Annotated in this window: 57 protein-coding genes, 1 tRNA gene and 1 riboswitch (1 of these 59 cut by a window edge); of the genes, 41 read left to right on the forward strand and 17 right to left on the reverse strand. The window is 59.4% G+C overall.

Going from position 1 to position 56,479, the window contains the following annotated elements:
• The first annotated feature begins 88 nt into the window (after positions 1–88).
• From BG455_RS04555 to rplA, 8 genes are all read left to right on the forward strand, one after another.
• Positions 89–1,939 carry an ABC transporter ATP-binding protein gene (locus BG455_RS04555; protein ID WP_071469116.1) on the forward strand — a complete coding sequence of 617 codons (1,851 nt, stop codon included), beginning with the start codon at positions 89–91 and terminating at the stop codon, positions 1,937–1,939.
• A 219-nt stretch (positions 1,940–2,158) separates the two neighbouring features.
• Complete coding sequence (locus BG455_RS04560; RefSeq protein WP_071469117.1) at positions 2,159–2,842, forward strand: CatB-related O-acetyltransferase; 684 nt, start codon at positions 2,159–2,161, stop codon at positions 2,840–2,842.
• A 39-nt stretch (positions 2,843–2,881) separates the two neighbouring features.
• Positions 2,882–2,957, forward strand: a tRNA-Trp gene (locus BG455_RS04565).
• Complete coding sequence (locus tag BG455_RS04570; RefSeq protein ID WP_143079877.1) at positions 2,930–3,829, forward strand: hypothetical protein; 900 nt, start codon at positions 2,930–2,932, stop codon at positions 3,827–3,829. The genes BG455_RS04565 and BG455_RS04570 overlap by 28 nt, the downstream gene beginning before the upstream one ends.
• Positions 3,830–3,918: 89 nt before the next feature.
• The gene (gene secE / locus BG455_RS04575; protein WP_071468799.1) at positions 3,919–4,116 is read left to right on the forward strand and encodes a preprotein translocase subunit SecE; all 198 of its coding nucleotides are present in this window, start codon (positions 3,919–3,921) and stop codon (positions 4,114–4,116) included.
• A 181-nt stretch (positions 4,117–4,297) separates the two neighbouring features.
• Positions 4,298–4,831 carry a transcription termination/antitermination protein NusG gene (nusG, locus tag BG455_RS04580; protein WP_071468800.1) on the forward strand — a complete coding sequence of 178 codons (534 nt, stop codon included), beginning with the start codon at positions 4,298–4,300 and terminating at the stop codon, positions 4,829–4,831.
• Positions 4,832–4,945: 114 nt separating this feature from the next.
• Positions 4,946–5,398, forward strand: coding sequence for a 50S ribosomal protein L11 (gene rplK, locus BG455_RS04585; RefSeq protein ID WP_071468801.1), 453 nt, complete (start codon positions 4,946–4,948; stop codon positions 5,396–5,398).
• 4 nt (positions 5,399–5,402) lie between these two features.
• Positions 5,403–6,101 (forward strand): 50S ribosomal protein L1, encoded by a 699-nt coding sequence (gene rplA, locus BG455_RS04590; RefSeq protein WP_071468802.1) that lies wholly within the window; start codon positions 5,403–5,405, stop codon positions 6,099–6,101.
• 124 nt (positions 6,102–6,225) lie between these two features.
• Here the strand turns inward: rplA and BG455_RS04595 are convergent, their stop codons facing one another.
• From BG455_RS04595 to nudC, 4 genes are all read right to left on the reverse strand, one after another.
• Entirely contained in the window at positions 6,226–6,669 is a 444-nt protein-coding gene (locus tag BG455_RS04595; protein WP_071468803.1) for a molybdenum cofactor biosynthesis protein MoaE, read from the reverse strand.
• Positions 6,670–6,671: 2 nt separating this feature from the next.
• Complete coding sequence (gene moaD / locus BG455_RS04600; RefSeq protein WP_071468804.1) at positions 6,672–6,923, reverse strand: molybdopterin converting factor subunit 1; 252 nt, start codon at positions 6,921–6,923, stop codon at positions 6,672–6,674.
• Positions 6,920–7,588: a CDP-diacylglycerol--glycerol-3-phosphate 3-phosphatidyltransferase gene (pgsA, locus tag BG455_RS04605; protein WP_071468805.1), complete on the reverse strand. Its 669-nt coding sequence runs from the start codon at positions 7,586–7,588 to the stop codon at positions 6,920–6,922. Before pgsA ends, moaD begins: the two co-directional genes overlap by 4 nt.
• Before the next feature lie 104 nt (positions 7,589–7,692).
• The gene (gene nudC / locus BG455_RS04610; RefSeq protein ID WP_071468806.1) at positions 7,693–8,634 is read right to left on the reverse strand and encodes an NAD(+) diphosphatase; all 942 of its coding nucleotides are present in this window, start codon (positions 8,632–8,634) and stop codon (positions 7,693–7,695) included.
• A 229-nt stretch (positions 8,635–8,863) separates the two neighbouring features.
• On the opposite strand from nudC, the gene BG455_RS04615 reads away from it, so the two are divergent.
• The 5 genes from BG455_RS04615 to lysM all read left to right on the forward strand — a co-directional run bounded on the left by BG455_RS04615 (position 8,864) and on the right by lysM (position 16,135).
• Positions 8,864–10,843, forward strand: coding sequence for a bifunctional 2',3'-cyclic-nucleotide 2'-phosphodiesterase/3'-nucleotidase (locus BG455_RS04615; RefSeq protein ID WP_071468807.1), 1,980 nt, complete (start codon positions 8,864–8,866; stop codon positions 10,841–10,843).
• 68 nt (positions 10,844–10,911) lie between these two features.
• Positions 10,912–11,005: riboswitch (glycine riboswitch) on the forward strand.
• A 134-nt stretch (positions 11,006–11,139) separates the two neighbouring features.
• Positions 11,140–12,279 carry a glycine cleavage system aminomethyltransferase GcvT gene (gene gcvT / locus BG455_RS04620; RefSeq protein ID WP_071468808.1) on the forward strand — a complete coding sequence of 380 codons (1,140 nt, stop codon included), beginning with the start codon at positions 11,140–11,142 and terminating at the stop codon, positions 12,277–12,279.
• A gap of 12 nt (positions 12,280–12,291) precedes the next feature.
• Complete coding sequence (gene gcvH, locus BG455_RS04625; RefSeq protein WP_071468809.1) at positions 12,292–12,651, forward strand: glycine cleavage system protein GcvH; 360 nt, start codon at positions 12,292–12,294, stop codon at positions 12,649–12,651.
• Positions 12,652–12,751: 100 nt separating this feature from the next.
• Positions 12,752–15,592 carry an aminomethyl-transferring glycine dehydrogenase gene (gene gcvP, locus BG455_RS04630; RefSeq protein ID WP_071469118.1) on the forward strand — a complete coding sequence of 947 codons (2,841 nt, stop codon included), beginning with the start codon at positions 12,752–12,754 and terminating at the stop codon, positions 15,590–15,592.
• 111 nt (positions 15,593–15,703) lie between these two features.
• On the forward strand, positions 15,704–16,135 hold the full coding sequence (gene lysM, locus BG455_RS04635; protein ID WP_071468810.1) for a peptidoglycan-binding protein LysM: 432 nt from the start codon (positions 15,704–15,706) through the stop codon (positions 16,133–16,135).
• 36 nt (positions 16,136–16,171) lie between these two features.
• Here the strand turns inward: lysM and trpE are convergent, their stop codons facing one another.
• Both trpE and BG455_RS04645 read right to left on the reverse strand, forming a co-directional pair.
• A complete protein-coding gene (gene trpE / locus BG455_RS04640; protein WP_071468811.1) occupies positions 16,172–17,698 on the reverse strand; it encodes an anthranilate synthase component I in 1,527 nt (508 codons plus the stop codon).
• A 6-nt stretch (positions 17,699–17,704) separates the two neighbouring features.
• The gene (locus BG455_RS04645) at positions 17,705–19,564 is read right to left on the reverse strand and encodes a peptidylprolyl isomerase (protein WP_084386134.1); all 1,860 of its coding nucleotides are present in this window, start codon (positions 19,562–19,564) and stop codon (positions 17,705–17,707) included.
• A gap of 237 nt (positions 19,565–19,801) precedes the next feature.
• Here BG455_RS04645 and BG455_RS04650 point away from each other — a divergent pair, with 237 nt between their 5' ends.
• The gene (locus BG455_RS04650; RefSeq protein ID WP_071468813.1) at positions 19,802–20,578 is read left to right on the forward strand and encodes a 23S rRNA (adenine(2030)-N(6))-methyltransferase RlmJ; all 777 of its coding nucleotides are present in this window, start codon (positions 19,802–19,804) and stop codon (positions 20,576–20,578) included.
• A gap of 29 nt (positions 20,579–20,607) precedes the next feature.
• On the opposite strand, the gene BG455_RS04655 is transcribed toward BG455_RS04650, so the two are convergent.
• The 8 genes from BG455_RS04655 to BG455_RS04690 form a co-directional block, all read right to left on the reverse strand.
• Positions 20,608–21,198 carry a protein-methionine-sulfoxide reductase heme-binding subunit MsrQ gene (locus tag BG455_RS04655; protein ID WP_170124680.1) on the reverse strand — a complete coding sequence of 197 codons (591 nt, stop codon included), beginning with the start codon at positions 21,196–21,198 and terminating at the stop codon, positions 20,608–20,610.
• A gap of 14 nt (positions 21,199–21,212) precedes the next feature.
• Positions 21,213–22,136, reverse strand: a complete 924-nt coding sequence (msrP, locus tag BG455_RS04660; RefSeq protein WP_071468815.1) for a protein-methionine-sulfoxide reductase catalytic subunit MsrP — start codon at positions 22,134–22,136, stop codon at positions 21,213–21,215.
• A gap of 194 nt (positions 22,137–22,330) precedes the next feature.
• On the reverse strand, positions 22,331–23,335 hold the full coding sequence (locus BG455_RS04665) for an ABC transporter ATP-binding protein (protein ID WP_071468816.1): 1,005 nt from the start codon (positions 23,333–23,335) through the stop codon (positions 22,331–22,333).
• Positions 23,328–24,320 carry an ABC transporter ATP-binding protein gene (locus BG455_RS04670; protein ID WP_071468817.1) on the reverse strand — a complete coding sequence of 331 codons (993 nt, stop codon included), beginning with the start codon at positions 24,318–24,320 and terminating at the stop codon, positions 23,328–23,330. Before BG455_RS04670 ends, BG455_RS04665 begins: the two co-directional genes overlap by 8 nt.
• Positions 24,320–25,261, reverse strand: a complete 942-nt coding sequence (locus BG455_RS04675) for an ABC transporter permease (RefSeq protein WP_071468818.1) — start codon at positions 25,259–25,261, stop codon at positions 24,320–24,322. The genes BG455_RS04670 and BG455_RS04675 overlap by 1 nt, the downstream gene beginning before the upstream one ends.
• A gap of 13 nt (positions 25,262–25,274) precedes the next feature.
• Positions 25,275–26,261, reverse strand: a complete 987-nt coding sequence (locus tag BG455_RS04680) for an ABC transporter permease (protein ID WP_071468819.1) — start codon at positions 26,259–26,261, stop codon at positions 25,275–25,277.
• 97 nt (positions 26,262–26,358) lie between these two features.
• The gene (locus BG455_RS04685) at positions 26,359–27,951 is read right to left on the reverse strand and encodes an ABC transporter substrate-binding protein (RefSeq protein WP_084386157.1); all 1,593 of its coding nucleotides are present in this window, start codon (positions 27,949–27,951) and stop codon (positions 26,359–26,361) included.
• Between the two features lie 121 nt (positions 27,952–28,072).
• Positions 28,073–28,570: a MarR family winged helix-turn-helix transcriptional regulator gene (locus BG455_RS04690; RefSeq protein WP_071468820.1), complete on the reverse strand. Its 498-nt coding sequence runs from the start codon at positions 28,568–28,570 to the stop codon at positions 28,073–28,075.
• A gap of 283 nt (positions 28,571–28,853) precedes the next feature.
• On the opposite strand from BG455_RS04690, the gene ectA reads away from it, so the two are divergent.
• From ectA to BG455_RS04730, 8 genes are all read left to right on the forward strand, one after another.
• Positions 28,854–29,396 carry a diaminobutyrate acetyltransferase gene (gene ectA / locus BG455_RS04695; protein WP_071468821.1) on the forward strand — a complete coding sequence of 181 codons (543 nt, stop codon included), beginning with the start codon at positions 28,854–28,856 and terminating at the stop codon, positions 29,394–29,396.
• A gap of 52 nt (positions 29,397–29,448) precedes the next feature.
• A complete protein-coding gene (ectB, locus tag BG455_RS04700; protein ID WP_071468822.1) occupies positions 29,449–30,729 on the forward strand; it encodes a diaminobutyrate--2-oxoglutarate transaminase in 1,281 nt (426 codons plus the stop codon).
• A gap of 5 nt (positions 30,730–30,734) precedes the next feature.
• Positions 30,735–31,121, forward strand: a complete 387-nt coding sequence (locus BG455_RS04705; RefSeq protein WP_071468823.1) for an ectoine synthase — start codon at positions 30,735–30,737, stop codon at positions 31,119–31,121.
• A 44-nt stretch (positions 31,122–31,165) separates the two neighbouring features.
• Positions 31,166–32,596 carry an aspartate kinase gene (locus BG455_RS04710; protein ID WP_071469120.1) on the forward strand — a complete coding sequence of 477 codons (1,431 nt, stop codon included), beginning with the start codon at positions 31,166–31,168 and terminating at the stop codon, positions 32,594–32,596.
• Positions 32,597–32,907: 311 nt separating this feature from the next.
• Complete coding sequence (gene rpsA, locus BG455_RS04715) at positions 32,908–34,587, forward strand: 30S ribosomal protein S1 (RefSeq protein ID WP_071468824.1); 1,680 nt, start codon at positions 32,908–32,910, stop codon at positions 34,585–34,587.
• Positions 34,588–34,791: 204 nt separating this feature from the next.
• The gene (ihfB, locus tag BG455_RS04720; protein ID WP_071468825.1) at positions 34,792–35,079 is read left to right on the forward strand and encodes an integration host factor subunit beta; all 288 of its coding nucleotides are present in this window, start codon (positions 34,792–34,794) and stop codon (positions 35,077–35,079) included.
• 6 nt (positions 35,080–35,085) lie between these two features.
• Positions 35,086–35,439, forward strand: coding sequence for a lipopolysaccharide assembly protein LapA domain-containing protein (locus BG455_RS04725; protein ID WP_245735474.1), 354 nt, complete (start codon positions 35,086–35,088; stop codon positions 35,437–35,439).
• A gap of 9 nt (positions 35,440–35,448) precedes the next feature.
• Positions 35,449–36,096: a phosphoribosylanthranilate isomerase gene (locus BG455_RS04730; protein WP_071468826.1), complete on the forward strand. Its 648-nt coding sequence runs from the start codon at positions 35,449–35,451 to the stop codon at positions 36,094–36,096.
• 16 nt (positions 36,097–36,112) lie between these two features.
• On the opposite strand, the gene BG455_RS04735 is transcribed toward BG455_RS04730, so the two are convergent.
• The gene (locus BG455_RS04735) at positions 36,113–36,625 is read right to left on the reverse strand and encodes an RrF2 family transcriptional regulator (protein WP_084386158.1); all 513 of its coding nucleotides are present in this window, start codon (positions 36,623–36,625) and stop codon (positions 36,113–36,115) included.
• Positions 36,626–36,859: 234 nt separating this feature from the next.
• On the opposite strand from BG455_RS04735, the gene BG455_RS04740 reads away from it, so the two are divergent.
• The 16 genes from BG455_RS04740 to BG455_RS04815 all read left to right on the forward strand — a co-directional run bounded on the left by BG455_RS04740 (position 36,860) and on the right by BG455_RS04815 (position 50,301).
• Positions 36,860–38,182: an NAD(P)/FAD-dependent oxidoreductase gene (locus BG455_RS04740; protein ID WP_071468828.1), complete on the forward strand. Its 1,323-nt coding sequence runs from the start codon at positions 36,860–36,862 to the stop codon at positions 38,180–38,182.
• A 109-nt stretch (positions 38,183–38,291) separates the two neighbouring features.
• Entirely contained in the window at positions 38,292–38,648 is a 357-nt protein-coding gene (locus tag BG455_RS04745; protein ID WP_071468829.1) for a DUF5368 domain-containing protein, read from the forward strand.
• A gap of 264 nt (positions 38,649–38,912) precedes the next feature.
• Positions 38,913–40,430, forward strand: a complete 1,518-nt coding sequence (gene cysS / locus BG455_RS04750) for a cysteine--tRNA ligase (RefSeq protein WP_071468830.1) — start codon at positions 38,913–38,915, stop codon at positions 40,428–40,430.
• Positions 40,427–42,055 carry a citramalate synthase gene (gene cimA / locus BG455_RS04755; protein ID WP_071468831.1) on the forward strand — a complete coding sequence of 543 codons (1,629 nt, stop codon included), beginning with the start codon at positions 40,427–40,429 and terminating at the stop codon, positions 42,053–42,055. The genes cysS and cimA overlap by 4 nt, the downstream gene beginning before the upstream one ends.
• Positions 42,043–42,768 (forward strand): class I SAM-dependent methyltransferase, encoded by a 726-nt coding sequence (locus BG455_RS04760; protein WP_071468832.1) that lies wholly within the window; start codon positions 42,043–42,045, stop codon positions 42,766–42,768. The genes cimA and BG455_RS04760 overlap by 13 nt, the downstream gene beginning before the upstream one ends.
• Positions 42,765–43,535 carry a squalene/phytoene synthase family protein gene (locus BG455_RS04765; RefSeq protein WP_071468833.1) on the forward strand — a complete coding sequence of 257 codons (771 nt, stop codon included), beginning with the start codon at positions 42,765–42,767 and terminating at the stop codon, positions 43,533–43,535. Before BG455_RS04760 ends, BG455_RS04765 begins: the two co-directional genes overlap by 4 nt.
• 180 nt (positions 43,536–43,715) lie before the next feature.
• Positions 43,716–44,039, forward strand: a complete 324-nt coding sequence (gene yajC / locus BG455_RS04770) for a preprotein translocase subunit YajC (RefSeq protein WP_071468834.1) — start codon at positions 43,716–43,718, stop codon at positions 44,037–44,039.
• A 51-nt stretch (positions 44,040–44,090) separates the two neighbouring features.
• Positions 44,091–45,758: a protein translocase subunit SecD gene (gene secD / locus BG455_RS04775; protein ID WP_071468835.1), complete on the forward strand. Its 1,668-nt coding sequence runs from the start codon at positions 44,091–44,093 to the stop codon at positions 45,756–45,758.
• 10 nt (positions 45,759–45,768) lie between these two features.
• Positions 45,769–46,740: a protein translocase subunit SecF gene (secF, locus tag BG455_RS04780; protein ID WP_071468836.1), complete on the forward strand. Its 972-nt coding sequence runs from the start codon at positions 45,769–45,771 to the stop codon at positions 46,738–46,740.
• Position 46,741: 1 nt separating this feature from the next.
• Positions 46,742–47,098: an Mth938-like domain-containing protein gene (locus BG455_RS04785; RefSeq protein ID WP_071468837.1), complete on the forward strand. Its 357-nt coding sequence runs from the start codon at positions 46,742–46,744 to the stop codon at positions 47,096–47,098.
• 63 nt (positions 47,099–47,161) lie between these two features.
• Positions 47,162–47,785 (forward strand): heme ABC exporter ATP-binding protein CcmA, encoded by a 624-nt coding sequence (ccmA, locus tag BG455_RS04790; protein WP_071468838.1) that lies wholly within the window; start codon positions 47,162–47,164, stop codon positions 47,783–47,785.
• Positions 47,782–48,438, forward strand: coding sequence for a heme exporter protein CcmB (gene ccmB, locus BG455_RS04795; protein ID WP_071468839.1), 657 nt, complete (start codon positions 47,782–47,784; stop codon positions 48,436–48,438). The genes ccmA and ccmB overlap by 4 nt, the downstream gene beginning before the upstream one ends.
• 52 nt (positions 48,439–48,490) lie before the next feature.
• Positions 48,491–49,222, forward strand: coding sequence for a heme ABC transporter permease (locus tag BG455_RS04800; protein WP_071468840.1), 732 nt, complete (start codon positions 48,491–48,493; stop codon positions 49,220–49,222).
• Positions 49,219–49,377: a heme exporter protein CcmD gene (gene ccmD / locus BG455_RS04805; RefSeq protein WP_071468841.1), complete on the forward strand. Its 159-nt coding sequence runs from the start codon at positions 49,219–49,221 to the stop codon at positions 49,375–49,377. The genes BG455_RS04800 and ccmD overlap by 4 nt, the downstream gene beginning before the upstream one ends.
• Complete coding sequence (locus BG455_RS04810; protein ID WP_071468842.1) at positions 49,370–49,906, forward strand: DsbE family thiol:disulfide interchange protein; 537 nt, start codon at positions 49,370–49,372, stop codon at positions 49,904–49,906. Before ccmD ends, BG455_RS04810 begins: the two co-directional genes overlap by 8 nt.
• Positions 49,903–50,301 (forward strand): GNAT family N-acetyltransferase, encoded by a 399-nt coding sequence (locus BG455_RS04815; RefSeq protein WP_071468843.1) that lies wholly within the window; start codon positions 49,903–49,905, stop codon positions 50,299–50,301. Before BG455_RS04810 ends, BG455_RS04815 begins: the two co-directional genes overlap by 4 nt.
• Positions 50,302–50,313: 12 nt before the next feature.
• On the opposite strand, the gene BG455_RS04820 is transcribed toward BG455_RS04815, so the two are convergent.
• Together BG455_RS04820 and acnA are read right to left on the reverse strand one after the other, a co-directional pair.
• On the reverse strand, positions 50,314–50,709 hold the full coding sequence (locus BG455_RS04820) for a hypothetical protein (protein ID WP_071468844.1): 396 nt from the start codon (positions 50,707–50,709) through the stop codon (positions 50,314–50,316).
• Between the two features lie 130 nt (positions 50,710–50,839).
• On the reverse strand, positions 50,840–53,590 hold the full coding sequence (acnA, locus tag BG455_RS04825; protein ID WP_071468845.1) for an aconitate hydratase AcnA: 2,751 nt from the start codon (positions 53,588–53,590) through the stop codon (positions 50,840–50,842).
• A 246-nt stretch (positions 53,591–53,836) separates the two neighbouring features.
• Here acnA and BG455_RS04830 point away from each other — a divergent pair, with 246 nt between their 5' ends.
• The 3 genes from BG455_RS04830 to BG455_RS04840 all read left to right on the forward strand — a co-directional run.
• On the forward strand, positions 53,837–54,553 hold the full coding sequence (locus BG455_RS04830) for a DUF1223 domain-containing protein (protein ID WP_071468846.1): 717 nt from the start codon (positions 53,837–53,839) through the stop codon (positions 54,551–54,553).
• Between the two features lie 82 nt (positions 54,554–54,635).
• On the forward strand, positions 54,636–55,109 hold the full coding sequence (locus BG455_RS04835; RefSeq protein WP_071468847.1) for a (2Fe-2S)-binding protein: 474 nt from the start codon (positions 54,636–54,638) through the stop codon (positions 55,107–55,109).
• Positions 55,106–56,479, forward strand: the 5' portion of a protein-coding gene (locus tag BG455_RS04840; RefSeq protein ID WP_071468848.1) for a xanthine dehydrogenase family protein molybdopterin-binding subunit. The gene runs 855 nt beyond the window's last position; the window shows 1,374 of its 2,229 coding nt (coding positions 1–1,374); its start codon is at positions 55,106–55,108; its stop codon lies off the right edge, out of view. The genes BG455_RS04835 and BG455_RS04840 overlap by 4 nt, the downstream gene beginning before the upstream one ends.

Genomic DNA, 56,479 nt, shown 5'->3' on the forward strand with positions numbered 1-56,479 from the left:
AAAATCATCGAGTAATCAAGCCTTTACGCCTTGAACTTGCAGGGGGCGTGCAGGCGATGCACGCCCCTTTTGCATGGTTGAGGCCCTTATGAACAAGCTATTCTCGCGCTTTGAGTCGCAAATTGACGCCTATCCAAGCGCCGCGCCAACCCAGCCGCCCGCCACGCTTTGGGGCTTTTCCGCCCATTTCGCGCGCCCGCTGCTGCCATGGCTTCTGGCCATGTCCGGCCTGTCTGCGCTATTTGCCATTATCGAGATCATTCTGATCGGCTATCTGGGCACTTTGGTGAACCGGATGACGGAACTGGGGCCAGAGCGGTTTCTGGACGCCGAATTTTCCCGCCTGATGGGCATGGCCGGTTTGCAGCTGGTGGCCTTGCCGGTCATCTCGGTGATCGGGGCGCTGGTCATGTATCAGGCGATCATGGGCAATTTCCCCCAACGCATTCGCTGGCAGGCACATCGCTGGATTCTGGGCCAGTCGATGGGGTATTTTCAGGATGAATTCGCAGGCCGGATTGCCACGCGGCTGATGCAAACGGCCCTTTCGGTGCGCGAAGTCGTCATGAAGCTGATGGATGTCGCGGTCTATATCAGCGCCTATTTCATCGGCACATTATGGCTTGCAGCCACACAGGATGCGCGCCTTGCGCTGCCGTTCTTGGTGTGGTCGCTGGCTTATGGCGGGCTGTTATGGGTGATCGTGCCGCGGCTGGGGCGTGTGTCGCAAGCGCAGGCAGATGCGCGCGCGCAGATGACGGGGCGGATTGTGGACAGCTACACCAATATCGCAACTGTCAAACTGTTCAGCCATTCTGCCCGCGAAGAAGCCTATGCGCGCGAGGGGCTGGACGGGTTTTTGCAAACCGTCCACCGGCAGATGCGGCTGGTGGCTTTGCAAGATATCGGGGTGAACCTGATTAATGCGTTGCTGACGGCGGCGGTGACAGGGCTGGGCTTGTGGCTGTGGCTGCAAGGGCGGATCGATCTGGGCGCGCTGGCTGTGGCCATCCCGCTGGCGCTGCGCCTTGGCAATATGTCGCATTGGATCATGTGGGAATTTGCCGCGCTGTTTGAAAATATCGGCACAGTGCGCGATGGCGTCTCGACCCTGTCGCTGCCACGTCAGATCACGGATGCGCCGGATGCAAAGCCCCTAAAGGCGCGTCAGGGGGCGGTAGAGTTTGACGCCGTGACCTTCCGCTATGAAGGGGCTGCGGCCAAGAAACCTGCGGTGCTGGATGGGCTTGGCCTGCGTATCGCCCCGGGCGAGAAGGTGGGGCTTGTGGGGCGCTCGGGTGCAGGCAAGTCAACATTGGTGAACCTGCTGTTGCGGTTTTATGATGTCAATCAGGGGCAGATCCGGATTGACGGGCAGGATATCGCGCAAGTCACCCAAGAAAGCCTGCGCGCGGCCATTGGCGTTGTGACGCAGGATACAGCGCTTTTGCACCGCTCTGTGCGCGACAATATTGCCTATGGGCGGCCAGAGGCGGGCGAAGATGAAATCTGGGCCGCTGCCGATCTGGCCGAGGCGCGCGCCTTTATTGAAGATCTGGCAGATGCGCAGGGCCGGCGCGGGCTGGATGCGCATGTGGGCGAACGGGGGGTGAAACTCTCGGGCGGACAGCGCCAGCGCATTGCCATAGCGCGCGTGGCCCTGAAAGATGCGCCGATCCTGATACTGGATGAAGCCACATCGGCCCTTGATAGCGAAGTCGAGGCGGCGATTCAGGCGCAGTTGACCCGCCTGATGGACGGCAAAACCGTGATCGCGATTGCGCACCGGCTGTCTACGATTGCCGCAATGGACAGGCTTGTGGTGATGGATGAAGGCCGCATCATCGAGCAGGGACGGCATGAGGAATTGCTGGCCCAAGGAGGGCTGTATGCGCGCCTGTGGGCGCGGCAATCCGGGGGCTTCCTGATCGAGAACTGATCGCCAAAAGAGCATTGCGCGCGGCCATGGCGGGCGCGCGGCAGGGGGCTGCCTTGACGGTCATCGCGCCGCTTCGCTTTTCTGCGCCGCGCTGCGGGCTTTGGAATTGCACAGAATATGCAACTCTGCCAATAAAGAGCATTGTTTTGGATCAAATCTGCAGCGAATTGGGTTGCTTGGTCCGAATTTGCTTTGTTCTGTTCTTTTTCGGAGCTGTCGATGCCCCCGTCCTTTCCGGCCCCCAATATCTCATACCCGATTATTCTTGCCGATGGGCGCATACATCCTGACACAGTATTTCTGCGCAATGTGATCGACCACCCCCGCTGGCAGATCGGGGATTACACCTATGCCAGTTCCGAATCTGCCCCGCAGGACTGGGCCAGATATCTGGCACCCTATCTGTTCCCCTTCGCGCCAGAGCGGCTGATTATCGGGAAATTCTGCCAGATCGCAGATTCGGTGCGCTTTATCACCGCCTCGGCCAATCATCGCTATGACGGGTTTTCCAGCTACCCTTTCGCAATCTTCCACCGTGAATTCGAAGGCGATACATCCATGCCCGAAGCCGGGCGCGACACGGTTATCGGCAATGATGTCTGGATAGGGCAGGGCGCGCGGATACTTCCGGGCGCGCAAATCGGGGATGGGGTAATCATCGGGGCGGGTGCGGTTGTGGGCGGCAGTGTCGCGCCCTACCAGATCGTTGCAGGCAATCCCGCCCAAAAGATGCGGGCGCGGTTTGCCCCCGAGGTTGTCGCACATTTGCAGGCGATTCGCTGGTGGGACTGGCCGATCGCGCATATCATGCGCCATCAGGCCGCAATCTGCGGGGCGGATCTGGCGATGTTGGTGGCGGCAGCCGCAGATGTCGCGGGGAATGATGCGTGTTTTCCCTCTTGATCTTGGGCGGACGCTGGCATAACCCTGCGCCCACGGACTAGGGGTATAGCTCAGTTGGTAGAGCATCGGTCTCCAAAACCGAGGGTCGTGGGTTCGAGTCCCTCTGCCCCTGCCAGTCCGGCGGCGGTGGTGCTTCATATCGGGGCACATAAAACCGCAAGCACCCATTTTCAGAAAACACTGCTGGCGCATAGGGCTGATCTGTCAGTGGTGGGATGCTGTTATATCGGGCCGGATATTTTGCGCAGGCGCACCGCTTCTGCCGCCTTGGGCGATGTACGCAATCAGCCCCCCAGATTGGACCAGATCGTTGCAACGGCCCATGATGCAGGCCAGCATGTGCTGGTGTCGGATGAAAACATCCTCGGACGTCCGTGCCCGCCCTTTATTGCCGAAGGTGGGACGCTATACCCCCAAGCCGCCGCGCGCGTTTCAGCGTTTCTTGCGCGGTTGGGATGCGCGCAGGTCACGCTGGCCTTGTCTGTGCGCGACCCGCTGACATTTCTGATTTCGGCGCATGGCCATCAGGCCATGGCGGGGCGGCCCACCCCGTTTGACGGGTTTATCTCGGGCATCGAGCCGCTGGCGCTGCATTGGTCCGATATGGTTGCCCGCCTGCTGGACTGCGCCGAAGTTGCGCGGATCATCCTGTGGCGCTTTGAAGATTACCCGCGCCTTGCCCCGAAACTTGGCAGCGCGCTGTTGGGTCTGCCCGATGCGGGGCCGTTGCTGGCGCAATCCGCCGCACCACAACTGACTGGCGTATCAGCGCAGGCGTTGGTTCAAGCGCAGGCGCTGCTGGCCAAAGACCCCACGCGCGACCCCAAAAGAACTGTGCGCCAACAGATGCGGCTGTTTCCGAAATCCCTTCGTTATCCGCCGCTTCAGCCCTTCTCGCCCGCCTGTGTGGCGCAGTCGCGCGCACAGTATGACACAGACTGGGACCGGCTGCGAAAATGGGCCGATGTCACCTGTCTGACACTGTGACATCGGCACAGGCGCAACAAGTCCTTAAAAGTTGCTTGAAACCGGGGCAGCGGCTGCGTATGTCCGGGGCAAGCAAAAGGATATGTCGCATGGCCAAGACCAACCCCTTCCAGTTCATGCAGCAAGTGCGTGCCGAGACCGCCAAGGTCACTTGGCCCACACGGCGCGAAGTGCTGGTGACCACTATTATGGTGCTCATCATGGCCGCGCTGACGGCAATTTTCTTCTTCCTTGTGGACCTGCTGATCCGTACCGGGCTGTCGGGTCTTCTTGGAATATTCAATTAGGGCAAGGGCACATTGTGACGGGGCTTGAAAACCCCTGTCGCTGCCTGTAATGCACCCTAAAAGCGCACCGAGTCGGTGCGCTGTTTGTTTTGACCTTCTGACAGGCAAGATCGCCATTTCACGGCGAAGACCTGACAGGCCGGTGCATCGCGCATCGGAGAAGAGCAGAAAGATGGGAAACATGGCCAAGCGCTGGTATTCGGTAAGCGTTCTGTCGAATTTCGAAAAGAAAGTGGCCGAGGCCATTCGCACTGCGGTGTCAGAGGCAAATCTGGAAGAGCAGATCGAAGAAGTTCTGGTTCCGACAGAAGAAGTGATCGAGGTGCGCCGCGGCAAGAAAGTCACGTCAGAGCGTCGCTTTATGCCCGGCTATGTGCTGGTGCGCATGGAGATGAGCGCGAAGGCGTATCACCTGATCAACTCTATCAACCGCGTAACAGGCTTTCTGGGCACCCAAGGCAAGCCCATGCCCATGCGCGATGAGGAAGTGAACCTGATCCTGAACCGTGTTCAGGAAGGCGAGGAAGCCCCGCGCACCCTGATTCATTTTGAGGTGGGCGAGCAGGTTAAAGTTAATGACGGACCTTTCGAGGGATTCTCGGGTCTGGTCGAGGAAGTGGACGAGGCAGGAAGCCGCTTGAAGGTGATGGTCTCGATCTTTGGCCGGGCAACCCCGGTCGATCTGGAATTCACACAGGTGTCGAAAGACATCTGATGTGATGTGTGTGGGAGGCAGGCCAGGCGCGCTTGGACCTTGCCCGACCACTAAACCGCAGACAGCCCCCTGCACGCGTGCAATAGGGGGTGAGGTGAAAAAAGGAGAGGCCAGATGGCCAAGAAAGTAATCGGGCAGCTGAAGCTGCAAATTCCGGCGGGTAAAGCGACCCCGTCCCCACCTGTTGGCCCCGCATTGGGCCAGCGCGGCATCAATATCATGATGTTCACCAAAGAATTCAACGCCCGCACCGCCGAACTGGAGCCGGGCGCGCCAATTCCAACCGTGATTACCTACTATCAGGACAAATCCTTCACGATCGACCTGAAGACGCCGCCTGCGTCTTGGTATCTCAAGCGTGCAGCCGGCCTGAAGCCTGTGGGCAAACGCAACCGCGCGCGTGGCTCTGAGGCACCTGGCCGCACCACGGCAGGCACTGTCACCACCAAACAGGTGCGCGAAATCGCCGAGGCCAAGATGAAGGACCTCAATGCAAACACCGTCGAAGCCGCCATGCAGATCATTGCTGGTTCGGCCAAATCGATTGGTATCGAGGTGAAGGGGTAAGGTTATGGCGAAAGTTGGAAAACGGACAAAAGCCGCCCGCGAAGCCTTTGCTGGCAAACAGAACCTGAGTGTCGAAGAGGCGCTGGATCTGGTAAAAGCCAATGCAACGGCAAAATTCGACGAGACAGTCGAAATCTCGATGAATCTGGGTGTTGACCCGCGCCACGCAGACCAGATGGTTCGCGGTGTGGTGATCCTGCCAAACGGCACCGGCAAGACAGTGCGCGTTGCCGTCTTTGCACGCGGCCCCAAAGCAGATGAAGCGACAGCCGCAGGTGCTGATATTGTCGGCGCTGAAGACTTGATGGAAACCATCCAGTCCGGCAAGATCGAGTTCGACCGTTGCATCGCAACGCCGGACATGATGCCAATCGTCGGGCGTCTGGGCAAAATCCTTGGCCCGCGCAACCTGATGCCCAACCCCAAAGTTGGCACAGTGACGATGGATGTGGCCGAAGCGGTGAAAAGCGCAAAAGGCGGTCAGGTCCAGTTCAAGGCCGAGAAAGCCGGGATCGTGCATGCCGGTATTGGCAAAGCATCTTTCGATGCGGCCCAATTGGCAGAGAACCTGCGCGCCTTTGTTGATGCTGTCGCAAAAGCGAAGCCATCGGGCGCAAAAGGCGCTTATTTGAAGGGCGTCTCGATCAGCTCTTCCATGGGCCCTGGCGTCTCGGTTGATGTGACCAGCGCAACACAAGGCTAAGTGTAACCAAATTGAAAAAAGGGCGGCGAGAGCCGCCCTTTTTGCGTGATAGTGGTGGGAAGGGGCTTTGCCCCTCTTGGGCCTTTGGCCCAATTCACCCCAGAGTATTTATCGCAAGAAAATGCTACCAGCGTGTGAGAGCTTCTTCATCCGAAGCTTTGGCCGCGACCCATTCCGACCCGTTTGCCGTAATTTCTTTTTTCCAGAACGGCGCGCGGGATTTGAGGTAATCCATCAGGAAATCGGCGGCTGCAAAGGCATCGCTGCGATGGCGCGCGGCAGTGGCAACCATCATGATCTGCTCAGAGGGGCGCAAGGCGCCGAAGCGGTGGATGATCAGACAGCTTTCCAAGGCCCAGCGGCGCTGCGCCTCATCCGCGATCCGGGAGAGTGCGCGTTCGGTCATGCCGGGGTAATGCTCGATCTGCATGATGGACAAGCTGGCATCATCATTGTCGCGCACAATGCCGCAAAACGTGACAATTGCGCCCGAATTCTTGCTGGATTGCGCGAAGCTTGCGCATTCCTGACCGTAATCGAAAGGTTCGGCCTGAACACGGATCACCATCTTCAACCGCCTGTCATGGGGGGAAAGATCGCCACCTCGCGCGCGCCTGCCAAGGGGCTGTCGAAATCGGCGAGATCCTGATCAATCGCGACCCGCAGCGCGGAGAGGTCGGAGAATGCCAGCGCATAGCGGTCTTCGCGCGCGCTGAGTTCGGCCAGCAGATGGGCGACAGTGGCAGCGTTTGTTTCCACCGATTCGCGGGGCACACCGATACGTTCGCGCACCCAAGCGAAATAGAGGATCTCAAGGGTCATGTGATGTCATCCTTCAGATAGGGTTTTGCCTTGCGGAAATAATCCCAGCCCGTGATCAGGGTCAGGATACCCGCAATCCAGATCAGGGCAAGGCCAAGGTTCCAGACTGTGCTGCCACCGAATTGCGCAAGTTCCACGACATTGACATCTTGTGTGCCGATATCGCTAAGCGTGGCAATCAACTCTGCATGGCTGCGCAGGAAGCTTGCCTCCCGGACATATTCCAGCCCCATGGCAAGAAACAGGATGGCGATCGCCGTCATCTGTGCGGTTGTTTTCCATTTCGCCAGTCTGGTGACCTGCAACAGCCCGGCCTTGTCGCCCAGAAATTCCCGCAAGCCCGAGACGAAAACTTCACGAAACAGAATCGCAGTGGCTGGCAGAATTAGCCACGGGTCCATGCCGGAATAGCCCGTGATGACCAGAAGCGCGATCACTACCATGGCCTTGTCGGCAATGGGGTCCAGCATCGCGCCAAGGCGGCTTTCCTGTTTCCATGCGCGTGCCAGATACCCATCGAAGAAATCTGTGATGGCCGCGAGGGCAAACAGCACCAGCGCGAACCAGTCCGCCCAGGGGCGGTGAAAATACAAAAACATGACCGCCACGCCCGGCGCTGCAAGCAGGCGTATGACTGTCAGAATATTCGGGAGAGTCCATCGCACTGTGGGGGTTCCGTTTCGAGAGGTCTTGTCGCGCATGTCATGGTGTTAACCTGAAAAGACGGGGTTTGGAATGCAAGTTTTCTGTCTAGGCAGCGGCGCGCCGCCTAGACCCGCCCCGCCAGCCATTGCCCGATCATGTGATGCGCGATAGAGCCTTTGCGCGCGGGCAGCACGGAAGGGTGCGCGCCGGTCCATGCCAGCAGCACCTCTTCGCGCGACAGCCACTGCGCATCTTCCAGCTCGTCATCAAGTGTTATGTCTGTGTTTTGCGCCTGTGCAATACACCCGAACATCAGCGAGTTGGGAAAGGGCCAGGGTTGCGAGGCCATATAGCGGATATCGCGCACCTGAATGCCGGTTTCTTCGGAGACTTCGCGTGCGACGGCGGCTTCCAGTGTCTCGCCCGGTTCGATGAACCCTGCAAGTGCCGAATACATCCGCTCTGGCCAGCCATGAGAGCGGCCCAGAAGCAGGCTGTTGCCATGGGTGACCAGCATGATCACGACAGGGTCGGTGCGGGGGAAATGCTTGGCCGCGCAGGTGGTGCAGACGCGCTCCCATCCGGAAGCGGCGTTTTGGGTTGGTTGGCCGCAGGCGGAACAGAAGCGATGTGTCCGGTGCCAGTTGAACAAAGCGCGCGCTGTGGCGGCAAAGGCTGCCTCGATGCGGGGCAGTTGCATCATGGCCAGACGCAATTCGCCGAAATAGGCCCCTTTCGGGGCATCTGGATGGATCTGGATACTGGTATCGGTGAACATGGCCAAAGCGGCGCGATCCAGCACATCTGGTTCCCAGCCAGATATATCGGCCGCAAATACATCGCCGTTCCCATCTTGGCCAAGATACAGGTAAGGCTGGCGCGCATGCGCAAGGATCGGGTCTGTAACTGTAGCCCAGCTTAACCCGTCACCCCCCAGATGCGGCTTGCCGCGCCAGATGGGCAGGATGCGGGTTTGGGGGTCATTCAGGCTTGCAGACAGGGCGGAGGGGTCTGTCCGATAGGTTGCGTTGCGTGACTGCCACGCATCGCCAAAGGCAAAGCGCATGTTACCCCCTGTTGCTGCAATAAAGCTGCTTTTGCAGCTTTTTCCTTTGAGAGCAATCGCTTTGGGTCTGCAAGCTACACTCTTTGGTTGTGTGCATGTGTTGCCTGTCGTAGGCTTTCCCCATTGCGGCCCAAGCGAATTGACACATAATCACCATGTTTTGGACCAAAAACCACCCTGTCTGCGGTTAAGTTTAAGGGAGAGTTAATGTAACGGTATGCAGAGCGACATGACACAGCATTTAAGTTTTTTTGAACGTAGCCAAGAAATTTCCGCTGCTGTTGATTTGCGGATCATGGAAACGACGGATCTTCATGTCCATTTGCACCCGTATGATTACTATGCGGATTGTCCGAACCCTGACCTTGGATTGGCACGCCTGTCCGAATTGATAGACCACGCCCGCCAGCAAGTTCCGAATTGTCTGCTGTTTGACAATGGCGATTTTCTTCAGGGCACGCCGGTGGGTGATTTCTTTGCCTATGACAAGGGCCTGCGCGCGGGAGATGCGCATCCTGTCATCGCGGCAATGAACGCGCTGCGCTATGATGCGATTACACTGGGCAATCATGAATTCAACTATGGCCTTGAATTTTTGATGGGATCTATGGCGCAGGCCAATTTCCCGACTGTTTCTGCCAATATCCTGCGCAAAGCAGGCAGGTCACCGCGCAATGACCAACATCTTTTCCGGCCCTATCGCTTGCTTACGCGCGATGTGCTGGACCGTTCGGGGCAGTCTCGGGCGATTTGCGTTGGTGTGATCGGAGTCGCGCCTTCGCAGATCACCTTGTGGGAACGCCAGCATCTGGACGGGCGCATCCAGACGCGCGACATGGTTCAGGCGGTCAAGGCGTGGCTTCCCGAGATGCGCGAAGCGGGGGCGGATCTGATTGTGGTTCTGGCCCATTCGGGCATAGGTGACAGCCGCCACCGCGAATTCATGGAAAATGCCGTAATTCCGATTGCACGTCTGGACGGGGTTGACCTGATCCTGAGCGGGCATAGCCATCAGGTTTTCCCGTCACCCGTTTTTGCCAAAATTCCCGGCGTCGATATAGAGCGGGGCACGATCTGGGGCACCCCGACTGTCATGAGCGGTTTTTTCGGCTCGCATCTGGGGCTGGTTGACATGACCTTGTTGCAAGACGGGGGCAAGTGGCATGTGGTGGATACCCGCGTCACCACACGCGCCCTGCGCGATGCGTCGCTGTATTTTGCGCAACCTCTGATGCGCGAGAGTGAGGCCCCCATTCTGAGCCCCGCAGTGCGCAAAATTGTATCCTCTGCTCATGATGCGGTATTGGGCAAAATCCGACAGCCGATTGGCTTGTCTGACACTGCGATCAACAGTTTCTTTGCCTATCTGGGGCGCAATGCCGCGACAGAACTGGTGGCCGCTGCCCAAAAAGAATTTGTGGCAGAGCATCTGGAAGACACCGAATACAGCACATTGCCGCTGCTGTCTTCGGTCTCGCCCTCCAAGGTTGGCGGGCTGGGGGGGGCGCGAAATTTCACCAATATCGAGGCGGGCTTGCTGACCTTGCGTTCGCTGGCAGACTTGTATGTATTCCCCAACCGTGTTGCGGCATGTCGGCTGACAGGGGCTGATGTGGTGTTGTGGCTGGAACGTGCGGCATCGGCATTCCAGCAGCTTACACCCGACGCGCCAGAGCAGAGTTTGATGAACCCTGCATTTCCGGGCTATAATTTTGAAATTATCTATGGGCTGGACTATACGGTTGACCTGATGGCACCTGCGCGATTTGCCGCCAATGGTGACGAAATCGACCCGTCCTTTTCGCGCATTCGCAATGTCACATGGAATGGCAAGCCCTTGGACATGACCGCCGATTTCATCTTGTGCACCAACAGCTTTCGCGCACAGGGGGCAGGCGGGTTCGCAGGCTCTGGGCAGGACAGTATTGTGTTGGACCATCCCGCGATTATCCGCGATGTCCTAAGCAATTATGTCAGTGCCCATTCCCCGCTTAGCATCTCGGCGCAAGGTCCGTTTCGCTTTGCAACCGAAGCGGGCACATCGGCGGTTTTGCGAACAAGCATTGCCGCGCATGCCCATCTTGACCTGATCGCAGATTTCAACCCCGAGGTTATGGGCGTGGACCGCGATGGGTTCATGCGGGTGAAACTGTGTTTTGACGCGGCCTATGGCGTGCAAAACAGGCCGGTTTCGTCGCTGGATGATTAGGAATGTCGCTATTGCGCAAGCGCAGAAAAAACGCTTGCCAGAGCGTGGTGATTTCCGATAGCAGAGACAAACTCGAACACGGGAGACGCTGATGCGGTTGCATCAGGGCCGAAGGAGCAACCGCCCCGGTAAACTCTCAGGCAAAAGGACCGGTTGGGGTAACAGACTCTGGAGAGAGGCGCGCAAGCGTCCGCCGAAGGGATAGCGATCTCAGGCGTCAAGGACAGAGGGGGCATGGCAAGCGGCGAAAGCCGTATTCATGAACCCGGCCATATGGCCAGATTGACAGGGGCGCTATGTCAGAGCACTCGACCGAATTAAAGCAAACCCCGCTACATGCGCTGCATCTGGAACTTGGCGCGAAAATGGTGCCCTTTGCGGGCTATTCCATGCCCGTGCAATACCCGATGGGTGTTATGGCCGAGCATTTGCACACCCGCGCCCATGCTGGCCTGTTTGATGTCAGCCATATGGGCCAAGTGATCCTGACCCCCAAGCATGACATGGCCGCGCTGGAAGCAGGGCTAGAGGCTTTGATGCCGGTTGCGGTGTCTGGTCTGGCCGAGGGGCGCCAGCGATATGGGATGTTTACCAATGCACAGGGCGGCATTCTGGATGATCTGATGTTTGCCAATCGTGGCGATCATCTGTTCATGGTGGTGAATGCCGCGTGCAAAGCCGAAGATATTGCCCATATGAAAGCCCATCTTGCGGATGTGGCGCAGGTTCAGCCTGTGACCGACCGCGCCTTGCTGGCATTGCAGGGGCCGCAGGCCGAAACCGCGCTGGCCGCTTTGGTGCCGGATGTGCGCGCCATGCGCTTTATGGATGTGCTGTCGGTTGACACGCTGTTCGGCGCGCTGTGGATTTCACGCTCGGGCTATACGGGCGAGGACGGGTTCGAGATTTCTGTACCCGCCACCACCGTGGTTGATTTCGCGCGCCTGCTTCTGGACCGGCCCGAGGTGGCAGCCATCGGGCTTGGCGCACGCGACAGCCTGCGGCTGGAAGCGGGGCTGTGCCTGTATGGCCATGACATAGACACGGGCACCAGTCCGGTGCAGGCGGGGCTTGTCTGGGGGATCCAGAAATCCCGCCGGACAGGCGGCGCGCGGGAAGGGGGCTTTCCGGGGGCTGATTGTATCTTGGCGGAACTGGCCGATGGCCCCGCGCAACTGCGTGTCGGCCTGCACCCACAGACCCGCGCACCCATGCGCGAAGGAACAGAAATCTGGGATGCGTCAGAGGGGGGGCAAAAAATTGGCTGTGTGACCTCTGGCGGGTTTGGCCCCTCTCTTGGTGCGCCCATTGCAATGGGCTATGTTGACAGCGGGCATGCATCCACCGGAACCCCCCTGTGGGGCGAGGTGCGGGGCAAGCGCCTGCCTGTGACTGTCTGTGATCTTCCATTCCGTCCATCCACCTATAAGCGCTGAGGAGCGTTTCTGATGAAATACACTGAAGAACATGAATGGCTGCGCATTGATGGCGATGTTGTGGTCGTGGGAATCACCGAACACGCCGCCGAGCAATTGGGCGATGTGGTGTTCGTGGAATTGCCCGAGATCGAGGCCGTAGTCGCCAAAGGCGACGAGGTCTGCGTGATCGAATCGGTCAAGGCAGCATCCGATATTCTGGCCCCTGTCGATGGCGAGATTGTCGAGGTGAACGAGGCCCTGAGCGACAATCCCGGACTGGTGAACGAAGACCCGCAAGGCGATGCGTGGTTTTTCAAGATGAAGCTCGATGATCTGCGCGTACTCGACGATTTCATGACAGAGGACGAATACAAAGATTTTCTGGGCTGAACCTGACAGGGCAATGCAGCACCCATGCGCGCCCCGCGTCGCGGGATGCATGGGCTGCTTGCCCTTTTGCGACTGATCTGTGGCAACCACAAGGTGCATGATGACCTATACCCCAAGCGACTATAATCCTTATGATTTCGCCAATCGCCGCCATATTGGCCCGACACCCGAAGAAATGGCCGACATGCTGGCCGAACTGGGCTGTGACACGCTAGAGCAGCTGATCGGGCAGACCATTCCGGCAGATTTGCGGCAGGCAGACCCGCTGACATGGGCACCCTTGTCCGAGGGCGAGTTGCTGGCGAAATTGCGCGCTGTTGGGGCCAAGAACAAGGTCATGACCTCGCTGATCGGGCAGGGCTATTACGGCACTGTCACGCCGCCCGCAATCCAGCGCAACATCTTTGAAAACCCCGCATGGTATACCGCCTACACCCCTTACCAGCCCGAAATTGCCCAAGGGCGGCTTGAAGCGCTGCTGAACTTCCAGACCATGGTGGCAGATCTGACGGGCCTGCCGGTTGCCAATGCCTCGCTTCTGGACGAATCGACCGCTTGCGCCGAGGCGATGGTCATGGCGCAGCGCGTGGCGAAATCCAAGGCGCAGGCGTTTTTCATCGACAAGAATTGCCACCCGCAGAACATTGCTGTCATGCAGACCCGCGCGGCCCCGTTAGGGATCGAGGTGATCATCGACGACCCGCAAGCGCTGGAGGCGGACAAGGTCTTTGGGGCGATTTTCCAGTATCCCGGCACCTATGGCGACTTGCAGGATTTCACAGGCGCAGTAGATGCGCTGCATTCCGCCCGCGCGATTGCCATCATGGCCACCGATTTGCTGGCGCTGACCATGATCCGCGAACCCGGTGCTATCGGCGCAGATATTGCGGTGGGCAGCGCGCAGCGTTTTGGCGTGCCGATGGGCTATGGCGGCCCTCATGCGGCCTTTATTTCCTGTGCCGATGCCTACAAGCGCGCGCTGCCCGGTCGTCTGGTCGGTGTCAGCATCGATTCGCGCGGCAACAAGGCATATCGCTTGTCCTTGCAAACGCGCGAACAACATATCCGCCGCGAGAAGGCCACCAGCAATGTCTGCACTGCGCAGGCGCTTCTGGCCGTCATGGCGTCGATGTATGCCGTGTTTCACGGCCCGAAAGGGCTGCGCGCCATTGCCGAGCGTGTGCATTTCCTGACGCAGCGCCTCTATCGCGCCTTGAACGATGCGGGCGCACGCGTGGTTGTGAAAGAATTTTTTGACACGATCACAGTCGAGGTTGGCGTGGGGCAGGCGGGCATTCTGGCTGCCGCCCGCGCAGAGGGGCTGAATTTCCGCAAGATCGGGGCCGCCCATGTCGGCATCTCGCTGGATGAGACGACAGATGAACAGGTGCTGCTACGGGTGTTGCGCGTCTTTGGCATTGAAGGCGTGCCGCCTCATCGCAATGATCTGGGCTTCTCGGACCAGTTCATCCGCACAAGCGATTACCTGACCCACCCGATTTTCCACATGAACCGCGCCGAGACGGAAATGATGCGCTATATGCGCCGCCTGTCAGACCGTGACCTTGCGCTTGATCGCGCCATGATCCCGCTTGGGTCTTGCACGATGAAACTGAATGCAGCCGCTGAAATGATGCCGCTGTCCTGGCCCGCTTTTGCGTCCCTGCATCCGTTCTGCCCACCCGATCAGGCTTTGGGCTATGCCGAGGCAATTTCCGACCTGAAAGCCAAACTATGCGAGATTACGGGCTATGACGCCATGTCGATGCAGCCCAATTCGGGCGCGCAGGGCGAATATGCGGGCCTGCTGACAATTCAGGCCTATCACCGTGCGCGGGGGCAGGGACATCGGGATATTTGCCTGATTCCCGTGTCGGCGCATGGCACCAACCCTGCCAGCGCGCAGATGTGCGGCATGCATGTTGTCGTGGTGAAATCATCGGCCAATGGCGATGTCGATCTGGAAGATTTCCGCGACAAGGCCGCGAAAGCGGGCGACCGGCTGGCGGCTTGCATGATCACCTATCCCAGCACACATGGGGTATTTGAAGAAACCGTGCGCGAGGTTTGCGCCATCACGCATGAGCATGGCGGGCAGGTCTATATCGACGGGGCAAACCTGAATGCCATGGTCGGGCTGGTCAAACCCGGGGAGATTGGCGGCGATGTCTCTCACCTGAACCTGCACAAGACCTTTGCCATCCCGCATGGGGGCGGGGGGCCGGGCATGGGGCCGATTGGGGTCAAGGCGCATCTGGCCCCTTTCCTGCCGGGGCATCCGGAACTGGGCGGGGCCGAAGGCCCGGTATCGGCAGCCCCCTATGGGTCTGCGTCGATCCTGCTGATCTCTTGGGCCTATTGCCTGATGATGGGTGGGCCGGGGCTGACACAGGCCACGCGCGTTGCCATTCTGAATGCAAATTACATCGCGGCGCGGCTGTCGGGGGCTTATGAAATTCTGTTCATGGGCAATAAGGGGCGCATCGCGCATGAATGCATCCTCGACACCCGCCCCTTTGCCGAGGCGGGCATCACCGTGGACGACATCGCAAAACGCCTGATCGACAATGGCTTCCATGCCCCGACCATGAGTTGGCCCGTCTCGGGCACCCTGATGGTAGAGCCGACAGAATCCGAGAATAAGGCCGAGATTGACCGCTTCATCACTGCACTTCTCTCGATCCGCGAGGAAATCCGCGCGGTCGAGACGGGCGAGATTGATGCGGAAAACAACCCGTTGAAACACGCGCCCCACACTGTTGAAGACCTGATCGCAGATTGGGACCGCCCCTATTCGCGCGAACAGGGCTGTTTCCCGCCTGCCAGTTTCCGCGGCGACAAATACTGGCCCCCAGTCGGGCGGGTGGACAATGTGTATGGCGACCGCAACCTTGTGTGCACCTGTCCGCCTGTTGAAAGTTATGCAGAAGCGGCAGAATAAACAGACGGGTCGGGGCACAGGCCCCGGCCCATTCTTGGCCTTGCCCTGAGTGCAAATTGCCTGCACAAAGATGGCGCTTGAAAGAGCGTTTTCAGTACAGGAGTTTGTTCTATGGGATTATGGTCATTTGCAAAATCGGCAGGAAAGAAAATCTTTAGCAGTGGCAAGGCCGAAGCCGCCACACCAGAAGCTGACGCGTTGAAACAGGAACTGGCAGATCTGGGACTGGATTCCTCGGGTGTCGAGATCAAGGTCGAAGGCGACAAGGTTGTGGTCGAAGGCAATGCTGTCAGCGCCGAGATGAAAGAAAAGATCATCCTTGCAGTCGGCAATATCGATGGCGTCGCCGAAGTCGAGGCAGAAGTGTCTGAAGGGCCGGAACCTGTGTTTCACACTGTGGTCAAGGGCGATAATCTGTCTGCGATTGCCAAAAAGACATTGGGCAATGCCAACCGCTATAACGAGATATTCGAGGCAAACCGCCCGATGCTGTCGCATCCGGACAAGATTTATCCGGGACAGGTTTTGCGCATTCCGCAATAATGTGAAAGCCCGAAGCGCAAGCTTCGGGCTTTTCGCTTAGCTGTTGCCGCCTGCGAAGCGGCCCGCATCTTCGGCAGCGCGGCGCAGGGCGCGGGATTTGTTGACGGTTTCTTCATATTCCGCATCTGGGTCGCTGTCATAGACCACGCCGCCGCCCGCCTGAATATACAATGTCTCGTCTTTCAACACGGCAGTGCGTAGGCAGATGCACATGTCCATCTCGCCATTGGCAGCAAAATAGCCAGCACCGCCGCCATAGACTCCGCGCTTTTCCGGTTCCAACTCGTCAATAATTTCCATTGCGCGCACTTTGGGCGCACCTGACACAGTGCCTGCGGGCAGGCCCGCCAGAAGCGCAGACAGCGCATCCTGCCCTTCGGCCAACTCGCCCACCACATTCGAGACGATGTGCATCACATGGCTATAGCGTTCGATGATGAATTCCTCGGTCGGGCGCACTGTGCCGATCTTGGCCACACGCCCCACATCATTGCGCCCCAGATCCAGCAGCATCAGATGCTCTGCCAATTCCTTTTCATCAGCCAGCAAATCGGCCTCATGCGCGCGGTCTTGCTCTGGGGTGGTGCCGCGCGGGCGTGTGCCGGCAATGGGCCGGATCGTTACCTCGCCCTCGCGCAAGCGCACCAGAATTTCAGGGCTGGCCCCGATGATCTGGAAATTCCCGGCACTAGAGGCGAAGTCGAAATAGAACATGAAGGGCGACGGGTTCGTGCGCCGAAGCGAGCGATACAGCGCGAAGGGCGGCAGCGCGAAACGCTGCGACCAGCGCTGAGAGGGGACAACCTGAAAGATATCGCCCGCGCGGATGTAATCTTTCGCCTTCTCGACAGCGGCCAGATAGTCGGCCTTGGCGAAATTCGACACGGGCGCGCCAATCGGCGCGCTGTCGCTGCGCAATTCCCGCGGGGCTTGTGGCACACCGCGTTCCAGATCGCGCACAGCGTCCATCACCCGCTCGGCCGCCTGCGCATAGGCCGCGCGCGCCGACAGGGCAGACCCGACCCAAGCGGGCGAGACGACAATCACCTCTCCCTTGACGCCGTCCAGCACTGCCACAACCGAGGGACGCAGCATCACGGCATCGGGCACATCAATCGGGTCCGGGTTCACATCGGGCAGATGTTCCACAAGCCGGATCATGTCATAGCCCAGATACCCGAACAGCCCGACCGAGGCCGCAGGCAGGCTGTCGGGCATGCTGACGCGGCTTTCGGCCAGAACGGCGCGCAAACTGTCCAGCGGGTGCCCGTCCAGCGAGGACCAAGCCTGCGGGTCAAAGCGCGCATCGCGGTTGATCCGGCTGCTGCCGCCGCGGCATTCCCAGATCAGGTCCGGTTTCATTCCGATAATGGAATAGCGCCCGCGCACCTCTCCGCCGGTGACCGATTCAAGAATGAAACTGTCACGGCTGGCACCGGCAAGTTTCAGGTAGAGCGATACAGGCGTATCCAGATCAGCGGCCAGACGCGTATAGACCAGCTGGTTTTCACCGCGCTGCCAGCCAGCCTCGAACGATGCGAAATCCGGTGTGAACTGGGCCATGGCAGGTCAGAAATTCGCCTGAACCGCATCGATCATGGGCTGATCAATGCGGATCGGGGTGGATTGCCGCAGACTGGCCGAGAAATACCCGAACAGGTCTTGCGCGATGCTCTGCTCGATCTGCATTTCCAATGCCGCGCGCAGATCGGCCACATCTTCCAACATCAGATCGGGGCTGTTGATGGCGTGCAATTCAAGGATATGGACGCGATTGCCCGTTTCAATGATGCGCACTTCGCCCTGTGTCATCTCGAATGTCGCCGCGACCAGATCGCGGGGCTGGTTGGGCATGATGTCGGTGCGCCGCAGCCCGTCGAACCGCACAGGCGCAATGGCCAGTTCGGGCGCATCGGCAGTATCGCCGCGCAGGGCGGCGGCATGCTGTTCGGCTTGCGCGCGCAGTCCTTCCAGAATCCGTTCATTCTGCCAATCCGTGATCACTTGTGTCTCGATCTCGGGCAGGGGGCTGGGGGTTGCAGGCAGGACTTCGAGGAATTCCAACGCGAACATGCCACCATCCTGCATGAACCTGATTTCAGGGAAATCCCCGTCGCGCAGCGCCTGTGCCGCATCACGGAAGCTTTCATAGGCGGCAATGCCGTCTGTCACACCGGGGCGCCAGTCGATCTGGCCCGTCTGCATGTTTGTTTCCTGGCCCAGTTGTTCAACTGTAGCCCCGCCCGCCAGCAAATCCTCATACAGGTCGAAATCATCCGACAAGGTGCGGCGCGCAAGATCGGCAAGTTGCTCGTCGCGCAGCTGGTCGCGCGCGTCCTCGAAACTGACCTCTTGCGCCGACAGAATTGCATTCATGCGAAAGATGGCTGGCCCAAGCGAGGTTTCGGCAGGGCCTGCCACACCGGGGGCTGCCAGTTCAAACACCAGATCACCGGCTGCGCCAAGCTGGGCGCGGGTGACATCGCCCATATCGGTATCTTCCAGATCCAACCCGCGTTCTGCAACAAGCCCCTCAAAGGTTATGTCACCCGCAGTGATGCGGGCAATCGCTGCCTCGGCGCTGTCGAGATCGGAAAACACCAAGCGTTCCACCAACCGCCGCTCTGGCTGCGAAAACTGCGCGCGGCGCGCGTCATAGGCTTCGCGCAAGATCGCCTCATCGACTTCGATTGTGTCGATAACCATTTCAGGCGTGATCCAAGCATAGCTGATGCGCTTGCCCTCGGGCTGGGTGTAGCGGTCCAGATTGGCATCATAGAAGCTTTGCAAGGTTGTGGCATCGGGGCGGCCCACAGGTTCGGGCAATGCCTCCGACGTTAGGCTCAAGACCGTCACATCACGGGTCTGAGCCTGAAACTCCAGCAGGGGGGAGACAATCTGGTCGGGCGCGGCAGCCCCGCTGATAACAGACAACTGCATGATGCTGCGCGCCACGTCATCGCGGATCGAGGTTTCAAACTCTGCCTCGTTCATGCCTGCGTTTTGCAGCGCAAAACGATAGGCTTCGCGGTCGATAGTCCCATCCAGCCCCTGAAACGCGCCAATCTGCAAGATTTCGCGCTGAACTGTCATATCGCCTGCCGAAACACCAAGGCGCGCGGCCTCGTTATCCAGAACCGAGCTGTTCACCAGCTGTTCCAACACTCTCTGGTCCAGCCCGAACAGACGCGCCTGTTCCATCGTCAGCGCCTGACCTACCTGTGATTGCAGCGCGCGCATTTCGTTTTGCAGTGCGCGGGCATAGGTATTGGCAGAGATGTTTCGATCCCCGACAGTGGCCACATTCTGCGACCGTCCGCCGAACCCTTCAACCCCAAACCCCAAAAGGCTAAGCGCAAGCAGGGCCATCAGAAAACCTGCGGCAATGTTCTTGGCGCTCATTTTCTTCTTCGGTTGTGTCTTGGCCATGCCATCTCTCTTATATGTCGTGATCAGGAAAATCTGTCTGTGTGTGTATGCAAAGGCACGGGCGGGGGCAAGCGGTCACGGGTCAAGTTTTGCGCAGTGGGCTATGTGCCTGTCATATTGTTGCGCTGCAAGATCAAGTCATTCTGCGTGGTTTCACCGCCAAGACAGGCGATTGACTGCCAAGTGCTGACGCATAAGTAGATTGATGTTGCGCGCGCCGCGTGGCAAAGCGCGGGAATGCTGTCTTATCAACATAGTTATCACGCCGGAAATCTGGCAGATGTTCACAAACACGCGCTTCTGGCGTGGGTCTTGGCCTATATGACAGCCAAAGACAAACCGATCAGCTATATTGAAACCCATGCGGGGCGCGGCCTTTATGCGCTGGATGCAGCCGAGGCGCAAAAAACGGGCGAGGCGGCGGCAGGTATTTTGCGCGCGGCACGCCTTTTTGGCGATGACCACCCCTATGGCCGTGTTCTGGCGCAGGTGCGCGCGCAGCATGGCGCCATGGCCTATCCCGGATCACCTGTGATTGCCGCCAGTTTGTTGCGGTTGCAAGACAGTCTGACGCTGGCCGAATTGCACCCGCAGGAATACAACGCCTTGCGCAGCACGATGGCAGGGTCGGGGGCATCGGTGCAGCGCCGCGACGGGTTCGATCTGGCGCAGTCAATCTGCCCGCCGACCCCGCGCCGTGGCGTCATGATGATCGATCCGTCATACGAGGTGAAGGCGGACTACACCACTTTGCCGGGTTTTGTGACCGGCATCCGCCGCAAATGGAATGTCGGCATCATCCTGCTGTGGTATCCGGTTCTGAGTGCGGGCCTGCACCGCCAGATGGTGACGCAGATTTGCGCGGACCACCCGGACGCAGTTGTTCTGGAAACCGCTTTTCCCCCTATCCGAGAAGGGCACCGCATGACCGGATCGGGGCTGGTGGTGCTGAACCCGCCTTGGGGTCTGGCAGAGGAAGGCGCGCGTGTAGATGGTTTTATCCGCGCACTATAAGACGCTCTAAAATATTTATTAACAATGCCTTAAGCGGCTTTCTTCATGTTCTTGCGGGCCGCATAAAGCCGCGAGGCCAGCAAGAACAGAATGGCCAGTGTTAACCCGATCACCAGCAGGTTTTGAAACCGCGATACGACCCATGTATGCGCAATCACCACCAGCGCTGTGGGCCAGACCAGCAGATGCAGCCGCTTCCACAGCCGGAACCCCAACAGCCGCGGCGCAATATCGACCGAAGTTACCGCCAGCGGCAGCATCAGCAGCAGGCCCGCGATCCCAAGTTTGACATGCAGCATCTTGCGCATCTCGGCCCATGCAAATTCCAGAATGCCGCCCTGATCCAGCATCAGCCAGACAGCCGCATGGGCACTGGCATAAAGAAATGTCCACACCCCCAGCGGACGGCGCGCGGCATAAAGCGGGCGCCATGGCAGAAGCGATTGCACAAACCCCAAGCCCAGCGTGGCCATCAGCAACAAAAGCGCAAACCGTCCGGTGCGATGCAACAGCACCTCATGGGGGACGACCCCCAACTGCCCCGTTTGCCAATGCCAGACCAGAACCAGCCCCGGCAGGGCACAGGCCAGCCAAAGCCCCCAGCGGATTACAGATGTCATGCGGCTGGCCTGCATCAGTAATGGGTTTCCAGATCCATACCGGCATAAAGATCGGCCACCAAATCACCGTAGCCATTGAACATTTCTGTTCTGATGCGGGTGCCGTCATGCAAGCGCCGCTCGGTCGCCTGATGCCAGCGCGGATGGCGGACCGTAGGGTTTACATTAGCATAAAACCCGTATTCGCGGGGCGCTTTCTCGTGCCATGTCGGCATGGGTTGTTCCGCCAGCACCGAGATGCGCTTGATCGATTTGATCGATTTGAACCCGTATTTCCACGGCACCACCAGCCGGATGGGCGCGCCATTCTGGTTGGGCATCACCTCGCCATACATGCCAGCCGCCAGCAGCGTCAGCGGGTGGGTCGCCTCATCCAGACGCAGCGCCTCGACATAGGGCCAGTCCAGCAAACCTTGCGCCGCGCGCGGCATGATTGACGTGTCGTCAAACGCCTCGAACCGGACATAGCGCGCATCGGATTTGACGCCGACATGGGCCAGAAGGTCGGCCAGCGCAAAGCCGTTCCAAGGGATCACCATCGACCACGCCTCGACGCAGCGCAGGCGGTAGATGCGTTCTTCCAGCGGGAAACGCGCCAGCAGGTCTTCCATCGCAATCGGGCCGGGGTTGTCTACCAGCCCGTCAATCTCGATCGACCACGGGTTGGTTTGCAACGCATGCGCGTGTTGGCTGGGGTCGTCTTTGGCGGGGCCAAATTCGAAGAAATTACAATAGCCCGTTGCCACATCGAAAGAGGTCAGCGGTTCATCTGTGGAAAAAGGCCCCGGTGCCACCGCTGGCAGCGACTGGCCGCGCCCGGGTGTCGCATAGGCCAGCAAACCGGCCCCCATTCCCGCCAACAGATGGCGCCGGTTCAGAAAACTGGCCTGTGGCGTGATTTCGGATGATGCAGGGGTGGGGTAGGAAAAACGGGCCATTGGCGGGGCTTTGCTCCTTTTTGGGGGCAGATCTGGGAGTGCGCATCTGTCCTGCGTGCCGGTGTCCGAGTCGACCCAAGGCGTGACTGACAGATGTGCCGCGCGCCCACCCTCGCTGAAGGGGGGCTTGGCTGCATTGACCCAGATCAAGACGCTTCTTTTGCGCGCGCCTACTTGCTTTCGCGCCTTCGTTGCTAGATTTTTTCCGCTGCCGCGACTTCTGTCGCCAGCAAATGGCATGCGGCCCTGCCGGTGGCTGTGGTGAAATCGGGCGGGTTCTGAGCGCGGCAGATATCCATCACCTTGGGGCAGCGCGGGTGAAAAGTGCAGCCCGAGGGCGGGTTGATCGGGTTGGGAATTTCGCCTGTCACCGGCATCCGCCTGCGGCCAGACAGCGCCAGATCTGGCACCGCATCCAGCAGCATGCTGGTATAGGGGTGCTGGGGTTCGGTGAACAGGCGCTTGGAATCTGCCACCTCGACCAAGCGGCCCAGATACAACACGCCAATCCGGTTGGCCATATGGCGCACCACGCTTAAATCATGGCTTATCAACAGGTAAGTCAGGCCGAATTCATCCTGTAGATCGCGCATCAGGTTCAGGATTTGCGCCTGAACCGACACATCCAGCGCCGAGGTCGGCTCGTCACAGACAATGAATTCCGGCTTCGAGGACAGCGCGCGCGCAATCGCTATGCGCTGGCGCTGCCCGCCAGAGAATTCATGCGGGAATTTCGCACTATCTGCCGCCGACAGGCCCACCAGATCCAGCAGCCGCCCGACTTCGTTGCCAATCTCTGCGCCGCGCAGCAGGCCAAAGGTGCGGATCGGTTCGGCAATAATATCGCCCACGCGCCAACGCGGGTTCAGGCTGGCAAACGGGTCTTGAAAGATCATCTGAAAGCGGCGGCGCAGGGTGCGCATGGCCGCGCCGGATGCGAAATCCATATCCTGCCCGTCAAACCGGATCACCCCTGCAGAGGGTTCCAGCAAGCCCACGATCATCTTGGCGATGGTCGATTTGCCCGAACCGGACTCGCCCACCAGCGCGAATGTCTCGCCACGCTTGATCTCGAAACTGGCCTGCTCTGCGGCGGTCAGGAATTGTTTATCCTCGCGCTCTAACACGCGGTTCAGCCAGGGTTTGGAGACATCGAACCGGCGCGTCAGCCCTTCGACAGACAGCAGGACATCAGCCATGTGACACCTCTTTTTCTTGCGCGTCATACAGCCAGCAAGACACTTGCCGCCCATCGGGGCGCGCAATCAGATCGGGCTGCTCGACAAAGCATTTGTCAAATGCTTTGGTGCAGCGCGGGTTAAAGGCGCAGCCCTGCGGGATGGCATTCAGACGCGGCATAGAGCCGGGAATCTGCGTCAGCCGCGCGGCGGTCTGGGTCAGCGTCGGGATCGACCCCATCAGGCCCGCTGTATAGGGGTGTTCGGCATTCTGGATCACATCGCGCACAGGCCCGATTTCGGCCAGACGCCCTGCATAGAGCACCGCTACACGGTCGGCGGTTTCGGCGATCACACCCATATCATGCGTGATCAGCATGACCGATGCGCCCCGTTCGGCGCAGATTTCTTTCAGCACATCAATGATCTGGGCCTGCACCGACACATCCAGCGCAGTGGTGGGTTCATCCGCGATAACCAGTTCGGGTTCTGCAGCCAGCGCCAGCGCGATCACCACACGCTGGCGCATCCCGCCAGAGAAGTGGTGCGGGTAGTCGTCAATCCTGCGCGCGGCGGCGGGAATGCCCACACGGTCCAGCAGGGCAACTGCGCGGGTGCGGGCCTCTTTGTCGGACACGTCCATATGCGTGCGGATGGTTTCGATAAGTTGCTCGGCCACAGTATAAAGCGGGTTGAGGCTGGTTAACGGGTCTTGGAACACCATGCCAATCCGGCGGCCACGGATGCGCCGCATCTTCTCGCGCGGCAGGTTGTCAATGCGTTCCCCGCGCAGCCAGATTTCGCCCGATGCCACGCGCCCCGGTGGTTCCAGCAAGCCGATAATTGCGGCCCCCGTCAGCGACTTGCCCGCACCGGATTCGCCCACCATGCCCAGAACCTCGCCCTCGGCTATGTCAAAGGACACATGGTCAAGCGCGCGCAGGGTGCCGCGGCGGGTGGGGAATTCCACCACCAGATCGCGGACAGAAAGAATTGGCGGTTTCATCAGCGCAACCTCGGGTTCAGGGCATCGCGCAGCCAGTCACCCAGCAGGTTGACCGACAGCGCCAGCGCCAGCAGCGTAAGGGACGGGAACAGCAAAATCCACCATTCACCCGAGAACAGAAACCCCTGGCCAATGCGGATCAGCGTGCCAAGGCTGGGCTGGGTGGAGGGCACACCGACCCCAAGGAAAGACAGCGTGGCTTCGGCAATGATCGCCAACGCAAGGCCAATCGTGGCAATCACCAGCACTGGCCCCATGACATTGGGCAGAATATGGCGGATCAGAATCTTGGCAGGATGCGCGCCAATCACGCGGGCGGCCTGCACATATTCCTTGCTTTTCTCCACCATCGTGGCCCCGCGCACAACACGCGCATATTGCACCCATTCCGACAGGCCAATCGCCACGATCAGCACCCAGATCGCCATCGCCTCGCGGTAGGCGGGTGGGATGAAGCCGCGCGCAACGCCGAAGATCAGCAGCGCCAGCAGGATTGAAGGGAAGGTCAGCTGCACATCAGCCACCCGCATCAGCAGACTATCGATCCAGCCGCCGCGATAGCCCGCAATCAGCCCCAGGGTGATGCCCAGAACCATGGCAAAGGCCACCGCCATGAAGCCCACAAACAGCGAGATTCGCGCGCCATACAGGATGGTCGAGAAGACATCGCGGCCCTGATTGTCAGTGCCCAGCCAATAGGTGTTGCCGGTAAACTGGTTCGGTTCCATCGGGGGGGTGAAGCCGTCCATCAGGTTCAGCGTGGCGGGGTTGAACGGGTCGTGCGGGGCGATCCACGGCGCGAAGATGGCCGCCAGAATGATCAGCAGCGACACGGCCGCCGCGACAATCGCCAAGGGCGATTTGCGGAAGGAATAGGCAATATCGCTATCCCACGCGCGCGCAAAGCGTCCGGGTTCGGGCTTTTTGATGATGTCACTCATGGTGGTTTCCCCCTTAGTGGCGCGCATTGGCCCGGTCCACGCGCAGGCGCGGATCGACAGCATAATACAGCAGATCGACGATCAGGTTGATGACCACAAAGACCAGCGCGATCAGCATAAGGTAAGCGGCCATCACCGGCACATCGACGAAGCGGACCGAATTGATGAACAGCGCGCCAACACCGGGCCATTGAAACACCGTCTCGGTGATGATCGAGAAGGCAATGATACTGCCCATCTGCAAGCCGGTAATGGTGATAACGGGCACCAGCGTGTTTTTCAGCGCATGGCCGAAATTAACGGCGCGGTTTGACAGCCCGCGCGCGCGGGCGAATTTAATGTAATCGGTGCGCAGCACTTCCAGCATCTCGGCGCGCACAAGGCGCATGATCAGCGTCATCTGGTACAGCCCCAGCGTGATCGCAGGCAGGATGAGAGAGGCGCGACCGGATTCGGTTAGCAACCCTGTGCGCCACCAATCGCCGATATACACTGTCTCGCCACGCCCGAAGGAGGGTAGCCATTGCAACTCGACCGCGAACACCCAGATCAGCAGCACACCGATCAGAAAGGTCGGCAGCGACACACCGATCAGCGAGACAGTCATGATCGTGCTGGATGCCCAGCCACCACGGCGCAGTGCGGTATACACGCCAAACCCAACCCCGAAAACAAAGGCCAGAATGCCAGAAACCAACGCCAGCTCCAACGTGGCAGGCAGGCGCGACAGGATCAGTTCCATCACCGGCTGTTGCAAGCGGTAAGAGATGCCAAAATCCCCCGTTGCGGCGCGGGCGACGAAATTCCAGAATTGTACAAGAAAGGGGTCATCCAGCCCCAAAGCGGCCCGCAATTCGGCGCGTTCGGCCAGCGTGGTTTCCTGACCCACCATAGAGGCGATGGGATCGCCCACAAAGCGAAACAGCGCGAAAGCCACCAGCGCCACAGTCAGCATGACGATGACGGACTGGACCAGACGGCGCAAAATAAAAGCAGTCATGCGGAACCCCCTGAAGGCTTGCAAGAATGGTCAGCATTCCTGCCCTAAAGCATGCCCGCGCGGCGTATCCCGCGCGGGCAGACAGGTCAAGGGCGGATCAGTCGAAAGTGACAGTTGTCATTTTCGGCTGGTTTTCGGGGTGGACATCCAGATTGATATTGTCGCGCATAGCATAGGCCAGAACCTGATTATGCACGTTCAGGAAGATGCGTTCTTCCATCACCTCATCCCAGATTTCCGCGATCATGGCGTCACGTTCTTCCAGATCGGTCATTGTGGCCAGCGACTGGATTTTGGCATCCAGATCGGGGTTGGAATAGCGCGACCCGTTGAATGACCCGTAGCTGCCTTCGCGCGTGTGAACAAGGAAGTCGAACACATACTGGCTGTCAAATGTCGGCACGCCCCAGCCCAGCAGATAGAAATCGGTTTCCCAATTCTCGATCAGCGGGAAATGCAGCGAGCGTGTCTGCGCATTCAGATCAACCCGAATGTCGATCCGCGCCAACATGCCCACCAACGCCTGACAGATCGATTCGTCGTTCAGGTAGCGGTCATTGGGGCAATCCAGCTGCACCGAAAACCCGTTGGGGTAGCCTGCTTCGGCCATCAACTCGGCTGCGCGCGCCAGATCAGGGTCGCCAAAAGCGTCCATCTCTTCGGTCCAGCCATTGACGAAGGGGGGCAGGGGGGCGGCAGATGGCTGCGACTCGCCGCGCATCACGACTTGGCGGATGGCATTCCGGTCAATTGCCAGCGCCATGGCTTCGCGCACTTCGGGCTTGGTGAAAGGGTTGTCATCCGCATCCGAGCTGGCCAGCGTTTCCGAGCTCATGTCATAGCTGAAGAAGATATTGCGGTTTTCCGGCCCGCGCACGACGCGCACGCCTTCTGTCTGTTCCAGTCGTGCAATATCCTGCACCGGCACATCCTGCACGATATCCACCTCGCCCGACAGTAGGGCGGCCACGCGGGTCGCTGCTTCGGAAATCGGGGTATAGATGATCTCGGTCACCGCAGGCGCATCATTCCAATGCCCGTCAAAGGCTTGCAGAACAGTGCGCACCTCTGGGTCACGCTCGACCAGAACATAGGGGCCGGTGCCATTTGCGTTGCGCACAGAATATGCTTCTTCACCGGCTGCGAAATTCGGCGCAGTTTCGACTCCATTCGCCTCGGCCCATGCTTTGGACATGATAAAGGTGTTGGTCAGGTTCTGCACATAAAGCGGTGCAGGGCCGGACATGCGCACATGCACTGTCGTCGCGTCCACCGCGGTCACTTCTTCAACAGCTGCGTGCAATGCTGCCATGCCCGAAGGTGGCGTGCGCGCGCGGTCCAGCGAGAAGACAACATCTTCCGCTGTCATTGGGCTGCCATCGTGAAAGGTTACGCCTTCGCGGATGGTGAAGACCCAGACATTCTCATCATCTTCGCTGATTCCCCATTCGGTGGCCAGACTCGGCGTCAAAGACCCATCCACCGCGCGGCCCACCAGCGTTTCATAAATGTGGTGGTTCAGCGTATGTGTCGGGCCTTCGTTCTGGCTGTGCGGGTCCAGTGTCAAAGCATCGGCCACGCGTGCCCAACGGACAGTTTCGGCGCTGGCCATAACGCCCGAGATGGTCAGGGCCGCGACCGCGATTCCTGTCATCAGGCCAGCACGGGCATTGGGTTTGTAAGATTTCATGAACATTTTGAACTCCCTGAGTTGTATCCCTCATTCGCGGCATCCCGCAGTTGAGAAACTCCTCAAGTCATCTGTCGTTTCAGCGAATGTGTCAAGCAGGGGGGCTGCGGGGCCCCTCTGTTCAGGAGGAGTCTGACGGATACAGGGCGGCCACTTCGCCGGTTTCCGCAGGGTGCAGCAGGGGTGTTGTGTCTTCCGCATCCAGCATGCCAGCCACACGCTCGGTCACGGCCATCAGCATGGCTTGTTCCCATGATGACAGGTCGCGGAACCGCGCGCTGAAGCGTTCATACAAAGGGTCTGGTGTCTGATCCAGCAAGCGGCGGCCGCTTTCTGTCAGGATCACCCAAATGGCCCGACGGTCAGCAAGCCTGCGTTCGCGCCGCACAAGCCCGCGCGCTTCCAGCTTATCGATCTGGATTGAAATTGTCGCCTGTCCCACGCCCAGCGACCGCGCAATGTCGCGCGGCATTTCCTGCCCTTCGCGCGACAGCGTGTGCAGCACCAGAAGTTGCGATTGGGTCAGCCCAGAGGCCCGCGCCATCTCGCGCGCATTCGCTTCCAGCGCATGAACAATGCGCCGCAAGGCAATCAGGGTTTCGGAAGATCGGTCTAACACTGTGTCCAGCTAAAGCTTTGAAAGGTGGTGGTGACTTTGCCCCGCCACGCGCGAAAAGGCAAGCTGCCACGGCTGAATTTTGCCATAAGCTTCGCATAGCTAAACAATATTAAAGCAAACTATATTTTTCACGCATCCGTGTTTCTGGCGCCAAATTTGGCTATAAATAACTGAAATAATGTAAAAAATGCGTCAACGTTAGGGCAAATATTCTTTGTGTTGAAATATAAATCAGACCCCTTATATTGAGCACTCACTGACGGGGCAACGGAAAAGAATTTACATGTCAAAACAAAATCTGACCCTACACACGAATCCGAAAGGCGCGCTGGATTTGCGCAAACCATCGAAGGCGGACGGGTCAGAGGTGTGGAAACTCGTGTCAGAGTGTCCACCTCTGGACCAGAATTCGATGTATATGAATGTCGTGCAATGCGACCACTTCGCAGAAACCTGCATTGTGGCAGAACGGGATGGCAAATTGCTGGGCTGGGTGTCTGGCCATATTCCACCCGCAGGCGCGGATACACTATTCGTCTGGCAAGTTGCCGTGCATGATGACGCGCGCGGGCTGGGCCTTGGCAAGCGTATGATCAAGGCGCTGCTGGAGCGGCCCGTTTGTGCGAAAGTGTCGAAGCTGGAAACGACGATCACAAAAAGCAATGCCGCATCTTGGGGCTTGTTCCAAAGTTTCGCCCGCGACATGGGCGGCGAGTTGACCGATGCACCGCATTACACGCGTGAAGAGCATCTTGATGGCCAGCACGCCACAGAACATCTGGTGACGATCTCGTTGCCACGCAAGAAGCTGCGCTCTGTCGCGTGAAGCGCCGGACGGCACAGCTTATTCAATCGATATAACCGAAAGGCTTTCAGCCATGACCATTGGTACAAACACCGATATCTATACGCGTCGCGAGTCGCAGGCGCGCAGCTATTGCCGCGCATTTCCTGTAACTTTCTCGAAGGCGCAGAACGCAACCCTGACCGATTCCGACGGGCGCAGCTACACCGACTTTCTGGCGGGCTGTTCTTCGCTGAACTACGGCCACAACGACCCTGACATGAAAGAAGCGCTCATCGCGCATCTGGCGGCGGACGGTGTCACGCATGGGCTGGATATGCACACCAATGCCAAGGCCGAGTTTCTGGAAGCGTTCGAGCGGATTATCCTGAAGCCGCGCGATATGGACTATAAGTTCATGTTCACAGGCCCCACTGGCACAAACGCGGTCGAGGCTGCGATGAAACTTGCGCGCAAGACAACCGGGCGCGACACGATCATCGCTTTCACCAACGGGTTTCACGGCATGACCATGGGCGCGCTGGCGGCGACCGGCAACGCGGGCAAGCGGGCAGGGGCCGGCACCACGCTTGGCGGTGTTGTGCGCATGCCTTATGAGGGCGCGATGGACGGTGTCGATTCGCTGGCAATGATCCGCGCCATGCTGGACAACCCCTCCAGCGGAATTGACGCCCCCGCCGCTTTCCTGATCGAACCTGTTCAGGGCGAAGGTGGTCTGAATGCCGCATCGGGCGCATTCCTGAAAGGTCTGCAAGACCTTGCGCGCAAACACGGTGCCCTGATCATCATGGATGATATTCAGGCGGGCATCGGGCGCACGGGGCCGTTTTTCAGCTTTGAAGGTATGGGCATCAAGCCCGATCTTATTCCGCTGGCAAAATCACTCTCCGGCATGGGCCTGCCATTTGCGGGGCTGTTGATCCGGCCTGATCTGGATATCTGGAAACCAGCGGAGCATAACGGCACGTTCCGTGGCAACAACCACGCTTTTGTCACCGCGCGCGTTGCCTTGGAAAAGTTCTGGTCCGATGACAGTTTCCAGCGCCAGACCGAGGCGAAAGCGGCCTATCTGACCGAACGCCTGCAAGGGATTGCGGCAATGGTGCCCGGCTCCAAGCTCAAGGGGCGCGGCATGATGCAGGGCATCGATGTCGGCTCGGGCGATATGGCCGCAGAGGTCTGCGCGACATGTTTCGAGCATGGCCTGATCATCGAGACTTCGGGCGCGCATGATGAAGTGGTCAAGGTGCTTGCGCCGCTGACCATCCCGCAAGAACAGCTTGCGAGCGGGCTGGACATTCTGGAAGCTGCCGTCAAGGCGCAGGGCGCCTCTCATCAAATCGCAGCGGAGTAAATAATATGATTGTCAGAGACCTACACGAAGTCAAACACACCGATCGCCGCGTGAAAGACCAGCAATGGGAATCCGTGCGCATGTTGCTGGCCGATGATGGGATGGGGTTTTCATTCCACATAACCACAATCGCTGCGGGCAGTGAACACACGTTTCACTACAAGAACCATTTCGAGAGCGTCTATTGCATCTCGGGCGAGGGAAGCATCGAAGACCTTGCCACCGGCAAGGTTCACGAGTTGCGCCCCGGTGTGATGTATGCGCTGAACCTGCACGACAAACACACGTTGCGTTGCCGCACCGAGATGGTGTTTGCCTGCTGCTTCAACCCGCCTGTGACGGGGAAAGAAGTGCATCAGGCTGACGGCTCTTACGCATTGGAAACTTCCTGATTGAAGGGCGGGCAGGGGTGAAAAGCCACCTGCCCAAGCTTGCCATGACCCATACTGTAGAAAAAATCGGCGGCACCTGCATGAGCCGCGCACGCGAACTTGTTGACACACTCTATGTCGGGCCAACCAGGGATGGCGCGCTTTATAACCGTGTTTTCGTTGTGTCGGCCTTTGGTGGCATTACCAACATGCTGCTGGAGCATAAGAAAACAGGCTCTCCGGGTGTGTTCGCGCGTTTTGCCGCAGATGACAGCGGCTCGGGCTGGCAAGACAGCTTGCGCGACACGGCTGCCAGGATGTGCGAAATCCACCATGATATTCTGGAACATGACGCCGACCGCGAACGCGCGGACGCCTTTGTGCGCGACCGGATCGAGGGGACACGCGCTTGCCTGCTGGACCTACAGCGATTGGGGTCTTACGGGCATTTCCGCATCTCTCAGCAAATGCAGACTGTGCGCGAACTGCTATCTGGCATGGGCGAGGCGCATTCTGCCTTTGTCACTACGCTGTTGTTGCAGCGCCGCGGGGTGAATGCGCGGTTTGTGGACCTGTCGGGCTGGCGGGACGAGAGCAACCCCAACCTGTCGCAGCGGCTGGAACAGGCAATGGCGGGCATTGACCTGACAGTAGAGATGCCGATTGTCACAGGCTATGCCCATTGTGCCTCTGGCCTGATGAACGAATATGATCGCGGCTATTCCGAGGTTGTCTTTGCCCATCTCGCCGCCGAAACACAGGCGCGAGAGGCGATTATCCACAAGGAATTCCACCTGTCATCGGCGGACCCCCGGATCGTGGGGGTTGAAAATACCGTCAAGATCGGGCGCACCAGCTATGATGTGGCAGATCAGTTGTCGAATATGGGAATGGAAGCGATCCACCCCAACGCCGCGCGCGTTCTGCGCCGTGCCGATGTGCCCTTGCGCGTGAAACATGCGTTTGAACCCGATGACCCCGGCACATTGATCGGGCCAGAGGGGGGCACCGCCGGACGGGTAGAGATGGTCACGGGCCGGCCCATTCACGCTTTCGAGGTGCATGAGCCTGACATGGTGGGGGTAAAGGGCTACGATTCCTGCATTCTGGATGCGCTGACGCGCCATAATCTGTGGATCGTGTCCAAGCATTCCAATGCCAACACGATCACGCATTATCTCTCGGGTTCCTTCAAGGCGATCCGCCGGGTTGAATCCGAGATTTTGAAGACCTATCCCAATGCGGAAATCAACACCCGCCCCATGGCGATGGTGTCGGTGATCGGCTCTGACCTCAGCCAGGTATCGGTTCTGGCGCGCGGGCTGGATGCGCTGGAAAGCGGCGGTGTGCGCCCGCTTGCAGCGCAACAGGGCTTGCGCCGCGTCGAGGTGCAGTTCTTGGTACCCCGCGACCGAATGGAAGACGCGGTCAAACTGCTGCATGATGCGCTGGTGGAGAGCACCGAGGCCATGGCCGCGCCGCGCGTTGCTGCGTGATCTGCGCCAAAGGGCGGCACCAGCAGGGCGCAAAGCTTGCAGATACGCGGCCAGATCGGCGAAAACCCCCCGATTTGGCCGCGAAAGCACCCAATACGGCTTGTCAGATGCCGCATACGCGCCTATAGAGCAGCCAATCAAGAAGACGTCGAGGTCACAAGGTCAGGATGGGCAGGGTCGGGCGCAAGCCGCGACCCTTTGTGTTTGTTGCCCCTCTTGCGTGGGTCTTGTCTGTTTCTTGAACCCGAAACCAAAGACCGGCGGAGGCAACCGCTCGGCCAGAAACATGAATGTAAAGGATGCAGAACTGAATGTGCGCTAAAGCAACCATGGAAGAATTCGAGGCAATGCTCGCAGAGAGCCTCGAGATGGACACCCCCGATGAGGGCAGCGTTGTCACCGGCAAGGTTATTGCCATCGAGGCAGGTCAGGCCATCATCGATGTCGGCTACAAGATGGAAGGCCGCGTCGATCTTAAAGAATTCGCAAATCCCGGCGAGACACCCCAAGTCGCAGTTGGCGATGAGGTTGAAGTCTTCCTCGAGCGTGTCGAGAACGCGCGCGGCGAAGCTGTCGTCAGCCGCGAGAAGGCCCGCCGCGAAGCCGCTTGGGACCGTCTGGAAAAAGCCTATGCCGACGAGACCCGCGTCGAGGGGGCTATCTTTGGCCGCGTCAAGGGTGGCTTCACTGTCGATCTTGGCGGCGCTGTGGCGTTCCTGCCCGGCTCTCAGGTCGATGTGCGCCCCGTGCGCGACGCTGGCCCGCTGATGGGGCTGAAGCAGCCTTTCCAGATTCTGAAAATGGACCGTCGTCGCGGCAATATCGTTGTGTCCCGTCGCGCCATTCTGGAAGAATCCCGCGCCGAACAGCGCGCCGAGGTTATTGCGCAACTAGCCGAAGGTCAGGTTGTCGATGGTGTGGTCAAGAACATCACCGAATACGGCGCATTCGTCGATCTGGGCGGTGTGGATGGTTTGTTGCACGTCACCGATATGGCATGGCGCCGCGTCAACCACCCGTCGGAAGTTGTCACTATTGGCGAGACGATCAAGGTGCAGGTCATCAAGATCAACAAAGATACGCACCGTATCAGCCTTGGGATCAAGCAACTGCAAGCCGACCCATGGGATTCGGTGTCCACGCAATATGCGCTTGGCACAGTACACAAGGGCCGCGTGACCAACATTACCGATTACGGCGCATTTGTTGAACTGGAAGCAGGCGTTGAAGGTCTGGTACATGTCTCGGAGATGAGCTGGACCAAGAAAAACGTCCATCCCGGCAAGATCGTGTCAACCTCGCAAGAGGTGGATGTCATGGTGCTGGAAATCGACGGTGCAAAACGCCGCGTGTCGCTGGGTCTGAAACAGACCATGCGCAACCCGTGGGAAGTGTTCGCAGAAACCAACCCAGTTGGCACCCAGATCGAAGGCGAGATCAAGAACATCACCGAATTCGGTCTGTTCGTGGGTCTTGAGGGTGACATCGACGGTATGGTTCACCTGTCCGACATCAGCTGGGACCAGCGCGGCGAAGAAGCCATCACCGAGTTCCGCAAGGGCGACATGGTGCATGCGGTCGTGTCCGAGGTCGATATCGAGCGCGAGCGTATTTCGCTGTCGATCAAGGCGCTTGAGAATGACAACTTCTCGGATGCTGTTGAAGGCGTGAAGCGCGGCGCGATTGTCACCTGTGCGGTGACAGCCATCGAAGATGGCGGGATCGAGGTCGAGTATAACAGCATGAAAAGCTTTATCCGTCGTTCTGACCTTGCACGCGACCGTGCCGACCAGCGCCCAGAGCGTTTTCAGGTTGGCGACAAGATCGATGCGCGCGTCACATCGGTGGACAGCAAGACCCGTCGTCTTGGCCTGTCGATCAAAGCGCGCGAAATCGCAGAAGAGAAAGAAGCGGTCGAGCAGTATGGTTCGTCCGATGCAGGCGCCAGCCTTGGCGATATTCTGGGCGCAGCCCTGAAAGACCGCAGCTAAGCTTCTGTCTGAGACACAAAACCATGAAAACCCCGGCAACAGCCGGGGTTTTTTTATGCCGGGCGCGGGTTTTTGCAAGATTTGTGCCTTAGCGCCGCTCTGCGTTTTTTCGGTGTTCCTTCGGCAAAGATTTCCGCCTATAGTTTGCCCACAATAAGGCATGGCCCGCAAAGGGTTGCCCAATGCGACCGGGGGTAAACACAAATGATCAGATCAGAGTTGATTCAGATAATTGCCGACGAGAACCCGCATCTTTTTCAACGCGACGTAGAGCGGATCGTGAACACTGTCTTTGGCGAGATTACCGAGGCACTGGCACGCGGCGAGCGTGTTGAACTGCGCGGTTTCGGGGCATTTTCGATCAAGGCACGGGATGCGCGCGTTGGCCGCAACCCGCGAACCGGCGAAAGCGTCGAAGTCGACGCGAAGGCTGTGCCATTTTTCAAAACCGGCAAATTGTTGCGGGACCGGCTGAACGGACTGGAAGGATAAAGCACCATGATGGCTTATGTGCGCTACGGGTTCGCGGCACTTGTCGCTTTGGTTTTTGTGACAATCGCTTTGGCAAACAGGTCGATGGTGACAGTAAAACTGCTGCCTGACACGCTTGCCTCGCTGACAGGGGTGGATATTTCGGTATCCTTGCCGCTTTTCATGCTGCTGGGGGGCGCAATCGCAATCGGTCTTTTGCTGGGTTTTGTGTGGGAATGGTTCCGCGAATATGGCTATCGCGCCGAAGCCGCGCGCCTGCGCCGCGAACAAGACAGCATGCGCGCGGAACTCAAGCGCGTGCAAACCGAAGCACCCCATGCGCGCAAGGATGATGTGCTGGCACTGGTCGAGGCGAAGTGAGACAGCGCAATGTCCGATAGGATGCGCGTCAAGATATGCGGCCTGACATCGGTGCAGGCCGTGGCTGATGCTGTGTCATCTGGCGCGGATTATGTGGGGTTTGTGTTCTTTCCACGCTCTCCGCGTCACCTGACACTGGAACAGGCGGCAGAACTGGCGTCAGACGTTCCTGACGGCGTTGTGAAAGTTGCGCTGACGGTCGATGCAGATGATGCCGCGCTGGATGCGCTGCTGGCGCAAGTGCCCATAGATATGTTGCAGCTGCATGGACACGAATCGCCCGCGCGTGTGGCCGAGGTTCGTGCGCGCTATGGTCTGCCGGTGATGAAGGCGGTGGGCGTGGCCGATGCCGATGATCTGCTGGATCTGGATGCCTATCTGGCGGTCGCAGACCAAATTCTGGTGGATGCAAAACCCCCAAAGACCGCTGTTCTGCCCGGCGGCAACGGGCTGAGCTTCGATTGGCGGCTGATGCAGGGGCGGCATTGGTCAAAACCATGGATGCTGGCAGGGGGGCTGACCCCTGCGAATGTCGCGCGCGCGATCGAATTGACGGGCGCGCGTCAGGTCGATGTCTCATCCGGGGTCGAGGCGTCACCGGGCGTGAAAGACAGCGCGCGCATGCGCGCCTTTGTGTCAGCCGCGCACGCCTTTTGAAGCCGTCGCCAGCTTGCTATTCTGCCGCCAGTTCCGGCGCGCCGCGAAAGGTGAGATCGTCAGGCGCGCGTGGCGTGCATTTCGACGGAACCGGCGGGCCACTTATGGCAAGCAAGGCTTCCAGCCCTGAATTGCAGCTGACCAGCTCGGACAGATACAAGTCGTCCAGCGCCGAATAAAACGCATCCACCGCGCGCGCCAGATGGGGGCGCATGACACAATGCGTTTTCAGCGGGCAGGTGTTGTGGTCCGAGAAGCACTCGATAAACGGCAGGCTGGATTCAAACGCGCGAAACACCGCGCCCACACTGATATTCTCTGCCGCGCGCGCAAGGTGGAAACCGCCATGCCGCCCGCGCAATGTGGTGATGAACCCTTCTTGCGCGAGTTTGTTGATAACCTGCGCCAGATGGTTTTCCGATGCATTGACGGCTTTGGCCGCATCTTGCTTGCGCACCAAGACATCCTTGTTGACCGCACAAAACATCAGTGTGCGCAACGCAAGATTGGTTCTTGTGGTCAATCGCATGTCAGCCGCTCCTTGGCGGCGGCCCAAGGGGGCTGCCACTATTTGGGTTTCTTCTTGCACGCAGTATCGTGAAAACCGCACCCGCTGGCTTTGATCCGCATCAAACCTGTCGCAGCTCTGTTGGGATATAATGTCGCAGGCAGAAATACTGGTTCATTTTTGATTTGAATCAAAGATACGTTTAATCATATATAAGATTGTACGCATGTGTATACCGACAGATCGGGGGAGCGGATGAAAGAATTGGAACAGATAACAGCCAGCCGCAGGGGGTTTCTTGGCTTGGCAACAGGCGGGGCGGCGCTGGCGCTTGGGGCAGGGCAGGCCGCACAGGCCGCGACCGTGCGTACAAATGCGCGCATCCTGATTCTTGGGGCGGGGGCAGGTGGTGCCGCAATCGCCAACCGCTTGACGGAACGTCTGGATGGCGCGCAGATCACCATTCTGGATGGCCGCCCGCAGCATTGGTACCAGCCCGGTTTCACACTGATCGCCTCTGGTCTGCGCAAAGCGGATTATGCCATCTCCTCGACCGAACAATGGTTGCCGCGCGGGATTAGCTATATCAACGAATACGCCGCCGAACTGGACCCCGAGGCCAACCGCGTCACCACCACAGGCGGGCAGCGGATCGAATATGATTACCTGATCGTGGCAACAGGTCTGGTGCTGGATTGGGACGCCATTGAAGGGTTTGACCTGAGCATGGTCGGCCCTGACAATGGCATATCCGCGCATTACGCAAGCCCGGAACTGGCCGAACTCAGCTGGCATGCGATGGATAAATTCACCTCTGAAGGGGGTGTCGGCATGTTCGGCCGCCCGGCCACCGAGATGAAATGCGCAGGCGCGCCCGTCAAGCTGTGCTTTCTGGCCGAAGATATCGCCACCACCAAAGGCAACCGCGCGGGATGCGAATTCGTCTATAACGCACAGGCGCAAAACCTGTTTGGCGTGCCAGTCATTCACCACCGCGTGCGCCAGATCATGGATGAGCGCGACATCACCTATCGCTACCAGCATGTGCTGAAAGGCATTGATCTGGGGGCAAAAACCGCAACCTACACCACGCCCGACGGCGAGGTGACAGATAAGTGGGATTTCATCAACATCATCCCGCCCCAGCGCGCACCTGATGTTATCCGCAATTCCGGCCTGTCATGGGCCGATCGCTGGACCGATCAGGGCTGGATCGAGGTGGATATGCAGACCCTGCGCCATGCCCGCTACCCGAATGTCTTCGGGATTGGCGATATTGACGGGGTGCCCAAAGGCAAGACCGCCGCATCGGTCAAGTTCCACATCCCTGTGGTCGAGGATCACCTTGTCAGCGAGATTGCGGGCCGCGAAGGCACCCGCATCTATGATGGCTACACATCCTGCCCGCTGATCACGCGGATTGGCCGCGCTATGCTGGTGGAATTCGACTATCAGGACAATCTGACCCCCTCTTTCCCCGGTGTGATCGCACCACTGGAAGAGTTGTGGATCTCCTGGCTGATGAAAGAAGTGGCGCTGAAGGCCACCTATAACGCCATGCTGCGCGGTCGCGCCTGAGGGAAACGGGGTACTGGGGGCTGCCGCCCCCTCGGCGGGCAAGCCCGCCTCACCCCTGCGAGTATTTAGGGCAAGAAAATGCGATCTTGTCTTTAGAAAGGTCTAGAGAATGGAAGAATTCAGCTTCATGACGATCATCGCCGTGTTCGAAGAGATATTCGGCACGGGCTTGTTCTGGGCGATGGTGGTGGTCGCCGCCGTGATCACGCTGGCCTATCTGTATGTGCTGGTGCGCGACCGTGAAATGTCGATGCGCAAGTTTCTGCTGGCGCAAGTGTCGATGCCTGTGGGCGGTGCGGCCGCGGTCTGGTTTGTCATGCTGATGACAAATTCCGGCTTTCGTGACATTGGCGGGCCGATTGACTGGCTGGTGCTGCTGGGCGTGTTTGGCGCGGGCGCTGTGGGCTTTGCGATCCTTGTCTATGTCGTGCAATCCTTTGTGCGGGGCAAGACAACAGACGCCTGAGGCCTCTGATCACAGATTGGCGGGTCGCCGCTCCTCCCAGTGCTGACCTGCCTGTCCGCCCGCGTCCTTCCTCCCAAAGGCGCGGGCTTTGGCATTTTCGGGCTTGGCAGGGTTACGTTGCGCGCCTATGGTCGCGCCCATGAAGCGCTTGACCCGCCCCATTTCCTACTGCATTTGCCGCTGAACATATGGCGGGCGGTTTCGTGTCTTCTTTCTGATCAAGGACATCACCTTCCCGCCGGGCCTTGGCCCTGAGAGGACCGGATGACACAGATCACATTGCACAATTCCCGCACACGCCGGAAAGAGCCGTTCACCCCCATCGACCCTGAAAATGTGCGGATGTATGTCTGCGGCCCCACGGTTTATGACCGCGCGCATCTGGGCAATGCGCGGCCTGTGGTGGTGTTTGATGTGCTGTATCGGCTGCTGCGCCATGTGTATGGCGACGGGAATGTGACCTATGTGCGCAATTTCACCGATGTGGATGACAAGATCAATGCGCGCGCGCGGGTGATGCAGGAAGCAGGCGATGCGCGGTCCTTGAATGACATCATCCGCGCGCTGACCGATGAGACGATTGGCTGGTATCATGCCGACATGGACGCCTTGGGCGCGTTGCGGCCCGACCACGCGCCGCGCGCGACGGAATTCATCGTGCAGATGGTGGCGATGATCGAAGGGCTGATCGCAAAGGGCCATGCCTATGCGGCGGAAGGGCATGTGCTGTTCGATGTGCGCAGCTACCCCGATTATGGCAAGCTGTCGGGCCGGTCGGTGGATGACATGATCGCAGGCGCGCGGGTGGAAGTGGCCCCTTACAAGCGCGACCCGATGGATTTTGTGCTGTGGAAGCCCTCGTCAGCGGAAGAACCGGGATGGGACGGGCCGGTTTGGGAAGGCAAAAGCATTGGGCAGGGGCGTCCGGGCTGGCATATCGAATGCTCGGCCATGGCGCATGATATTCTTGGACCGGCCTTTGACATTCATGGTGGCGGGATTGATCTGCAATTCCCCCACCATGAGAACGAAATCGCGCAAAGCTGCTGCGCGCATCCCGACGCGGGGTTTGCGAATTTCTGGCTGCATAACGAGATGGTGCAGGTCGAGGGCAAGAAGATGTCCAAGTCTTTGGGCAATTTCTTTACCGTGCGGGATTTGCTCGATCAGGGCTGGCCGGGCGAGGTGATCCGGTTTGTGATGCTGTCGACGCATTACCGCAAGCCGATGGACTGGACGGAAGAGAAGGCGCGGGAGGCTATGGAAACTCTACGAACATGGGCCTACTCGGTACTTGGTGTTATGCCCAGTCAGGTAGATCCAGAATTCATGGAGGCTCTACAAGCAGATATGAACACTTCCGACGCGCTCACCGTTCTCGGTGAACTGCATAAGTCTAATGATCGCGCTCGACTTGTAGCCAGCGCAAAATTAGTTGGTTTTGATTTATTAGCCATAGGCGAAAAATCTTGGGCGCGCCTTTTTGAGTTTAAAACTAACGATGGTAGATTCCTTTCAGAAGGAATTGATTATCAGCCGACAATTGGAGTTATTGGATGGGGTGAAATCCCTTCCGAAGTGCATGATGTAATTGCAGATTTGGTGCATTTATGGTTGAGACATCGGCGAAACAAAGACTTTGAAAAAGCAGATTCGCTTCGAGATTCTGCTGCACTTGCCGGGATTGAACTAAGAGCAACACGATCGAAAAATGGCATTAATGGTGGAACAGCATTTATTAAAAATGTAATTGACCCCGCCAAACTAGAGGCCCTCAAATGACCCGAGAGCGCCTCACCCTCTACGACACCACCCTGCGCGATGGCCAGCAGACGCAGGGTGTGCAATTCTCGACGGCGGAGAAGCACCAGATTGCCGCGATGCTCGACAGTCTTGGCATTGACTATATCGAAGGGGGTTGGCCCGGTGCGAACCCGACCGATTCCGAGTTTTTTGCCACCAAGCCCCAAACCAAGGCCATTTTCACAGCCTTCGGTATGACCAAGCGCGCGGGCCGGTCTGCTGAAAACGATGATGTGCTGGCAGCTGTGCTGAATGCGGGCACTCAGGCGGTCTGCCTTGTGGGCAAATGCCATGATTTCCATGTCACCACGGCTTTGGGCATTTCGCTGGAAGAGAACCTTGAGAATATCGGCGCATCGGTCGCGCATTGCGTGGCGCAAGGGCGCGAGGCGCATTTCGATGCCGAGCATTTCTTTGACGGGTTCAAGGCCAACCCCGATTATGCGCTGGCGGCTTTGCATGCCGCGCATGATGCGGGCGCGCGTTGGGTGATCCTGTGCGACACCAATGGCGGCACCCTGCCAAGCGAGATTTCGGCCATCACCAAGGCGGTGATCGACAGTGGCATTGCGGGCGCGCATCTGGGCATTCATTGCCATGACGATACAGGACAGGCGGTGGCCTGCACCTTGGCGGCGGTGGAGGCGGGCGCGCGCCAGATACAGGGCACACTGAACGGGCTGGGCGAGCGGTGCGGCAATGCCAGCCTGACCACGCTGATCCCGACCTTGCTGCTGAAACCTGCCTATGCCGAACGGTTTGAAACTGGTGTTTCCCATGATGCGCTGAAAACCCTGTTGCGGATTTCGCGCAAGCTGGATGATATTCTCAACCGCGTGCCGCAACGCAGCCTGCCCTATGTGGGGGCGTCGGCCTTTGCGCATAAGGCGGGGCTGCATGCCAGCGCCATTTTGAAAGACCCCAGCACTTATGAGCATATCGACCCCGCCGAGGTGGGGAATGCGCGTGTGGTGCCGATGTCCAATCAGGCGGGGCAATCGAACCTGCGGCTGCGCCTGACGGAAATGGGCATCAGCGTGGACAAGGGCGATACGCGCCTGTTCGATATTCTGGAACATGTCAAAGCGCGCGAGGATCAGGGCTATGCCTATGACAGCGCGCAGGCCAGTTTTGAATTGCTGGCGCGGCGCGCGCTGGGGCAGGTGCCGGATTTCTTTGAGGTCAAGCGCTACCGCGTCACGGTCGAGCGGCGCAAGAACAAGTATAACCAGATGGTCAGCCTGTCCGAGGCGGTGGTCGTGGTCAAGATCGGGGCCGAGAAGAAGCTGTCCGTCTCGGAATCGGTAGACAGCGAAGGCCATGATCGCGGGCCGGTGAATGCGCTGGCCAAGGCGCTGGCCAAAGACCTTGGCCCCTATCAGGCCGCGATTGACGATATGAAGCTGGTAGACTTCAAGGTGCGCATCACCCAAGGCGGGACCGAGGCCGTGACCCGCGTGATTATCGACAGCGAAGACGGGCAGGGGCGGCGCTGGTCCACTGTGGGCGTGTCGCCCAATATCGTCGATGCGAGTTTCGAGGCGCTGCTGGATGCGGTGGTGTGGAAGTTTTTACGCGATGGAGTGCGCCCATGTCCGAGTTGAGACAAGACGAGGCTTTTCTGACGCTGTACACGGATCTGGCGCGCGAAGGGCCGGGGGCGGCGGCTGATCTGGGCTGGGCGCTGTCAGTGGCGGCCACGCCGCAAAACGCGCGCATCTGCGATGCGGGCTGTGGGTCGGGCGCGGATACTGTCACGCTGGCCAAGGCGCGGCCCAAAGCGCAGATTGACGCGGTTGACCAGATCGCCCATTTCGTCGCGGCAGCGCAAAAGCGCGTGGCCCCGTTCGGCGCGCGGGTACAGGTGCGGCAGGGCGATATGGCAGCACTCTCTGGCCCTTATGACCTGATCTGGTGCGCGGGCGCGCTGTATTTTCTGGGGGTCACCGAAGGGCTTAGCCGCTGGCGCAGCGCGCTGGCACCGGATGGGGCGGTGGCGTTCTCTGAACCCTGCCTGTTGGCGCGCCCCTCTGCGGCCGCGCGCGCCTTCTGGGCCGAATATCCGCAGATCACCGATGTGGCGGGCATCCGGGCACGGGTAGCAGCGGCGGGCTACCGCGTCTTGGGCGAACAAATGCAGATCGGCGACGCGTGGGAGGCGTATTATATCCCGATGGCCAAACGCATCGAGAAATTGCGCCCCAATGCGACAGGCCCGCTGGCCGAAGCTTTGGACGAGGCAGAGCGCGAGATTGCGCGCTGGCGCGCCGCCCCTTCGGAAATCGCCTATGCCTTGATGGTGGTCGCGCCGGAATGACTGCGCTGGCCGAGAAACTGCGTCTTGGCGACCCTGACCGCCACGCCGCCACTTTGGCCGCCCCCGAGGAGGAGCGCGCAAAGCTCTGGCCGCTTTATGGGTTTAACCTTGAAATTGCGCGCGCGCCTTGGATGACGACAGAGCCGATGATCTCCGAGATGCGCTTGCAATTCTGGGCAGATGTGCTGGACGAGATCGACAGTGGCACGGCCCCGCGCGCCCATGAGGTGGCCAGCCCGTTGGCCGATCTGTGGCGCGCGTGCAATCTGCCATTGGCGCTGGGGCATGAGATGGTCGCGGCGCGGCGCTGGGATATCTACCGCGAACCCTTCGCAGATGAGGCCGCGTTCGAGCAGCATTTGCAGGCGACGAATGGCAATCTGATGTGGCTTGCAGCCATGTCGCTGGGGGCAGATCAGCGCGCAGAAGGGCCTGTGCGCGATATGGGCTATGCGGCAGGACTGGCCAACTGGCTTCTCGCTGTGCCCCGTCTGGAAGCAGCGGGGCGTATTCCGCTGGTCGATGGCCGCGACAGCGCCGTTGCGGCGCTGGCACAAAGCGGTCTGCTGCGGCTAAAGCGCGCGCGGGCCAATCGGGGCTATGTGCCTGCCAATCTGTTGCCTGTGATGCTGACAGGGTGGCAGGCGGGCGCTATTCTGAAAACCGCTGCCAGATCGCCGCATCTTGTGCAGGCGGGCCAACTGCAAGCGTCGGAATTCACACGCCGCGGCAGCCTTTTTCTGCGTGCGCTGACAGGGCGCTGGTAGGCAGGCTGGTGTGCTCACGTTAATTCGACCAGATGCTCTGGAAACCACGCGCGAATCCGCCCCCTCGCGGCTTGCCAATATCTGCCCCTGCCAGTAGGGTGCGCGCAAAATTACCCTTCGGCGCACGCCTTGGGGCAGCTTTCATGCCCGTTTTTCGGGTTCCAACCGACAGGAGATTCCATGTTCGTAACCCCCGCCTATGCGCAAGATGCCGGTGCCGCCGGTGGTCTGATTTCGATCATTCCCTTTATTCTGATCTTCGTGATCATGTATTTCTTGCTGATCCGTCCCCAGCAGAAAAAGGTGAAAGAACATCAGGCGATGGTTGGCGCGTTGCGGCGTGGTGATCAGGTGGTCACGCAAGGCGGGATCATCGGCAAAGTGGTCAAGGTCAAGGAAGATGGCGAGGCAGAGGTCGAGATTGCAGAGGGCGTCAAGGTGCGCATCCTCAAGCAGACCATTGCCACAGTCATGTCAAAGACAGAGCCTGCTGCGAAAGAATGACGGCCTGAATACGGCCTGTCCTGAAATCTGAACACCGGGGGCTATGCTCTGATGCTGCAAATACCGATGTGGAAACGCGTCCTGATCTGGTCCACCTGCGCCTTGGCGCTGCTGTTTGCGGTGCCCAATCTGTTTTATGACCGGGTTGAGCAGCACAATGACGCCGTCGCCATGATAGAGGCAGGGCAGGGCAACGCTGCATTGGAAGATGCGCGCGCACGCTGGCCTGCCTTCCTGCCCTCTTTACTTGTCAATCTGGGGCTGGATTTGCGGGGGGGGGCGCATTTGCTGGCAGAGGTCCGCGTGGCCGATGTCTATGCAGACCGCATCGATGGCATGTGGCCCGCAGTGCGTGACCGTTTGCGCGATGAGCGTGACATTGTCGGCGCAGTGCGGCGCATGCCGTCAGATGATCCCGGCGAATTGCGGGTGCGGATTGCAAATACGGCCGCAACCGATCAGGCCGCAGGTTTTGTGCGCGATCTGGCGCAGCCCACACAATCCATGGCCGGCTTTTCTCAAGCGCAGGATCTTGAAGTACGGGTCGATGGCGAAGATATCGTCGTCACCCTGTCCGAGGCAGAACGCCTTGCCACGGACGAGCGCACGATGCGCCTGTCTTTGGAAATCATCCGCCGCCGTGTGGATGAGGCAGGCACCCGCGAACCCACGATCCAGCGTCAGGGCGCAGACCGTATTCTTATTCAGGTGCCCGGCATCGGGTCGGCAGAGGAACTGAAGGCCCTTATTGGCACCACGGCACGGCTGACCTTTCATCCGGTCGTGAATGTCACCTCGAACCCAGATCAGGTTCCGGGACCACGGCAAGTGATCTACCCCTCGCTGGACGAGGCGGGCACTTATTACATTCTGGAACAAACCCCTGTCGTGACGGGCGAACAACTGGTCGATGCGCAACCGGGCATGGACCAGAACAACCGCCCTGCGGTGAATTTCCGCTTCAACCCGTCCGGTGGCCGCGCTTTTGGCATTTATACCGCCGAGAATATTGGCAACCCTTTCGCGATCGTGCTGGATGGCGAGGTGATCTCTGCCCCTGTCATCCAAAGCCATATTCCGGGCGGGTCCGGGATTATCACAGGCCGGTTCACTGTTGAGGAAACCAGCCAGCTTGCCGTTTTGCTGCGCGCAGGCGCCTTGCCCGCCGAAATGGATTTTCTGGAAGAACGCACTGTTGGCCCCGAACTGGGCCAAGACAGCATCGATGCAGGCCGGACGGCCGCAATTGTGGCCATGGTGGCTGTGCTGGCCTTCATGGTGGCAAGTTATGGTATTTTCGGCGTCATCGCCAATATCGCCTTGCTGCTGAACATCTCGATGATCTTCGCGCTGCTCTCGCTGATCGGTGCCACGCTGACGCTGCCGGGGATTGCGGGGATCGTGCTGACCATCGGCATGGCCGTGGATGCGACCGTGCTGATATTCGAGCGGATACGCGAGGAGATGCGCACCGCCAAAGGGCCAGCCCGCGCGATAGAACTGGGCTATGACAAAGCCCTGTCGGCCATTCTGGACGCGAATATCACCACTTTCATCACGGCACTGATCCTGTTTGCGATGGGCTCTGGTCCGGTGCGGGGCTTTGCGATCACGCTGGGTCTGGGTATTCTGACCTCGGTTTTCACCGCATTGATGGTCACGCGCCTGATGATGGTCATCTATTTCGAGCGCAAGCGCCCGAAAACACTTGTAATCTAAGGGGTTGAACATGCGACTGAAACTGGTTCCGCAAGACACCTCGATTGATTTCTTCCGCCATTGGAAGACGACCTTCGGGGCGTCGGTGGTGGCAATGGTGCTGTCGATTGTGGCCTTCGCGGTAATGGGCCTGAATTTCGGCATCGATTTCCGCGGCGGCACATCGATCCGGACCGAGGCGCAGGCCCCTGTCGATATCGCGCAATACCGCGCCGCAGTCATGCCACTGGGCTTTGGCGATGTGGCGATTACCGAAGTCTTCGATCCCGCCTTTGGTGCTGATCGCAACGTGGCGATGGTCCGTATTCAGGCCCAGGAAGGAACCGAGGCGATCACGACCGAGCAAATCTCTGCCGTGCGCGCGGCGTTACAGGAACTTGACCCGACCCTGACCTTTGCGGCGGTGGATTCTGTTGGCCCCAAAGTCTCGGGCGAGTTGATCCAGTCTGCGGTTATTTCGGTGGTGCTGGCGCTGGCTGCAGTGCTGTTCTATATCTGGCTGCGCTTTGAATGGCAGTTCTCGGTGGGGGCAGTGGCGGCATTGGTGCATGACATTGTGCTGACAATCGGGATTTTCAGTGTGCTGCAAATCCGGTTCGATCTGGCCATTATCGCGGCATTGCTGACCATCGTGGGCTATTCGCTGAATGACACAGTGGTGGTCTTCGACCGCGTGCGCGAGAACCTGATCAAATACAAAAAGCGCCCCTTGAAAGAAGTACTGACGCTTTCGATCAACGAGACACTGTCGCGTACGGTCATGACCTCGGTCACCACCTTGCTGGCGCTGCTGGCGCTGTTCATCCTGGGCGGCGATGTGATCCGCGGCTTCGTGTTTGCGATGATCTGGGGCGTGATTGTGGGGACATATTCATCGGTCTTCGTCGCCTCTGCGGTGTTGCTGCGGCTGGGTGTCAAGCGCGACTGGTCCAAGAATTCGGGCGACACTTCTGGCACGCAATTCGGCGTGAAGGAGGGCTGAGATGCGCCTGACCGAGATTGACTTCGGTGCGGCCCAGCCTGTCGAAGGGTATGGCCCCGGCTTTTTCCGCATCGGCGGGCAGGCCCATGACGCGCCCTTGCTGGTTGTTCCGGGGCAGGTTCGCACTTGGGGCGGTTATGAGGATGCAGAGGCGCTGTTGGAACTGGTCGGACAGGTGGATGTCGTGTTTATCGGCACAGGAGGCGCGGTTGCGCATATCCCCGCCGGATTGCGCACGCGCTTGGAAGAGGCGGGTTTGGGTGTCGAGATCATGGACAGCCCCGCCGCCTGCCGCACCTATAATGTGCTATTATCCGAACAGCGGCGCGTTGCCCTTGCCGTTTTGCCTGTGGGCTGAGGGCAGGCATTTGAGTATTTTTAGCAAGAAAATGAAGACTGTCGGGGCAGAACGAGGCCGCGCGTGGTGTTGAATGTGCGGGACCTGGCATGTGCGCGCGGTGGATTGCCCTTGCTGGAAGGGGTAAGTTTTTCGGTGACATCGGGTGCGGCGCTGGTTTTGCGAGGCCCCAATGGCTGCGGTAAAACCACACTCTTGCGCACCATTGCCGGATTGCAGCCTGCCTTGTCGGGCGAGATTGATTGCCCGCCCGATGCGATTGCTTATGCAGCACATGCAGACGGGATCAAGGCCACGTTAACTGTTGCGGAAAATCTGCGCTTTTGGGCCGCGATTTACGGCACATGCGAGACTTCTACCGCGCTGGAGCGGATGAATCTTTGCGCGCTGGCAGAGCGGGCCGCGCAAAACCTTTCCGCAGGGCAGAAGCGGCGCTTGGGGCTTGCACGGCTGATGGTGACAGGGCGGCCCGTCTGGGTGCTGGACGAGCCGACTGTTTCGCTGGACGTGGCCTCGGTCGCGCTGTTCGGGGATGTGGTGCGCGCCCATCTGGCGGGGGGCGGCATGGCAGTTATGGCCACGCATATCGACCTTGGCCTGCCAGAGGCAGAGATTCTTGACCTGACGCCATTCAAAGCGCGCCTGCCAGAAACCGGCAGTGGCGATTTTGACGAGGCGTTCTTATGACAGCGCTGTTGATGCGGGATTTGCGGCTGGCCTTTCGGGCGGGTGGCGGCTTTGGGCTTGGGCTGGCGTTTTTCCTTATTCTGGCGGTGCTGGTGCCGCTTGGCGTGGGGCCGGAACCACAGACGCTGGCGGTGATCGCGCCGGGTATCTTGTGGGTGGGCGCGCTGCTGGCCTGTCTGTTGTCGCTGGACCGTATTTTTGCGCTGGATTTCGAAGATGGGTCGCTGGATTTGCTGGCCACAGCGCCAGTGCCGCTGGAGGCCGCAGTCAGCATAAAGGCGCTGGCGCATTGGCTGACAACAGGGCTGCCATTAGTGCTGATCTCGCCTGTATTGGGGCTGTTGCTGTTCCTGCCGGCAGAGGCGTATGTCTGGCTGATCGTCTCGCTGGGGGTGGGAACGCCTGCGCTGTCGGTGATCGGTACATTCGGCGCGGCGCTGACTGTGGGGCTGAAGCGGGGGGGGTTGTTGCTGTCCTTGCTGGTGTTGCCACTTTATATTCCAACACTGGTGTTCGGGGCCGAGGTTGTGTCGCGCGGGGCCATGGGGCTGGCAGTGAACACGCCGCTGGCGCTATTGGCAGGGATCACGGCAGGGGCTGTGGCAATATTGCCCTTTGCATCTGCCCATGTGCTGCGGATAAACCTTCGGTGATCCGCAACACTGCGGAGTTGAGCGCGACCCGAGTGAAAGATAGGTAAGTCTCATGGCGTCTTTTTGGGAATATGCAAACCCGCTGAAATTCATGCGGACCACAGATTGGCTGTTGCCAATCGTGGCAACGGCTGCGGTGCTGGTGACAGCGACCGGCCTGATCTGGGGGTTCTTCTTTACACCCGATGATTTCCGGCAGGGATCGACTGTGAAGATCGTGTTCATCCATGTGCCTGCTGCGATGATGGCGATCAATGCATGGGTGATGATGCTGGTGGCCTCGCTTGTCTGGCTGATCCGGCGGCACCATGTCAGCGCGCTGGCGGCCAAGGCGGCCGCACCTGTCGGGCTGGTGATGACGCTGATCGGGCTGGTGACAGGCGCGGTCTGGGGCCAGCCGATGTGGGGCACATGGTGGGCATGGGACCCGCGCCTGACAAGCTTCCTTATTCTGATGCTGTTTTATCTGGGTTATATCGCGCTGTGGTCGGCGATTGACGACCCCGATACAGGGGCCGACCTGACAGCGGTGTTATGTCTTGTCGGATCTGTTTTCGCGGTCTTGTCGCGCTATGCTGCGATTTTCTGGAATCAGGGCCTGCATCAGGGGGCGTCGCTGTCGGTTGCGCCGGGCACGCGGATGGACTGGGCCTATAAGGCCCCGCTCTACACCTGCATGGTGGGTTTCGGGCTGATCTTTTTGACACTGGTGCTGGCAGGCACGCGCACTGAAATACGCGCGCGGCGCATGAAAGCCCTTGTCGCACGGGAGCGGATGGCATGATGCCCGACCTTGGACGATACGCGCTGGAAGTGTCGCTGGCCTATCTGGTCTCTTTAGGGCTGCTTGGGGGGCTGGCACTGTGGTACTGGGCGCGCGCGCGGTCAGTGCGCAGGCAGTTGGATGAAATCGAGACAAGACGAGGAAAGAATGGGTAAATTCAGACCGCTAATGTTCCTGCCGCCGGTGCTGTTTCTGGCGCTGGCCGCCTTGTTCTGGTTCGGGAACCTGCGCGAAGACCGCGAGGCGCTGCCTTCCGCGCGCGAGGGGCAGGAGGCACCCGCAGTGGTGCTGACGCAGTTGGGCGATCTGGACCTGTTCGATGACGCCACCTTGCGCGATGGCGAGGTGAAGTTGGTAAACTACTGGGCCTCTTGGTGCGCACCCTGCCGCGCCGAGCATCCGTTGCTGGAAGAGCTGGCGCAGGAAGTGCCGGTTTATGGCATCAATTACCGCGATCAGGCAGATCGTGCGCTGGATTTTCTGGATGAGCTGGGCAACCCATTTGCGGCCAGCGGGCAGGATGCTGCGGGCCGCATGGGGCTGGATTGGGGTCTGTATGGGGTGCCTGAAACCTATGTTGTCGCGGGCGATGGCACGATTATCCTGCGGTTTGCAGGGCCAATCACGCAGCAGGTTGTTGAAACCCGTATCCGGCCCGCGATGGAGCGTGCCGCGGCACGATGATCGACTACGCGCAAGAGCCTGAGTTGGAGGCGGCAGAATTTGCGCAGCTTTTGTGCGCATCCGGCCTATCCGAACGCCGCCCGAAAGACCTTGCGCGGCTGGCTGCGATGTTGCGCGGCGCGCAACTGGTGATAACCGCGCGCGATGCAGGCAGGCTGGTCGGGGCGGCCCGCGCGATCACCGATTGGGCTTATTGCCTGTATTGTTCTGATCTATGCGTTGATGCAGACTATCACGGCAGGGCGATCGGAAAGACCTTGCTGGCGCATACTGCCGCCGCCGCACCGCAGGTGAAGACATGTCTTTTACTCTCTGCCCCCGATGCGGTCAGATTCTATGAGCAGGCAGGCTTCCAGCGCCACCCGCATGCGTTCATTTTCGCGCATCGCCCCTGAAAGACTGAAAGCCTATTCGCGCACAATAAAGGGCAGGGTTTCACGCGCGGCCCCATCGGTCAGCACCAGTTCCCACCGCCCCGGCCGTGTCATCTGACCAGAACCGGACCATGCGCCACTGCTGTCTAGGCCAGTGTCCAATATGATGGCTTGCCCGCCCACAGGGCGCAGCACCACCTGAGGGTCTTGGGCTTCGGCATGCTCGACTGTCAGATCAACCCTGTATCCGCCATCTATTGCGACAGAGGTTCTGATCTGCGGCGAGATTTCGGCAGTATGCAGAAGCAATGTCTGGTTCGCGCCAACAATCGGCAGGGGATCGCGGACAAAAAACGAAACCGAGGCCATCAGCAGGATAAAGCCCATCACAAGGCCAAGCAGAACAAGAGCGATGATGCGGGTTGTCATATGGGCTTGAGTTCCTCTTATTTTTCCCAGCGGGGTAATCGCTGATCTGCACAAGGTCAACCAAGGGAGCCGCAAAAAGAGACCCCGGCGCAAGGCCGGGGTCGTCGGGTTTTATTGAAGGCAGCCCATATCAGGCCGCTTTGGCCAGATTGCGCAGCACATAATGCAGCACGCCGCCATGCTCGACATATTCCTTTTCGATACCTGTATCGATCCGGCATTTCAGCATGATGGTCTTCTCGCGCCCGTCTGCATAGGTGATCGAGCAAGGCACGTCTGACAGGGGTTTCAGATCGCCTTCCAGCCCTGTGATCGAGATCACTTCATCGCCTGTCAGCCCCAAGGATTTGCGGGTATCGCCGCCTGTAAACTCGAACGGGATGACGCCCATACCGACGAGGTTGGAACGGTGGATACGCTCGAAGGATTCAGCGATCACTGCTGAGACACCCAATAGGCTGGTGCCCTTGGCCGCCCAGTCGCGCGAAGAGCCGGCGCCATATTCGACACCGCCAAAGATAACCAGCGGCGTGCCTTCGGCCTGATAGGCCATGGCTGCGTCAAAGATCGCGGCCTGTGTCCCATCGGGGGCTTTGGTATAGCCACCCTCGACGCCTTCAAGCATCTCGTTGCGGATACGGATATTGGCGAAGGTGCCGCGCATCATGACCTCATGGTTGCCGCGCCGCGCCCCGTAGCTGTTGAATTCGCGCACAGGCACCTGACGCTCTTCCAGATACTTGCCAGCCGGTGTGGTCTGTTTGAAGCTGCCGGCGGGGCTGATATGGTCGGTTGTGATCATATCGCCCAGAATGGCCAGCACGCGCGCGCCCTTGATATCCGAGATCGTGCCCGCGTCTTTCGGCATGTCGCGGAAATAGGGCGGGTTCTGGATATAGGTCGATGTGGATGGCCAGTCATAGGTTTCCGAATCGGTCGTCTCGACGCCCTGCCACTTTTCATCCCCTTTGAAGACATCCGCGTAGCGGGACTGGAACGCATCGCGCGTGACAGTTTGCTGCACCAGATCGGCCACTTCCTTTTGCGTTGGCCAGATGTCTTTGAGATAGACATCCTTGCCATCGGGCGTTTGCGCGATCGGGTCCTTGGTGATGTCGATATTCATATCGCCCGCCAGCGCATAGGCCACCACAAGCGGAGGGGATGCGAGATAGTTCGCCCGCACATCCGGCGAGATGCGCCCCTCGAAATTCCGGTTGCCCGACAGGACCGAGGTTGCGATGAGGTCGTTTTCGTTGATGGCTTTCGAGATTTCTTCTTGCAGCGGGCCGGAATTGCCGATGCAGGTGGTGCAGCCATAGCCCACAAGGTTGAAGCCGATGGCATCCAGATCCTCTTGCAGCTCTGCCGCTTCAAGGTAGGCGGACACAACCTGAGAGCCGGGCGCGAGCGAGGTTTTCACCCACGGCTTGCGCGTCAGCCCCAGCGCGCGCGCCTTGCGCGCCACCAGCCCTGCGCCGATCATGACATAGGGGTTAGAGGTGTTGGTGCAGGAGGTGATCGAGGCGATCACCACCGAGCCGTCGCGCAACGTGTACTCTTCGCCCGCGACTGCGGCAGTTTTGCGCGGGTCGGTTGGGGCTGCGGGTGAGGGGCCTTCATCGGCCATGTCGGTGGCTTCGGAATCAGCGGCAAGACCGCGATATTCTGAGACAACCTCAAGAAACTTCTCGGCGGCGCGGTCTAGCGGTGTGTGGTCTTGTGGGCGCTTGGGGCCGGAAATGGCGGGCACAACAGTGCTCATGTCCAGTTCCAGCGTGCTGGTATAGATCGGCGCGTAATCGTCGCCGCGCCACATGCCGTTCTCTTTCGCATAAGCTTCGACCAGTGCGATGCGGTCCTTGTCGCGGCCTGTCTGTTCCAGATAGCGCAGTGTTTCCTGATCGATCGGGAAAAAGCCGCAGGTAGCGCCATATTCGGGGGCCATATTGGCAATGGTCGCACGATCCGCCAATGGCAGATGGTCCAGCCCTTCGCCGTAGAATTCCACGAATTTGCTGACCACGCCATGCGCACGCAGCATCTGTACAACTTTCAGAACCAGATCGGTTGCTGTGGTGCCTTCGACCATTGCGCCGGTCAGTTTGAAACCGACCACTTCGGGAATAAGCATCGACACAGGCTGGCCCAGCATCGCGGCTTCAGCCTCGATCCCGCCAACACCCCAGCCAAGCACGGCCAGACCATTGACCATTGTGGTGTGGCTGTCAGTGCCCACCAGCGTGTCGGGATAGGCCACGGTCTCGCCGTTCTGGTCTTTATCGGTCCAGACAGTCTGCGAGAGATATTCAAGATTGACCTGATGGCAGATACCTGTGCCCGGTGGCACAACGCGGAAATTGTTGAACGCGCCCTGGCCCCATTTCAGGAAAGTGTAACGTTCCATGTTACGTTCATATTCGCGGTCCACATTCATCTGGAAGGCGCGCGGATTGCCGAATTCATCAATCATAACGCTGTGGTCGATGACCAGATCGACAGGGTTCAGCGGGTTGATTTTCTGCGCGTCGCCGCCCAGCGCCTTGATCCCGTCGCGCATGGCGGCCAGATCGACGACAGCGGGAACGCCCGTGAAATCCTGCATCAGGACGCGGGCGGGGCGATAGGCGATTTCGCGCGGGTTCTTGCCGCCATTCGTGGCCCAGTCGGAGAATGCCTTGATGTCGTCAAGCGTGACAGTGTTGCCATCTTCGAAACGCAACATGTTTTCCAAAACCACCTTCAGCGCGGCAGGCAGTTTGGAGAAAGTGCCAAGGCCGGCAGCTTCTGCGGCGGGGATCGAATAATACGCGACGGATGTGCCGCCTGCGCTTAGGGTCTTGCGCGTGCCTGCGCTGTCTTTTCCGACAAATACGGTCATGGGGCTTTGGCCTCCCTTGAGGGTGAAAAGGGCTGTTGCTGCACCAGCCTTACCCTTTTCCGGCAAGGCCGATCAAGCAAAAACCGGCAATTTGTATACCGTTGTGCACAGTTTTTTTGTGGTGCCCCTGTTTACCCCTGCGGTGTGGCGATCTTGCCGCGTTCCGAACTTCTCGCAAAACCTTGATTGGCCCCACCCCGACTGCGTGGTTAGATCGGGTCCACACAACAAAGACGGGATGTTCACATGCGGCTGGCCAATCGCTTCGGGGTTTTCTTTTCGGCGATGCTTGGTTTGGTAACCCCTGCCGTTGCGCAACATAGCCCTGTGCTGGTTGAATTGTTCACATCCCAAGGCTGCGCTGCCTGTCCGCCTGCAGATAAGATTCTGGACACGCTTGCAGATCGGGAAGATGTGATCGCGCTGGCGCTGCATGTCGATTACTGGGATTATATCGGCTGGACCGACAGTTTCGGTCAGGCGAAATTCAGCAAACGCCAGAAAGATTACGCACGTTCCAAGGGGCGGGCCTCGGTCTATACGCCGCAGATGATTATCGGCGGCATAGACGAGGTGAAAGGCTCTGCGCAAGCGCAGGTGATGGGCGCGATTGCCACGCATCTGTCAGTATCCGTCACGGACAGCGATGTACGGCTGACCCTGACAGGGCAGCCGGGCAGTCAGATCCAGATCGAGGCGGTGGCGGCAAATGGGCTGTCTTATGCCGCAGAGGTGCAGCTTGTGCGCTATCGGGATTCGGAACTGGTTGAAATTCTGGGTGGCGAGAATGGCGGCAGGTCAGTTGTCTACCGGAACATCGTCACCTCTTGGGATGTGATCGGCACATGGGACGGGGTGCGCCCGTTCCAGCATTCTGTGCAGGTGCAGGGTGATGATCCGGTCGTAGTGGTTATTCAGGAACAAGGCCAAGGCCCCGTGCTGGCAACAGCGCGGCGCAGGTAAAATTTTCCAACGCAGGCGCATGACATGCGGCATTGGGTTGCTACATCTCTTTTAACGTATTTATAACAGGCAGGCACAGATCATGGCGGTAACGCTGGTTGTGAACGGAACACGCAGAGAAACCGAATTCGCCCCTGAAACCCCGCTTCTATGGGTGTTGCGGGATGGATTCGGCCTGACAGGCACGAAATTCGGCTGCGGTGTGGCCGCCTGCGGGGCCTGCACTGTGCATATCAATGGCGAAGCTGTGCGCGCCTGCCAGATTGCATTGGGCGATGTCTGGGGCGATGTGACCACGATCGAAGGGCTGTCGACAGGCGACACACTTGCCCCCCTGCAACAGGCATGGGTCCGCCATCAGGTCGCGCAATGCGGCTATTGCCAGTCAGGGCAGATCATGCAGGCGGCGCAATTGCTGGCGCAAACGCCCGCACCGACAGATGACGAGATTGACGCCGCAATGGCGGGCAATCTATGCCGCTGCGGCACATATTCGGCAATCCGCGCGGCCATACACGACGCCGCGCGCGCGCTTGACGGGCGGCGCGCAGGATGAGCCGCCTTGGCAAGATCACCCGCCGCACCCTGCTGGTAGGCGCTGTCGCTGTGGCTGGCGGGGCCGCTTTCGGTATCTACCAGATTCGCAAGCCGGTCACGAATCCGCTGCGCCCTGAACAGGGCGCCAGCCTGAACCCCTATGTCATCATTGACCAGCACGGCATCAGCATCATCGCGCCGCGCGCCGAAATGGGGCAGGGGGTGCATACAACCCTTGCCGCACTTGTGGCAGAAGAACTGGATGCCGATTGGGAAAGCGTGCGTGTGCTGCATGGCCCGCCCGCTGCCGCCTATTTCAATGCCGCGCTGGCGCATGGGGCATTGCCTGTGCCGGGCTATGCGATGCAGGACTGGCAGCGCAGTGTCACCGAAGGGTTGGGCGCCGCGACCAAGCTGCTGGGCTTGCAGGTCACAGGCGGGTCCACCTCGACCATAGATGGGTTTACGCGCATGCGCATGGCAGGCGCGTCCGCGCGCGAGGCATTGAAAGCGGTCGCGGCAGAGCGTTTGGGTGTGGAGATCGGCGCGCTGCGCACGGAATCCGGGCAGGTGATTGCGCCTGATGGCACCGAAATCGATTATCGTGATCTGGCCGAAGCAGCGGCCACGCGCCCTGTGCCGCAAGTGGCGCTGCGCAACCCTGATGACTGGAAGCTTTTGGGCCGCTCACTGCCACGCAGTGACATGCGCGCCAAGGTGACAGGGCAGGCGCAGTTTTCCACCGATATCAATTTGGACGGAATGAAGTTTGCGACAGTGCGCGTCTGCCCGTACTTGGGCGGCGGCATGGCGGGGTTTGACCCCGCGCCTGCGCTGGCACTGCCAGGGGTCGAGCAAGTGCTTGATCTGGGCGATGGTATCGCAGTTGTCGCAAGCAACACATGGGCCGCGATGCAGGGCGCAGAGGCTGTGCAGATCGACTGGACGCCATCGCCCTTGCCCGCAACCACCGATGAGATGTTGGACCAGATCGCGCGCGCCTTTGACACGCGGCCCAATTCCACCATGCGCGATCAGGGCAGCCCCGATGATCTCGCAGCCCAGATAGAGGTTGAATACCGCGCCCCGTTCCTTGCCCATTCCACGATGGAGCCGATGGGCGCGACAGCGCTGCTGCAAGACGGGCATCTGACGCTATGGGTGGGCAATCAGGCCCCGAGAGAGCACGCGAAAGTTGCGGCTGACGCGGCTGGGATAGCTGTTGAAGATGTCACGCTGCATACAGTGTTTCTGGGGGGCGGCTTCGGGCGGCGGGTAGAGACGGATATCACCCGTCAGGCGGCGGCGCTGGCAGCCATGTTGCCGCAAACGCCAATCCGCCTGACATGGTCGCGCGAGGAAGACATGCGCCATGACTTCTATCGCCCT

It is taken from the genome of Roseinatronobacter thiooxidans (genome assembly GCF_001870675.1).
GTDB classification, from domain to species: Bacteria; Pseudomonadota; Alphaproteobacteria; order Rhodobacterales; family Rhodobacteraceae; genus Roseinatronobacter; species Roseinatronobacter thiooxidans.

Bases quoted from the DNA above. Each gene is read 5' to 3' on its own strand.
- BG455_RS04555 (WP_071469116.1), top strand. From the start codon at position 89: ATGAACAAGCTATTCTCGCGCTTTGAGTCGCAAATTGACGCCTATCCA.
- BG455_RS04560 (WP_071469117.1), top strand. From the start codon at position 2,159: ATGCCCCCGTCCTTTCCGGCCCCCAATATCTCATACCCGATTATTCTT.
- secE (WP_071468799.1), top strand. From the start codon at position 3,919: ATGGCCAAGACCAACCCCTTCCAGTTCATGCAGCAAGTGCGTGCCGAG.
- nusG (WP_071468800.1), top strand. From the start codon at position 4,298: ATGGCCAAGCGCTGGTATTCGGTAAGCGTTCTGTCGAATTTCGAAAAG.
- rplK (WP_071468801.1), top strand. From the start codon at position 4,946: ATGGCCAAGAAAGTAATCGGGCAGCTGAAGCTGCAAATTCCGGCGGGT.
- rplA (WP_071468802.1), top strand. From the start codon at position 5,403: ATGGCGAAAGTTGGAAAACGGACAAAAGCCGCCCGCGAAGCCTTTGCT.
- BG455_RS04595 (WP_071468803.1), bottom strand. From the start codon at position 6,669: ATGGTGATCCGTGTTCAGGCCGAACCTTTCGATTACGGTCAGGAATGC.
- moaD (WP_071468804.1), bottom strand. From the start codon at position 6,923: ATGACCCTTGAGATCCTCTATTTCGCTTGGGTGCGCGAACGTATCGGT.
- nudC (WP_071468806.1), bottom strand. From the start codon at position 8,634: ATGCGCTTTGCCTTTGGCGATGCGTGGCAGTCACGCAACGCAACCTAT.
- BG455_RS04615 (WP_071468807.1), top strand. From the start codon at position 8,864: ATGACACAGCATTTAAGTTTTTTTGAACGTAGCCAAGAAATTTCCGCT.
- gcvT (WP_071468808.1), top strand. From the start codon at position 11,140: ATGTCAGAGCACTCGACCGAATTAAAGCAAACCCCGCTACATGCGCTG.
- gcvH (WP_071468809.1), top strand. From the start codon at position 12,292: ATGAAATACACTGAAGAACATGAATGGCTGCGCATTGATGGCGATGTT.
- gcvP (WP_071469118.1), top strand. From the start codon at position 12,752: ATGACCTATACCCCAAGCGACTATAATCCTTATGATTTCGCCAATCGC.
- lysM (WP_071468810.1), top strand. From the start codon at position 15,704: ATGGGATTATGGTCATTTGCAAAATCGGCAGGAAAGAAAATCTTTAGC.
- trpE (WP_071468811.1), bottom strand. From the start codon at position 17,698: ATGGCCCAGTTCACACCGGATTTCGCATCGTTCGAGGCTGGCTGGCAG.
- BG455_RS04645 (WP_084386134.1), bottom strand. From the start codon at position 19,564: ATGGCCAAGACACAACCGAAGAAGAAAATGAGCGCCAAGAACATTGCC.
- BG455_RS04650 (WP_071468813.1), top strand. From the start codon at position 19,802: ATGCTGTCTTATCAACATAGTTATCACGCCGGAAATCTGGCAGATGTT.
- BG455_RS04655 (WP_170124680.1), bottom strand. From the start codon at position 21,198: ATGACATCTGTAATCCGCTGGGGGCTTTGGCTGGCCTGTGCCCTGCCG.
- msrP (WP_071468815.1), bottom strand. From the start codon at position 22,136: ATGGCCCGTTTTTCCTACCCCACCCCTGCATCATCCGAAATCACGCCA.
- BG455_RS04665 (WP_071468816.1), bottom strand. From the start codon at position 23,335: ATGGCTGATGTCCTGCTGTCTGTCGAAGGGCTGACGCGCCGGTTCGAT.
- BG455_RS04670 (WP_071468817.1), bottom strand. From the start codon at position 24,320: ATGAAACCGCCAATTCTTTCTGTCCGCGATCTGGTGGTGGAATTCCCC.
- BG455_RS04675 (WP_071468818.1), bottom strand. From the start codon at position 25,261: ATGAGTGACATCATCAAAAAGCCCGAACCCGGACGCTTTGCGCGCGCG.
- BG455_RS04680 (WP_071468819.1), bottom strand. From the start codon at position 26,261: ATGACTGCTTTTATTTTGCGCCGTCTGGTCCAGTCCGTCATCGTCATG.
- BG455_RS04685 (WP_084386157.1), bottom strand. From the start codon at position 27,951: ATGAAATCTTACAAACCCAATGCCCGTGCTGGCCTGATGACAGGAATC.
- ectA (WP_071468821.1), top strand. From the start codon at position 28,854: ATGTCAAAACAAAATCTGACCCTACACACGAATCCGAAAGGCGCGCTG.
- ectB (WP_071468822.1), top strand. From the start codon at position 29,449: ATGACCATTGGTACAAACACCGATATCTATACGCGTCGCGAGTCGCAG.
- BG455_RS04705 (WP_071468823.1), top strand. From the start codon at position 30,735: ATGATTGTCAGAGACCTACACGAAGTCAAACACACCGATCGCCGCGTG.
- BG455_RS04710 (WP_071469120.1), top strand. From the start codon at position 31,166: ATGACCCATACTGTAGAAAAAATCGGCGGCACCTGCATGAGCCGCGCA.
- rpsA (WP_071468824.1), top strand. From the start codon at position 32,908: ATGTGCGCTAAAGCAACCATGGAAGAATTCGAGGCAATGCTCGCAGAG.
- ihfB (WP_071468825.1), top strand. From the start codon at position 34,792: ATGATCAGATCAGAGTTGATTCAGATAATTGCCGACGAGAACCCGCAT.
- BG455_RS04725 (WP_245735474.1), top strand. From the start codon at position 35,086: ATGATGGCTTATGTGCGCTACGGGTTCGCGGCACTTGTCGCTTTGGTT.
- BG455_RS04730 (WP_071468826.1), top strand. From the start codon at position 35,449: ATGTCCGATAGGATGCGCGTCAAGATATGCGGCCTGACATCGGTGCAG.
- BG455_RS04735 (WP_084386158.1), bottom strand. From the start codon at position 36,625: ATGCGATTGACCACAAGAACCAATCTTGCGTTGCGCACACTGATGTTT.
- BG455_RS04740 (WP_071468828.1), top strand. From the start codon at position 36,860: ATGAAAGAATTGGAACAGATAACAGCCAGCCGCAGGGGGTTTCTTGGC.
- BG455_RS04745 (WP_071468829.1), top strand. From the start codon at position 38,292: ATGGAAGAATTCAGCTTCATGACGATCATCGCCGTGTTCGAAGAGATA.
- cysS (WP_071468830.1), top strand. From the start codon at position 38,913: ATGACACAGATCACATTGCACAATTCCCGCACACGCCGGAAAGAGCCG.
- cimA (WP_071468831.1), top strand. From the start codon at position 40,427: ATGACCCGAGAGCGCCTCACCCTCTACGACACCACCCTGCGCGATGGC.
- BG455_RS04760 (WP_071468832.1), top strand. From the start codon at position 42,043: ATGTCCGAGTTGAGACAAGACGAGGCTTTTCTGACGCTGTACACGGAT.
- BG455_RS04765 (WP_071468833.1), top strand. From the start codon at position 42,765: ATGACTGCGCTGGCCGAGAAACTGCGTCTTGGCGACCCTGACCGCCAC.
- yajC (WP_071468834.1), top strand. From the start codon at position 43,716: ATGTTCGTAACCCCCGCCTATGCGCAAGATGCCGGTGCCGCCGGTGGT.
- secD (WP_071468835.1), top strand. From the start codon at position 44,091: ATGCTGCAAATACCGATGTGGAAACGCGTCCTGATCTGGTCCACCTGC.
- secF (WP_071468836.1), top strand. From the start codon at position 45,769: ATGCGACTGAAACTGGTTCCGCAAGACACCTCGATTGATTTCTTCCGC.
- BG455_RS04785 (WP_071468837.1), top strand. From the start codon at position 46,742: ATGCGCCTGACCGAGATTGACTTCGGTGCGGCCCAGCCTGTCGAAGGG.
- ccmB (WP_071468839.1), top strand. From the start codon at position 47,782: ATGACAGCGCTGTTGATGCGGGATTTGCGGCTGGCCTTTCGGGCGGGT.
- BG455_RS04800 (WP_071468840.1), top strand. From the start codon at position 48,491: ATGGCGTCTTTTTGGGAATATGCAAACCCGCTGAAATTCATGCGGACC.
- ccmD (WP_071468841.1), top strand. From the start codon at position 49,219: ATGATGCCCGACCTTGGACGATACGCGCTGGAAGTGTCGCTGGCCTAT.
- BG455_RS04810 (WP_071468842.1), top strand. From the start codon at position 49,370: ATGGGTAAATTCAGACCGCTAATGTTCCTGCCGCCGGTGCTGTTTCTG.
- BG455_RS04815 (WP_071468843.1), top strand. From the start codon at position 49,903: ATGATCGACTACGCGCAAGAGCCTGAGTTGGAGGCGGCAGAATTTGCG.
- BG455_RS04820 (WP_071468844.1), bottom strand. From the start codon at position 50,709: ATGACAACCCGCATCATCGCTCTTGTTCTGCTTGGCCTTGTGATGGGC.
- acnA (WP_071468845.1), bottom strand. From the start codon at position 53,590: ATGACCGTATTTGTCGGAAAAGACAGCGCAGGCACGCGCAAGACCCTA.
- BG455_RS04830 (WP_071468846.1), top strand. From the start codon at position 53,837: ATGCGGCTGGCCAATCGCTTCGGGGTTTTCTTTTCGGCGATGCTTGGT.
- BG455_RS04835 (WP_071468847.1), top strand. From the start codon at position 54,636: ATGGCGGTAACGCTGGTTGTGAACGGAACACGCAGAGAAACCGAATTC.